This window comes from Dietzia sp. IBK-p2-16D, from assembly GCF_057773085.1.
The window spans coordinates 226,337-282,688 of sequence record NZ_JBYMTL010000005.1; the positions used below are offsets into that span (position 1 = coordinate 226,337).

The 56,352-nt window shown below is 70.2% G+C and carries 54 protein-coding genes and 1 tRNA gene (2 of these 55 only partly in view); 32 read left to right on the top strand and 23 right to left on the bottom strand.

The features are described 5' to 3' along the window. A protein-coding gene (locus AC3DE3_RS12430; RefSeq protein ID WP_488370183.1) for an alpha/beta fold hydrolase crosses the window boundary here: on the top strand, positions 1-493 show its final stretch. Its footprint begins 518 nt before the window's first position; only the last 493 of its 1,011 coding nucleotides appear in the window; the start codon falls outside the window, past its left edge; it ends in the stop codon at positions 491-493. A gap of 177 nt (positions 494-670) precedes the next feature. On the opposite strand, the gene AC3DE3_RS12435 is transcribed toward AC3DE3_RS12430, so the two are convergent. The 6 genes from AC3DE3_RS12435 to AC3DE3_RS12460 all read right to left on the bottom strand — a co-directional run bounded on the left by AC3DE3_RS12435 (position 671) and on the right by AC3DE3_RS12460 (position 6,643). Then, on the bottom strand, positions 671-1,252 hold the full coding sequence (locus tag AC3DE3_RS12435; RefSeq protein WP_488370184.1) for a hypothetical protein: 582 nt from the start codon (positions 1,250-1,252) through the stop codon (positions 671-673). A gap of 672 nt (positions 1,253-1,924) precedes the next feature. After that, entirely contained in the window at positions 1,925-2,830 is a 906-nt protein-coding gene (locus tag AC3DE3_RS12440; protein WP_488370185.1) for a TIGR03619 family F420-dependent LLM class oxidoreductase, read from the bottom strand. A gap of 2 nt (positions 2,831-2,832) precedes the next feature. Then, the gene (locus AC3DE3_RS12445; RefSeq protein ID WP_488370186.1) at positions 2,833-3,351 is read right to left on the bottom strand and encodes a nuclear transport factor 2 family protein; all 519 of its coding nucleotides are present in this window, start codon (positions 3,349-3,351) and stop codon (positions 2,833-2,835) included. Then, positions 3,348-4,556 (bottom strand): thiolase domain-containing protein, encoded by a 1,209-nt coding sequence (locus AC3DE3_RS12450; protein ID WP_488370187.1) that lies wholly within the window; start codon positions 4,554-4,556, stop codon positions 3,348-3,350. The genes AC3DE3_RS12445 and AC3DE3_RS12450 overlap by 4 nt, the downstream gene beginning before the upstream one ends. Continuing rightward, a complete protein-coding gene (locus AC3DE3_RS12455; RefSeq protein ID WP_260486724.1) occupies positions 4,553-5,614 on the bottom strand; it encodes a thiolase domain-containing protein in 1,062 nt (353 codons plus the stop codon). The genes AC3DE3_RS12450 and AC3DE3_RS12455 overlap by 4 nt, the downstream gene beginning before the upstream one ends. 12 nt (positions 5,615-5,626) lie before the next feature. After that, a complete protein-coding gene (locus AC3DE3_RS12460; RefSeq protein WP_488370188.1) occupies positions 5,627-6,643 on the bottom strand; it encodes a Zn-ribbon domain-containing OB-fold protein in 1,017 nt (338 codons plus the stop codon). 105 nt (positions 6,644-6,748) lie between these two features. Here AC3DE3_RS12460 and AC3DE3_RS12465 point away from each other — a divergent pair, with 105 nt between their 5' ends. Continuing rightward, positions 6,749-7,783, top strand: coding sequence for an LLM class F420-dependent oxidoreductase (locus AC3DE3_RS12465; protein WP_488370189.1), 1,035 nt, complete (start codon positions 6,749-6,751; stop codon positions 7,781-7,783). Positions 7,784-7,802: 19 nt separating this feature from the next. On the opposite strand, the gene AC3DE3_RS12470 is transcribed toward AC3DE3_RS12465, so the two are convergent. After that, positions 7,803-8,738, bottom strand: a complete 936-nt coding sequence (locus AC3DE3_RS12470) for a DUF1707 SHOCT-like domain-containing protein (protein ID WP_488370190.1) — start codon at positions 8,736-8,738, stop codon at positions 7,803-7,805. After that, positions 8,735-9,538, bottom strand: a complete 804-nt coding sequence (locus AC3DE3_RS12475) for a DUF1707 SHOCT-like domain-containing protein (RefSeq protein WP_488370191.1) — start codon at positions 9,536-9,538, stop codon at positions 8,735-8,737. The genes AC3DE3_RS12470 and AC3DE3_RS12475 overlap by 4 nt, the downstream gene beginning before the upstream one ends. Positions 9,539-9,632: 94 nt before the next feature. Between AC3DE3_RS12475 and AC3DE3_RS12480 the strand changes: the two genes are divergently transcribed. Continuing rightward, positions 9,633-11,237 (top strand): acyl-CoA synthetase, encoded by a 1,605-nt coding sequence (locus tag AC3DE3_RS12480; protein ID WP_488370192.1) that lies wholly within the window; start codon positions 9,633-9,635, stop codon positions 11,235-11,237. Between the two features lie 75 nt (positions 11,238-11,312). Continuing rightward, positions 11,313-12,773, top strand: a complete 1,461-nt coding sequence (locus AC3DE3_RS12485) for an aldehyde dehydrogenase family protein (RefSeq protein ID WP_488370193.1) — start codon at positions 11,313-11,315, stop codon at positions 12,771-12,773. On the opposite strand, the gene AC3DE3_RS12490 is transcribed toward AC3DE3_RS12485, so the two are convergent. The 5 genes from AC3DE3_RS12490 to AC3DE3_RS12510 form a co-directional block, all read right to left on the bottom strand. Beyond that, entirely contained in the window at positions 12,763-14,352 is a 1,590-nt protein-coding gene (locus AC3DE3_RS12490; protein WP_488370194.1) for a sensor histidine kinase, read from the bottom strand. The genes AC3DE3_RS12485 and AC3DE3_RS12490 overlap by 11 nt on opposite strands. Further along, positions 14,349-15,791 carry a glycosyltransferase family 2 protein gene (locus tag AC3DE3_RS12495; protein WP_488370195.1) on the bottom strand — a complete coding sequence of 481 codons (1,443 nt, stop codon included), beginning with the start codon at positions 15,789-15,791 and terminating at the stop codon, positions 14,349-14,351. Before AC3DE3_RS12495 ends, AC3DE3_RS12490 begins: the two co-directional genes overlap by 4 nt. Further along, on the bottom strand, positions 15,788-17,032 hold the full coding sequence (locus AC3DE3_RS12500) for a HEAT repeat domain-containing protein (protein ID WP_488370196.1): 1,245 nt from the start codon (positions 17,030-17,032) through the stop codon (positions 15,788-15,790). Before AC3DE3_RS12500 ends, AC3DE3_RS12495 begins: the two co-directional genes overlap by 4 nt. 18 nt (positions 17,033-17,050) lie before the next feature. Further along, positions 17,051-17,428, bottom strand: a complete 378-nt coding sequence (locus AC3DE3_RS12505; protein ID WP_260486736.1) for a response regulator transcription factor — start codon at positions 17,426-17,428, stop codon at positions 17,051-17,053. Positions 17,429-17,496: 68 nt separating this feature from the next. Next, on the bottom strand, positions 17,497-18,303 hold the full coding sequence (locus AC3DE3_RS12510; protein ID WP_488370197.1) for a crotonase/enoyl-CoA hydratase family protein: 807 nt from the start codon (positions 18,301-18,303) through the stop codon (positions 17,497-17,499). Positions 18,304-18,385: 82 nt separating this feature from the next. Here AC3DE3_RS12510 and AC3DE3_RS12515 point away from each other — a divergent pair, with 82 nt between their 5' ends. Beyond that, positions 18,386-20,023 carry an acyl-CoA synthetase gene (locus tag AC3DE3_RS12515; RefSeq protein WP_488370198.1) on the top strand — a complete coding sequence of 546 codons (1,638 nt, stop codon included), beginning with the start codon at positions 18,386-18,388 and terminating at the stop codon, positions 20,021-20,023. Positions 20,024-20,025: 2 nt separating this feature from the next. Next, positions 20,026-21,132, top strand: coding sequence for an NAD(P)H-dependent flavin oxidoreductase (locus AC3DE3_RS12520; protein ID WP_488370243.1), 1,107 nt, complete (start codon positions 20,026-20,028; stop codon positions 21,130-21,132). A 130-nt stretch (positions 21,133-21,262) separates the two neighbouring features. On the opposite strand, the gene trhA is transcribed toward AC3DE3_RS12520, so the two are convergent. Genes trhA through AC3DE3_RS12540 form a run of 4 tightly spaced genes read right to left on the bottom strand, consistent with a single transcriptional unit; the run spans position 21,263 to position 26,023 of the window. After that, positions 21,263-21,994 carry a PAQR family membrane homeostasis protein TrhA gene (gene trhA, locus AC3DE3_RS12525; protein WP_488370199.1) on the bottom strand — a complete coding sequence of 244 codons (732 nt, stop codon included), beginning with the start codon at positions 21,992-21,994 and terminating at the stop codon, positions 21,263-21,265. Positions 21,995-22,015: 21 nt separating this feature from the next. Further along, positions 22,016-23,692 (bottom strand): AMP-binding protein, encoded by a 1,677-nt coding sequence (locus AC3DE3_RS12530; RefSeq protein WP_488370200.1) that lies wholly within the window; start codon positions 23,690-23,692, stop codon positions 22,016-22,018. Continuing rightward, complete coding sequence (locus AC3DE3_RS12535; protein ID WP_488370201.1) at positions 23,689-24,759, bottom strand: acyl-CoA dehydrogenase family protein; 1,071 nt, start codon at positions 24,757-24,759, stop codon at positions 23,689-23,691. The genes AC3DE3_RS12530 and AC3DE3_RS12535 overlap by 4 nt, the downstream gene beginning before the upstream one ends. A gap of 1 nt (position 24,760) precedes the next feature. Next, positions 24,761-26,023 (bottom strand): acyl-CoA dehydrogenase family protein, encoded by a 1,263-nt coding sequence (locus AC3DE3_RS12540; RefSeq protein ID WP_488370202.1) that lies wholly within the window; start codon positions 26,021-26,023, stop codon positions 24,761-24,763. A gap of 107 nt (positions 26,024-26,130) precedes the next feature. On the opposite strand from AC3DE3_RS12540, the gene AC3DE3_RS12545 reads away from it, so the two are divergent. The 12 genes from AC3DE3_RS12545 to AC3DE3_RS12600 all read left to right on the top strand — a co-directional run bounded on the left by AC3DE3_RS12545 (position 26,131) and on the right by AC3DE3_RS12600 (position 37,862). Next, complete coding sequence (locus tag AC3DE3_RS12545) at positions 26,131-26,325, top strand: ferredoxin (RefSeq protein WP_317470335.1); 195 nt, start codon at positions 26,131-26,133, stop codon at positions 26,323-26,325. Between the two features lie 8 nt (positions 26,326-26,333). Continuing rightward, complete coding sequence (locus AC3DE3_RS12550) at positions 26,334-27,251, top strand: 3-oxoacyl-ACP reductase (protein WP_488370244.1); 918 nt, start codon at positions 26,334-26,336, stop codon at positions 27,249-27,251. A 259-nt stretch (positions 27,252-27,510) separates the two neighbouring features. Further along, positions 27,511-28,275 carry an MlaE family ABC transporter permease gene (locus tag AC3DE3_RS12555; protein ID WP_488370203.1) on the top strand — a complete coding sequence of 255 codons (765 nt, stop codon included), beginning with the start codon at positions 27,511-27,513 and terminating at the stop codon, positions 28,273-28,275. A 1-nt stretch (position 28,276) separates the two neighbouring features. Further along, positions 28,277-29,128, top strand: coding sequence for an MlaE family ABC transporter permease (locus AC3DE3_RS12560; RefSeq protein ID WP_488370204.1), 852 nt, complete (start codon positions 28,277-28,279; stop codon positions 29,126-29,128). A gap of 9 nt (positions 29,129-29,137) precedes the next feature. After that, entirely contained in the window at positions 29,138-30,376 is a 1,239-nt protein-coding gene (locus AC3DE3_RS12565) for an MCE family protein (protein WP_488370205.1), read from the top strand. After that, complete coding sequence (locus AC3DE3_RS12570; protein ID WP_488370206.1) at positions 30,373-31,428, top strand: MCE family protein; 1,056 nt, start codon at positions 30,373-30,375, stop codon at positions 31,426-31,428. The genes AC3DE3_RS12565 and AC3DE3_RS12570 overlap by 4 nt, the downstream gene beginning before the upstream one ends. Continuing rightward, entirely contained in the window at positions 31,421-32,569 is a 1,149-nt protein-coding gene (locus tag AC3DE3_RS12575) for an MCE family protein (protein ID WP_488370207.1), read from the top strand. Before AC3DE3_RS12570 ends, AC3DE3_RS12575 begins: the two co-directional genes overlap by 8 nt. Then, positions 32,566-33,831: an MCE family protein gene (locus tag AC3DE3_RS12580; protein WP_488370208.1), complete on the top strand. Its 1,266-nt coding sequence runs from the start codon at positions 32,566-32,568 to the stop codon at positions 33,829-33,831. The genes AC3DE3_RS12575 and AC3DE3_RS12580 overlap by 4 nt, the downstream gene beginning before the upstream one ends. Before the next feature lie 38 nt (positions 33,832-33,869). Further along, positions 33,870-35,099: an MCE family protein gene (locus tag AC3DE3_RS12585; protein WP_488370209.1), complete on the top strand. Its 1,230-nt coding sequence runs from the start codon at positions 33,870-33,872 to the stop codon at positions 35,097-35,099. Continuing rightward, positions 35,096-36,514 carry an MCE family protein gene (locus AC3DE3_RS12590; protein WP_488370210.1) on the top strand — a complete coding sequence of 473 codons (1,419 nt, stop codon included), beginning with the start codon at positions 35,096-35,098 and terminating at the stop codon, positions 36,512-36,514. The genes AC3DE3_RS12585 and AC3DE3_RS12590 overlap by 4 nt, the downstream gene beginning before the upstream one ends. After that, on the top strand, positions 36,514-37,056 hold the full coding sequence (locus AC3DE3_RS12595) for a hypothetical protein (protein ID WP_488370211.1): 543 nt from the start codon (positions 36,514-36,516) through the stop codon (positions 37,054-37,056). The genes AC3DE3_RS12590 and AC3DE3_RS12595 overlap by 1 nt, the downstream gene beginning before the upstream one ends. Further along, positions 37,053-37,862: a hypothetical protein gene (locus AC3DE3_RS12600; protein WP_488370212.1), complete on the top strand. Its 810-nt coding sequence runs from the start codon at positions 37,053-37,055 to the stop codon at positions 37,860-37,862. The genes AC3DE3_RS12595 and AC3DE3_RS12600 overlap by 4 nt, the downstream gene beginning before the upstream one ends. Before the next feature lie 99 nt (positions 37,863-37,961). Here AC3DE3_RS12600 and AC3DE3_RS12605 read toward each other — a convergent pair whose 3' ends face one another. The 3 genes from AC3DE3_RS12605 to AC3DE3_RS12615 all read right to left on the bottom strand — a co-directional run bounded on the left by AC3DE3_RS12605 (position 37,962) and on the right by AC3DE3_RS12615 (position 41,085). Then, positions 37,962-39,410 (bottom strand): alpha,alpha-trehalose-phosphate synthase (UDP-forming), encoded by a 1,449-nt coding sequence (locus AC3DE3_RS12605; RefSeq protein ID WP_488370213.1) that lies wholly within the window; start codon positions 39,408-39,410, stop codon positions 37,962-37,964. Positions 39,411-39,444: 34 nt separating this feature from the next. Further along, positions 39,445-39,630, bottom strand: coding sequence for a hypothetical protein (locus AC3DE3_RS12610; protein WP_069390239.1), 186 nt, complete (start codon positions 39,628-39,630; stop codon positions 39,445-39,447). A gap of 72 nt (positions 39,631-39,702) precedes the next feature. Continuing rightward, complete coding sequence (locus tag AC3DE3_RS12615) at positions 39,703-41,085, bottom strand: threonine/serine exporter family protein (RefSeq protein ID WP_260487328.1); 1,383 nt, start codon at positions 41,083-41,085, stop codon at positions 39,703-39,705. A gap of 78 nt (positions 41,086-41,163) precedes the next feature. Between AC3DE3_RS12615 and AC3DE3_RS12620 the strand changes: the two genes are divergently transcribed. The 3 genes from AC3DE3_RS12620 (at position 41,164) to AC3DE3_RS12630 (ending at position 42,183) form a co-directional block, all read left to right on the top strand. Next, a tRNA-Thr gene (locus AC3DE3_RS12620) sits at positions 41,164-41,236 on the top strand. A gap of 163 nt (positions 41,237-41,399) precedes the next feature. Then, on the top strand, positions 41,400-41,774 hold the full coding sequence (locus tag AC3DE3_RS12625; RefSeq protein ID WP_488370214.1) for a nuclear transport factor 2 family protein: 375 nt from the start codon (positions 41,400-41,402) through the stop codon (positions 41,772-41,774). Next, the gene (locus AC3DE3_RS12630) at positions 41,758-42,183 is read left to right on the top strand and encodes a nuclear transport factor 2 family protein (protein WP_260487330.1); all 426 of its coding nucleotides are present in this window, start codon (positions 41,758-41,760) and stop codon (positions 42,181-42,183) included. Before AC3DE3_RS12625 ends, AC3DE3_RS12630 begins: the two co-directional genes overlap by 17 nt. Before the next feature lie 33 nt (positions 42,184-42,216). Here the strand turns inward: AC3DE3_RS12630 and AC3DE3_RS12635 are convergent, their stop codons facing one another. Further along, the gene (locus AC3DE3_RS12635; RefSeq protein ID WP_260487331.1) at positions 42,217-42,645 is read right to left on the bottom strand and encodes an HIT family protein; all 429 of its coding nucleotides are present in this window, start codon (positions 42,643-42,645) and stop codon (positions 42,217-42,219) included. Between the two features lie 124 nt (positions 42,646-42,769). Here AC3DE3_RS12635 and AC3DE3_RS12640 point away from each other — a divergent pair, with 124 nt between their 5' ends. Then, a complete protein-coding gene (locus AC3DE3_RS12640) occupies positions 42,770-43,474 on the top strand; it encodes a TetR/AcrR family transcriptional regulator (protein WP_260487332.1) in 705 nt (234 codons plus the stop codon). Between the two features lie 58 nt (positions 43,475-43,532). Then, complete coding sequence (gene purD, locus AC3DE3_RS12645) at positions 43,533-44,789, top strand: phosphoribosylamine--glycine ligase (RefSeq protein WP_488370215.1); 1,257 nt, start codon at positions 43,533-43,535, stop codon at positions 44,787-44,789. Positions 44,790-45,071: 282 nt separating this feature from the next. On the opposite strand, the gene idi is transcribed toward purD, so the two are convergent. Together idi and AC3DE3_RS12655 are read right to left on the bottom strand one after the other, a co-directional pair. Then, on the bottom strand, positions 45,072-45,641 hold the full coding sequence (idi, locus tag AC3DE3_RS12650) for an isopentenyl-diphosphate Delta-isomerase (protein WP_488370216.1): 570 nt from the start codon (positions 45,639-45,641) through the stop codon (positions 45,072-45,074). Positions 45,642-45,702: 61 nt separating this feature from the next. Next, a complete protein-coding gene (locus AC3DE3_RS12655; RefSeq protein ID WP_260487335.1) occupies positions 45,703-46,842 on the bottom strand; it encodes an acyl-CoA dehydrogenase family protein in 1,140 nt (379 codons plus the stop codon). A gap of 164 nt (positions 46,843-47,006) precedes the next feature. On the opposite strand from AC3DE3_RS12655, the gene AC3DE3_RS12660 reads away from it, so the two are divergent. From AC3DE3_RS12660 to AC3DE3_RS12700, 9 genes are all read left to right on the top strand, one after another. Continuing rightward, entirely contained in the window at positions 47,007-48,638 is a 1,632-nt protein-coding gene (locus AC3DE3_RS12660; protein WP_488370217.1) for an AMP-binding protein, read from the top strand. Between the two features lie 76 nt (positions 48,639-48,714). Continuing rightward, positions 48,715-50,169, top strand: a complete 1,455-nt coding sequence (locus tag AC3DE3_RS12665) for a family 43 glycosylhydrolase (protein ID WP_488370218.1) — start codon at positions 48,715-48,717, stop codon at positions 50,167-50,169. Between the two features lie 89 nt (positions 50,170-50,258). Then, on the top strand, positions 50,259-51,926 hold the full coding sequence (locus tag AC3DE3_RS12670) for an SLC13 family permease (RefSeq protein WP_488370219.1): 1,668 nt from the start codon (positions 50,259-50,261) through the stop codon (positions 51,924-51,926). A gap of 53 nt (positions 51,927-51,979) precedes the next feature. Then, positions 51,980-53,155, top strand: coding sequence for an aminotransferase class I/II-fold pyridoxal phosphate-dependent enzyme (locus AC3DE3_RS12675; RefSeq protein WP_488370220.1), 1,176 nt, complete (start codon positions 51,980-51,982; stop codon positions 53,153-53,155). 63 nt (positions 53,156-53,218) lie between these two features. Next, complete coding sequence (locus tag AC3DE3_RS12680) at positions 53,219-53,362, top strand: hypothetical protein (RefSeq protein ID WP_181694274.1); 144 nt, start codon at positions 53,219-53,221, stop codon at positions 53,360-53,362. A 22-nt stretch (positions 53,363-53,384) separates the two neighbouring features. Then, positions 53,385-54,824, top strand: coding sequence for an adenylosuccinate lyase (gene purB / locus AC3DE3_RS12685; protein WP_488370221.1), 1,440 nt, complete (start codon positions 53,385-53,387; stop codon positions 54,822-54,824). 100 nt (positions 54,825-54,924) lie between these two features. Next, entirely contained in the window at positions 54,925-55,122 is a 198-nt protein-coding gene (locus tag AC3DE3_RS12690) for a hypothetical protein (protein WP_069389286.1), read from the top strand. Between the two features lie 54 nt (positions 55,123-55,176). Further along, a complete protein-coding gene (locus AC3DE3_RS12695; RefSeq protein ID WP_488370222.1) occupies positions 55,177-56,040 on the top strand; it encodes an alpha/beta hydrolase in 864 nt (287 codons plus the stop codon). 71 nt (positions 56,041-56,111) lie between these two features. Then, positions 56,112-56,352 carry the 5' portion of a phosphoribosylaminoimidazolesuccinocarboxamide synthase gene (locus tag AC3DE3_RS12700; protein WP_488370223.1) on the top strand. 653 nt of this gene lie beyond the right edge of the window, so only the first 241 of its 894 coding nucleotides appear in the window; the start codon lies at positions 56,112-56,114; its stop codon lies beyond the right edge, outside the window.

Sequence of the window (56,352 nt, forward strand, 5' to 3'; positions counted from 1 at the left end):
CGCGGGCCGCGAACGCGAGTTCCTCACCCGCGTCTTCTGGGCACTGTCCGCGGACTATCACTACCTCGACGTGTGGCAGCACCCGCCCGGCTCCACCTATCTCGACGCGCTGCCCGAGGCGCCGCCGCTGCCGTGGCCGTGGCTGACCGTCGAGGAGATGGACACCTACGAGGCGGAGTACGCGCGGACCGGGTTCGCGGGGCCACTGCAGTGGTACCGGGCGATGGACGTGAGCTGGCACGCGCGCAAGGAGTTCGAGCGGCAGACCAACCCCGTGCCCTTCTACTTCCTCTACTCCGAGCACGACCCGGACCTCGAGGGATTCCACGGCCGCGACCCGCTGGCCAAGCTCGGCCGCTATCACGATGACGTGCGGATGGTCCGCGCGATCACGGCACCGGCAGGGCACCTCATGCACCTGGAGGCCACGCAGGACACGCACGGCGCGATCCTCGCGTGTCTGGACGACATCGCCACCACGATCCCGGGCTGAGTCCGACTTCGGTCAACAATTCGCAGAGCCTGGTCGACCTCCGGCGTCCCGCGAAGGGCCCGCGGCGCGAATTCTGTCGACCAAGCCGAGATGGAACAGCACCCCCGCCCCCCGCCCGCCGCCCGCCGGGCACCCCCGCCGGCCCTTCTTCTGCGGCTGCGCTGATCGGCCCGTATGTCAGAGGCCGTTTCGCTGGCTGCCTCTCGCGAGTGCCCGCGCGATCCGATGCAGGACAGTGGCCGCCGTCATATGCGACACCACCCGGAGCACTTCCCACCCGAGGTCGGTGAGCTCGGCATTGACCCCGGCATCGAACTTCCACTGGTCGGGTCGACCGTGGAGGGCGCCGTCGTAGAAGATCGCGACCTTCTCTCGCTCGTACCCAAGATCAGCAGTGGCGACGACGGCCCCGTACTCGTTGCGGATCCGGAGCTGGCTCACCGGCCGCGGCAGGTCCGAGCGGTGGATAGCCAGCCGCAGCAGACTCTCTCTGGGCGAGTCCGCCCGTGGATCGCACTCCGCCAGAATGTGGAGGACGTCGGCCACTCCGTGCTGCCCGCTCATCCGCCCTGCAGCCGCGGAGACGTCGCCGAGTCCGATCCGAGCCGAATTGCAGATGGAATCGATAGCGCAGATGCGCCGATCCAGCCCCGTCGTCCACTGTCCTACGTCCACGGCGGTCCTGCCCGGAGCGGTGGTCGCGATGTCGCCTGCGCGAGCGAGGTCGTCCGGGGCGAGCGGCCTGCGGAGGATCCGCACCCTGACTCCCTTCGGAGCGCGCAGGGCACGAGCCGAGTAAAGGTCGACGGAATCGGCGCATCGCCTCTCGGAATACCACCGCTCGCCGTTGAGCCGCGCCGCTGCCCACCCTCCGATCACGCTTCCCGCTGGGGCCCACAGCGCGGCTGCGCGAATGTGGTCGGCAGCGGTCGGGGATGCGTCGTTCGCGATGTAGACGCCCGGCAGGAGGGCGCGGTAGCGAGTGGAGAGCCCGTGCCGAGTCACGATCCGGTGCTCCAACGCGGAGGCGGCTCGGAACGGTGTGCCGCCAGCGACCGCGGATTCGAGGGCGGCGCGAGCGATCGGGGGGCGGTCTCCGGTTGGTCTGGATCGGCGATTCACGATTTCAGATCTACTACCGGGGTGGCGCCGTGGTCTGCCGGGGAGCGCGGTGTGGGGATAGAGACGACGACCATCCACAGGCCGCGGCAATCACGATGCAGCGGCTCCGACAACCACGAAGCGGCCAAGGCGCGCCTCCCGCCACGGGGGCTCCGGCGAACGCCGCGAGTTGGACGACGACTTTGGCATTCTGCGGCCGGGATCGCTGCGCTGAGTTGACCGAGTCCGGTGTGCTGTCGACCAGCCCGGGTGGGCAGGTGGTGGCCCGGGTCGACCAGCCCGGGTGGGCAGGTGGTGGCGGTGGCGCGGCTAGGAGCGCAGGCCGTACTTCTCGCCGAAGCGGGCGATCGACTCGATCTTCTGCTCGGCCGTGCAGTCGTACCCGTGGCCCTCGATCAGCCACGGCATGACGATGATGTCGGTGACGCCGGCCTCCGCGAGCTCGGCGAAGCCCTTCGAGCCGTAGCGGTCCAGGCACACCACCTGGATAGCGAAGCGCTTGCCGTCGCCGCGGTCGGCCAGCGAGCGCCCCTGCTCCTCGAGCAGTTCGCCCAGGCGGGTGACGGTGGCGACGATGTCGTCGAACCCCATCATCGCGCTGGTCCAGCCCTGACCGACGCGGGCGGCGCGCTTGAGCGCGATCTCGGTGTGGCCGCCGACGTAGAAGGGGACCTGCTCGGACGGCGCCGGGGTGAAGATGAGCTCGTCGAAGTCGAAGTGCTCGCCGTGGAACTCCATCCACTCGCCACGCAGGCCTTCTCGCATGATGGCCAGCGACTCGTCGGTGCGTTTGCCGCGGCCCTTGAACGGCGCGCCGCACCATTCGAACTCGTTGGGGTCCCAGCCGATGCCCACGCCCAGGTCCAGCCGGTTGCCGGTGAGCAACGCGACCGAGCCCACCTGCCGGGTGAGCAGCAGCGGGTTGCGCGGGCCCACCTTGAGCACCTGCGGACAGAACCTGATCCGGGAGGTCGCCCCGCCCATGGCGGCGCAGGCGATGAGCGGCTCCACCCACTCGGTGTTCTCGTCCCACATCCGCGAGCCGTCCGGCGTGTACGGGTAGTCCTTGTCCTGACGCCGCGGGTGGAAAAGCGAGTCGGGCAGCACGATCCGGTCGATACCCGCGGCCTCGGCGCCGCGTGCGATGTCGAGGTACTGGTCGACGGGGGAGAAGGAGACGGGGACGGAGAACTCGACGTCCGCTACGCGGCTCATGGTCACTCGCTCTTTCCTGCGGCGCCGGCGATGGCGGCCTTGTCGTCGTCCGTGAGTGCACGCAGGCCCGAGGCCATGGCCACGTCCTGCTCCCAGAAGGCGCGGAGGTTGATCAGGCGACCGTCGGCGTCGACACGGTAGTCCACGGCGATGTCGATCTCCATGATGCTGGAGCCCATATGGGTGCGCATGGTGCCGATGCAGAGCAGCTCGTCGCCCACGGCGATCCCGCGGTCGAAGCGGAACTCGATGTGATCCGGGGTGGCCACGGCCTTCTCCCAGAATTCCAGGAGCCTCTCCGTGCCGGTGTGGCCGATGCCCTCGGCGTCGAACATCGACGGACCCACGGGATCCTCGATGGTGCCCTCGGGATTCCAGCCGGCGATCCAGGCGTCGCGGTCGCCCGCGTTGGTGGCAGCCCACGAGCGGCGTGCGGCGGCGTAGGCGGGACTGGCCAGTGCCGCGTCACTCATCTCCAGTGGTCGGTACTGCCCGCCGGCGTCCAGATAGGGGTTGCTCATGAGTGACGCTCCGGACGGTCGGTCCCCACGACCCACATGGAGAAGTACTGGGACCCGCCGCCGTAGGCGTGGCCGAGGGCCTTGCGCGCGCCGGGGATCTGGTGGTCGTCGGCGCGGTTCATCACCTGACGGGCGGCCTCGGCGAAGCGGAGCATGCCGGACGCGCCGATGGGGTTCGAGCACAGCACGCCGCCGGACGGGTTGACCGGCAGGGAGCCGTCGCGCGCGGTGGCGCCGGACTCGGTCATGCGCCACCCCTCGCCCTCCGCGCAGAATCCGAGGTTCTCCAGCCACATGGGCTCGAACCAGGAGAACGGCACGTAGATCTCGGCCGCGTCGATCTCCTCGGCCGGGTTGGTGATCCCGGCCTCGGCCCACAGGGCGGCGGCGGCGTCGCGGCCGGCCTGCGGATTGCGGTAGTTGCGGAAGGCGTAGGTGCCGGGTTCGGTCCGCAGCGAGGTGGCGTGGACCCACGCGACCTGTCGGCCGGCGGACTCCACCGCCTCGGCCGCCTCGGCGTCGCCGATGACGATCGCGCACGCGCCGTCGGAGGAGGGGCAGGTCTCGTCGAACCGGATGGGGTCCCACAGCATCTGCCCCTGCAGCACCTTGTCGACGGTGATGTCGGGCTGCTTGAGGTGGGCGTGCGGGTTGACCGAGCCGTTGAGGCGGTCCTTGACCGCGACCATCGCGCCCACGTGCTCGGGCGCCCCGGTGGTGCGGATGTAGGAGCGCACGTGCGGAGCGAAGTAACCGCCCGCGCCGGCCCCGACGGGTGCGGTGAACGGCACCGGCAGGCTGAGCGCCCACATGGCGTTGGACTCGGACTGCTTCTCCCACGCCACGGCCAGCACGCGGCGGTAGCGGCCGGACTGGACGTGCGACGCGGCGACGACAGCGGTGGAACCGCCGACGGAACCGGCGGTGTGGACACGCAGCAGAGGCTTGCCGACCGCGCCGAGCGCGTCGGCCATCATCAGCTCGGGCATCATGACGCCCTCGAACAGATCCGGGGCCTTGCCCACGATCACGGCGTCGATGTCGTCCCAGCCGACCCCGGCGTCGGTCATGGCGGCGTCGATGGCCTCGCGGCAGAGGCCGGCCATGGAGACGTCGGTGCGTCGGGAGACGTGGTGGGTCTGGCCGGTCCCGAGGACGGCGGCGGGCAGACCGGAGCTGTGGGTTCCGGATGCGGGGGCGCTCATGCGGTGCGTCCTTCCAGGAGGCAGATGAGGTTCTGCTGCAGCAGGTGGCCGCTGGTGGCGTGGGCGAGGGCGCGCTCGGAGCGGCCCTCCCAGATGCTGTGGGCGGCGTAGCCGATGCGCTCGAGGCCCGCGGAGAACAGCGGGTCGGCGAGCAGCGAGCCGCCGGACGGGGTGACGGCGACGTCGTCGGAGATGCCCAGCGCGCCGCGCAGGAGGAGCTCCTGGTGGGTGTACTGGGTGTGGAGCTCGGCCACCGAGACACCGCCGAGGTCGGGGCGGTCCCCGGACGAGCCGGTCGCGCGGACGGCGGCGGCGCGGGCGGACGGGGAGTCGGTGAGGTCGCGCGCGCCGAACTCGGCGGAGTCGGCGATGTGCTCCATCCCGGTGATGTACGCCGGGGTGTCGACCAGCTCGCGGGCGCGATCGGCGGAGGCGAGGATGATCGCGCCGGCGCCGTCGGTGACGGGCGGGCAGTCGTGCCGACGCAGCGGGTCGGCCACGTACGGCTCGGCGAGCAGGTCCTTCTCGTCGTGGCCGGTCGCGCGGGCGGCGACCGCGGCCATCTCCGCCTCGGACCAGCGGCCGGCGTCGATGCCGGCGCGGGCCTGCAGGGCGGCGACGTGGTGCCGGCCGGGCCACAGCGGGGCGACCGTGTAGGGGTCGAGCTGCAGCGCCAGGGCGGAGTCGAGGTCGGTGCTGGCGGAGGCCTTGCCGAACCCGTAGACCAGGGCGGTGTCGGCCTGTCCGGAGGCGATCTTGAGATAGGCCTCGAAGAACGCCCAGGCGGCGTCCATCTCGACGTGCGACTCGGAGATCGGCGGGACCGCGCCGATCGAGTCGACCGCGGAGATGAACGAGAAGGCGCGGCCGGCGAGGTAGTCGGAGGAGCCGGAGCACCAGAACTCGATGTCGGTGCGCTCCAGACCGGTCTGCCGGTAGCACTCGGCGAAGACGGGGGCCAGCATCTCGACACCGTTGGTGGTGCCGAAGGTGGACTCGGTGTGGCGGGCGTGGGCGAATCCGACGACGGCCACGTCCCGGGGTGCGTTGGGGGTCACGTGTGGTGTCCTCTACAGGTGATCGGCGTAGGTGTCGGGGTCGGCGTCGGGATCGCCGGTGGGCTCGAAGTGGGCGATGGCCTTCATCGAGGCGGGCCGTTCGGACTCGGGCGTCCACACGGCGCGCACGCGCATCCCCATCCGCACCTCGGACGCCTCGCAGCCCAGCACTAGGTGCTGGATGGGCACGTCGGAGCCGTCGAGCAGGATGTAGGCGGTGACGTACGGGGGCTTGATCTGCTGACCGGCGAACGGGACGTTGACGATGCCGAACGTGGTCACGGTGCCCACGTCGGCGACCTCCACGTACTCGCCCATGGCCACGCCGTCGGACGGGCAGTAGTCGCGCGGGGGCACGTAGACCTCGGGGCCGTTGGAGCGGCGCCGCCCGAGCATCCGGCCCTGCACGATCGCCCGGAGGAACTCGCTCTCGGCGGGTCCGGCCGTGTGGGTGACCGCCAGCCCGATCGGCGTCACCACGATGGTGACCGGGTCGTCGGAGGTCTGCGGGGCCTCGTCGTCGCCACCGGACTCGCCCGGGGCATCGGCGGGGACCACGCACGCGATGTCGTGGATGGTCCCGGTGCGCTCGGCGGCCCACCGCAGGCGCACGCGCATGCCGGTGCTCACCGCCTCGGGGCCGTCGGCGGCCAGGGGCAGGAGCATGGCGGTGTCCGCGCCGTCGAACCGCACGAGCGCCCACGCGAACGGGGTGTCGAGCGGGTTGACCTCGGTGGGGGCGGGAACCCAGGTCCATGCGACGACGAGGCCCTCGATCCCGGAACCGGACCCCACTTCCACGGATTCCGTGAGGGCCCGGCGTGTGTGGGGGTCGAACTCGACCGGCGGCAGGTGCACGGTGCCGCGGGAATCGCGGTTACCGACCAGGCGTCGCTCGCGTAGGCCGGTGAAGAACGCTCCCAGCACGGGGCCGGTCGACCGTGTGTAGTCGAACGACGGTGCCAGGGACGCCGAGAGCACGGGCTCGTCCGGTGGGGTGATATCGACAACGATCTCTCTGGATGTCACGCGCACAAGTAGAACACGTTCCACTGGCCGGTGTGTGGGTTTCCCCGACACGCTGATGCGGGTCGCCGCCCCCGCCGCGGAGAGGTGTGGGTCACACTGGTGTCCATGAAATTCGCGTTGCAGCTCGGATACTGGGGCGCCCAGCCGCCCACCAACCATGCCGACCTCGTGGTGGCGGCGGACAGGGCGGGCTTCGACACCGTCTTCACCGCCGAGGCCTGGGGGTCGGACGCCTTCACGCCGCTGGCCTGGTACGGCTCGCTCACCGAGCGCATCCGGCTGTCGACGGCCGTCGTGCAGCTCTCCGCGCGGACGCCGACGGCCACCGCCATGAGCACCATGACCCTCGATCACCTGTCGGGCGGACGCTTCGCTCTGGGGCTGGGTGTGTCCGGGCCGCAGGTGGTGGAGGGGTGGTACGGCCAGCCGTTCGCCAAGCCGCTGGCGCGGACCCGCGAGTACATCGACATCATCCGCCAGGTCCTGCGCCGCGAGGCGCCCGTCACCTCAGACGGCCCCGCGTACGCCCTGCCCTATCAGGGCGACGACGCCTCCGGATTCGGCAAGCCGCTCAAGCCGATCCTGCATCCACTGCGCGAGGACGTGCCGATCTGGCTGGGCGCCGAGGGGCCCAAGAACGTAGCCCTGGCCGCAGAGATCGCCGACGGCTGGCTGGGTTTCCTGGCCTCGCCGCGCACTGCCCACGAGTTCAACGCGTGGCTCGACGAGGGGTTCGCCCGACCCGGGGCGCGCCGCACCCGCGAGGACTTCGAGGTGGCCTTCCTGTGCCAGCTCCACGTGACGGACGACCGCCGCGGCGTCCTCGACGCGTACAAGCCGTTCACCGCCCTGTACGCGGGCGGCATGGGTGCCGAGGAGAAGAACTTTCACGCCGAGGCGTTCCGTCGCATGGGCTTCGGCGACCACGTGGATCGCATCACCGAACTGTTCCGCTCCGGCCGCAAGGACGAGGCCACCGCCGCGGTCCCGGACGAGATGGTCGAGGCCACCGCGATCATCGGGGATGCCGACTCGGTGCGGTCGCAGATCGCCGAGTGGGAGGCCGCGGGCATCACCATGCTCGTGGTGACCGCCCGGTCGGTCGAGGAGATCGAGACGCTCGCGCAGTTCATCGACTGACGTGGGCCGGGCCCGGGGGTCAACCGCCGTCGCGGACCTCCAGGATCTCGCGACCGGGGCCGACCGTGACCCAGCCGGGTCGGTTCGTGAGCGAGACTCTGACCGCGTAGACGGGCGGGGGCCCGGAGCCGGAGGGGGGTGAACCCGGGGAGATCACCACGCTGTCCGGAACTGCCCCGGGCGCTCCCAACAGGGCGGGCGTCGCCTCGATCGCGAACATCACGGTCTCCGCGTCCACCGCGGCCACAGGGAAACCGGGTGACGCGGGCAGCCGACTGGTGATCCCGTCCCGCCATCGACCGTGGAAGGTGTGGTGCAGTGTCGTCTCCGCGTCGTCCGGATCGGGGCGGCTCAGGTGCGCGGTGTCGCCTTCGATGGAGAGCCGCCCCACGGTGGGGTCGTCGAGCTGGTCGCGTGCGGCATCGATGACGCGGGTCACCCCCTCGGCGGTGAGCAGTGGTCCGGGTGCCGTGCGGATCACCTCGACGGAGGCCGGGCGGTCCACCGTGCCGCCGGCCGGGGAGGGTGCGTTCCCGGCGAGGTGGTCCAGACCGGCGATGAGGCCGACGGTCAATGCGCTGGCCAGGACCGCGCGCAGCAGTCCGCTCGCCAGACGCCTGCGCCCCGCCGGCCCCCGCGTCGAAGGCCCGGGCGGTCGCTTCGCGACGATCCGCTCGCGCGCGTTGGTCCGCCGTACCGAGAGCGGGGTGTCGGCTGACAGGCCCCGGCTGCGTACCTCCAGTTCGAACAAGCGCCTGTTGAGGTCGGCCACCAGAGAGTCGAGTTCGTCGCGCGTGGTGGACAGGGCGGCCTCGCGGCTGCGCTCGCCGTGTTCGAGGGGGCCGATCCGGCCGTCCGTGTAGGCATTGTCGAGGATCTGCCACACGGCTCGCCTGCGGTCCTCGGTGGTCGGCTCCGGGGCGGGCCCGCCGGGGTGCGGGGGCGGTGCGCTCATCGGGGGACGCCGACTTCTCTCACGTTCCTGTCGTGTCCCACCACTATGTGCCCGCGGTCACCCTCACGGCTCACGGTGATCTCATATGTGGGCTGGGCGAGCGCGTCCGGGCCCACGTCGATCCCCACGAGATCTGCGTCCGAGAGCCCGTTCTCCGCCGCGGAGGCTCGAGCCGCCTCCAGTGCGGCCGTCACATCGATGGACTCCATTCCGACGGAGAGGTCGTCAACCGAGCGGAGAGCCTCCCCGTCGGCGGCCCACTCGCCCAGGTTGTCGCGTCGCCACGAGTCGACCGCCCCGGGGTCCGCCGGATCCTCGATGAGGAGGAGGGCGTGGTCGCCCCTGATGTCGAGCGAGACCACACGAGCGTCACCGAACCTCGCACGCGCAGAGGAGAGGACCTCACCGACGCTGCTCGAGGTGATCGTGTCCTCGGTGCCGCCGACGAGGCCGGTGAACGCACCGTCTCGCAGCGCGAGGACTCCGCCGGCGACAAGGGTGAGCCCCGCCAGGGTCGAGACGCCGACCAGCTTGGCGGTGTCGAGCGGGTCGCGTGACGCGCGGCGGGACCGGACGACCGGAGTGGGGTGGTCGCCCGCCTCCTCGGAAGGCGACCGGGCCGGGGCGGGCAGGTCCGCGAGGATCGCCCGGAGTTCGTCGACATATCCGCTCGACCGCACCTGCCACCCGAGGTGGAGGTGATCCACGGGGTCGAGGCGCCCATCTGCGGCGGCGGCGTCGAGCTGCTCCCACGCCGCGACGCGCTGGGGGTCGCTCGCGCGGATGCGATGCTGCGCCATGGGCAGCAGGGTAACCACCGGCGGCTCGTAGTGGTCCGGTCACGGTCGCCGGGAAAGCCCGCCATCGCGATAGAACACGTTCTACTATGGGGCCATGAGTGCACCCACGCCTTCCGTCCCCGCCGACGCCGGAATCCTGGATCCGCGGACCGGCGAGCACGTGACCAGTGTCTACCGGATCGCCGAGGCCGACCCGGACCGTGTCGCGGTGATCGAGGCCGCCGGTCGTCAGGTCACCTTCGGCCAGCTCGCCGACGCCGCCCACGGGTACGCGCGGGGCTTGCAGGCACTCGGGCTGGAGACCGGCGACTGCATCGTCCTGCTCGCGCCCAACAGCATCGAGTTCCTCGAGGTCTACTACGCGGCCATGGAGATCGGGCTCTACGTGGCCCCGGCGAACTGGCACCTGACCGGCCCCGAGGTGGCGTACATCCTCGAAAACTCGGGATCGACGGTGTTCATCGCGGACAGGCGGTTCGCCGACGTCGCGAGCGCCGCCGCCGAGGAGGCCGGGCTCGACTCCGCCCGCTGCTACGCCGTCGGTGAGGTCCCCGGATTCCGTCCGCTGCCCGAGCTCACGGCCCCGGCTGCGGGGGAGGACCCCTTGCCGTCGTCGCGGACCCTCGGCGGCCCCATGCTGTACACCTCCGGCACCACCGGCCGCCCCAAGGGCGTGCGGCGCCCCCTCACCGGCGGCTCGCCGGATCAGGTGACGGTCCCCAATTACTACTTTTTCGCCGGCTTCGACATCCAGGCGCCGGACAACGTGCACATCTGCGGCTCGCCGCTCTACCACACGGCCGTGCTCAACTTCGTCACCATCTCGCTCAATCTGGGCCAGGCGGTGGTGCTCATGGACAAGTGGACGCCCGAGGAGATGCTGCGCCTCATCGACGCCCACGGCGTCACCCAGTCGCACATGGTGCCGACCCAGTTCTCGCGTCTGCTGGAGCTGCCGGAGGACGTGCGCGCGAAGTACGACGTGTCGAGCCTGCGCACGATCGTCCACGGTGCAGCGCCGTGCCCCAAGCACGTCAAGCAGGCCATGCTCGACTGGTGGGGCCCCGTGCTCACCGAGTACTACGCCGGCACCGAGGGTGGCGGCTGCACCATCACCGGCGAGGAATGGCTGCGCAAGCCCGGCAGCGTGGGCCGGCCGTGGAAGACCACCACCCTGAAGATCCTCGACGACGACGGGGGTGAGCTGCCCACCGGCGAGATCGGCAACGTGTACCTGCAGATGCACGGGTCGAAGTTCGAGTACCACCAGGACGCCGAGAAGACCGCGAAGACCTACGTGGGCGAGCTGTTCACGATGGGCGACATCGGGTACGTCGATTCCGATGGTTACCTGTTCCTGTGTGATCGCAAGAACGACATGATCATCTCCGGTGGCGTGAACATCTACCCGGCGGAGATCGAGTCCGAGATGACCCGCCACGAGGCGGTCCGCGACGCCGCCGTGTTCGGTATCCCGCACAAGGACTGGGGCGAGGAGGTCAAGGCCGTCATCGAGCTCGCCGAGGGGTTCACCGAATCCGACGACCTCAAGGCGCAGATCCTCGACGACCTGTCGGGACGGCTGGCCAAGTTCAAGATGCCGCGGTCGATCGACGTGGTGGACGAGCTGCCCCGCCAGGCCAACGGCAAGCTCATGAAGCGCACCCTCAAGGAGCCCTACTGGGAGGACGCCAAATAGTCCGGGCAGAGGCGGGCCCTCGTCGTCGTAGTCGGATCCTCGACGCGCGGCGAGAACGCGTTCTACCCTGGACACATGACCAGAACCCCCACCGCGCGCGACCTCACGCTCGCGCAGATCCTCGAGCGGCAGCAGCAGGCGTTCCTCGCCGACCCCCAGCCGGGCGTGAAGATCCGCCGGGACCGGATCCTGCGACTCAAGCAGCTCGTCCTCGACAACGCCGCCGAGCTGACCGAGGCGATCCGCGAGGACTACGGCTCGCGACCGGAGACGTTCTCCACCATCACCGACATCGCCTCGTCCATCCCGGATCTGGACCACCAGCGCGGCAACATCAAGAAGTGGATGAAGCCCACGCGGATCTCCCGCGCCCTGGACGCGGTCGGGTTCACACAGCAGGTCCGCCACGACCCCAAGGGCGTCGTGGGCATCATCGGCCCCTGGAACTTCCCCCTGTACCTGACGATCGTCCCGGCGGGATCCGCGCTCGGCGCCGGCAACCGGGTGATGATCCGGCCGTCGTCGGTCACCGCGAACACCACCGAGGTGCTGTGCCGGCGGGCGCCCGAGTACTTCGCCGTGGACGAGCTGGCCATCGCGGGCCCCGAGCACGGCCGGGGCTCCGACTTCTCCGTGCTCCCGTTCGACCACCTGTTCTTCACCGGATCGCCGGGGGTCGGCAAGTCCGTGGCCAAGGACGCGGCCGAGAACCTCACGCCCGTAACGCTGGAACTGGGCGGCAAGAACCCCGTGTTCGTCGACAGTAGTGCCGACATCGACCGGGCGGCGCGCAGCATCGCCTCGTCCCGCCTCGTCAACGGTGGCCAGGTGTGCATGTGCCCGGACTACGTCTTCGTCCCCGAGGACCGCCTGGACGCGTTCTGCGACACCGTGCTCGACCAGTGGCGGACCACCCTCCCGGCCATCGTCGGCAACCCCGAGTACACGGCGACCATCAACACCTCGAACTACGAGCGGATCGTCGGGCTGATCGACGACGCCGTGGCGAAGGGGGCCGTCAAGCGGGACGCCGCGCCGGCCGGGGAGCGCCTGCCCGACCCGGTCGTCCGCAAGATCGCGCCCACCCTGCTCACCGGCGTGACCCCGGACATGGAGATCGACTCCGACGAGGTGTTCGGCCCCGTCCTGACGGTCTTCGGGTACTCCGGCCTCGACGAGGCGATCCGCTACGTCAACAACCGGCCGAGCCCGCTGGTCCTGTACTGGTACGGGGACAGGAACGACCGCTTCGAGACCGTCGCCGACCGCACCCGCTCCGGCAACATCTATGGCAACGACTTCGGGATCGGCATGGCCTCGTCGGCCATCCCCTTCGGTGGCGTCGGCAACTCGGGGATGGGCGGCTACCACGGACAATACGGGTTCCGGACGTTCACCCACGAGCGGGCGGTGGCGCACCACTCGTTCGACTTCAACGCGTCGGAGCTCATGGTCCCGCCGTTCACCAAGGGCAAGAAGCGGATCGCCTCGGGTTACCTGGGGGCGATGCAGGTACGGACGCGCCTCAAGCTGTAGCCGGGCCGCCGGCCGCGGGATCGGCGTCCCCGGTACCACCGGGGTGGTGCAGCGGCACGGTCAGCCGGAAGGTGGTGCCCTCGCCCTCCGCCGAGTCGAAGTCCAGGTCGCCGTCGTGGCCTTCCGCGATCGCTTGGACGATGCTCAGGCCCAGACCGGTGCCGGGGATCGACCCGCGCTGGGCGGTGCTCGACCGGAAGAAACGCGTGCCCAGGTGTTCGTGCTCGGCCACGGGGATGCCGATGCCGGTGTCGGCCACGGTGACGGTCGCCGCGCCGCCGTCCGCGGTGAGGGACACGGTGACCGTCCCGCCCTCCGGGGTGAACTTGATCGCGTTGCTCACCAGGTTGGTCACCGCCCGCTCGAGTTGAAGAGCGTCGCCGGTGACCTCGGCAGGGTCGATCCGCTCCTCGAGGGCGAGTCCGGCGCGGTCGGCCACGGGCCTGAGTGACTCGAGGACGTGGTCCACCACGGAATCGAGACGAAGCCGGTCGTGGTCGATGTCGAGACCCCTCGCCTCGATCCGGCTGAGGGTCAGCAGATCCTCGATGAGCCCCCTCAGCCGGTCCGCGTTGCGCTGCACCACGGAGACCAGGCGGAGTTGGGCGGGGGTGAGGTCGCCGCCGTCCCCGTCGCAGAGCATCTCGGTGTAGCCGACGATCGAGGCCAGCGGCGTGCGGAGTTCGTGGCTGACGGTGGAGACGAAGTCGTCCTTCTGGCGGTCCAGTTCCTCGAGTCGGCGGACGTGTTCCTCCCGGCCCGCCTCGAAGTCGTCGCGCGTGTCCAGGAGCACGTTGAAGGCCGCGGCGAGAGCGCGGACCTCCGCGGGGCCCTCGTCGGTCCGGGCCCGGGTGCCGCGACCCCCCTCGGTGTCGTTCCGGGCCACCTCGGCGAGCTCCTCGATGGGATCGACGATCGTCCGGGCGGTCCGACGGGTGTCGCGGATGATCGCGGCGGAGGCCGCGAAAATGATCAGGAAGGCCAGTGCCGACCCACTCCACAGCGTCACCGTCCGCCAGTCGCGCATCTCGGCCCGCTTGTCCTTGGCGGCGGAGAGCAGCGTGTCGGCGGCGGTGACCATCGCCGTGAAGTCCATGACGGCGTCGATGTTCTCCTGCTGGCTGAGGGGGGACTCCCCGGCGGCGAGCTCGGGCGTCGTCCCGACGACGGTGTCCGCGTACCGCCACCACGATTCGGACGCGGCGGTGAGCTTGCCGAGGGCGGGGGAGAAGGCGTCGTCGTCCCCGACCAGACGCTGCAGCTCGGCCAGGGCCTCCCGCGAGTCCGTCTCGCGCACCCGCAACCTGTCCTCCGCGCCGGGGAGGCCGTACGCACGGTCCATCCGCAGATCCGACTGGGCCCAGCGCATGGCGATGACCAACCGGCTGGTGGTGTCGACGGCCGGCGTGTAGACCGTGCTGGTGCGTTGGGAGAAGTAGAACTGGACCAGGAGGAGCGCAGGCCCCAGCAGGGCGATCACCACCACGAGGATCAGCATGCTGCGACTCTTGCTGCGCAGGACCCCGGAGACCTTCTGTGCGGGCGGACCGGCGTCCGCGGGGTTCCCGTCCACGGTCACGACGCCCCCTCCGTGGTGAAGCCGCGGCGCGTCATGACGCCCCACTGCTGCTCGCTCCCGCGCAGTGCCTGCCACCAGCCCCGGAGACGCCAGATCACGTGGAGTTGTCGGTATCCGATGTTCTCCAGGACCGATGATGCGATCAGGGAGAGCATGCTCCCGAACCTGTGGTACCGGGAGAAATACACCTCGTCGACCGCGGCGGCAGTGAGCGCCACGACGATCGCATAGCCGTAGGCAACGGCGAGGAACAACCAGAACGTGGTGGGGTTCACCAGGTCCAGGACGAACCCCAGGACCATGAGGATCAGCCCGACCGCCTCGATGAGGGGCGCGAACAGTTCAAAGGCCCAGTAGTAGGGCACGGCGAGCGTGCCGGCCCGTCCGTATCGCGGGTTCCCGAACATGACCCGGTGTTTGACCAGGGTCTCCCAGAGCCCACGGTGCCAGCGCGCGCGCTGCTTCCCGAGGACCGCCAGCGTCTCGGGGACTTCGGTCCAGCACACCGGTTCGGGCACGAATGTCACCTGGTAGTCCTGATCGCGCTCGCGGAGCAGGCGGTGGAGACGCATGACCAGTTCGAAGTCCTCGCCGATGGAGTCGGGGTCGAGTCCACCGACCTCGACGAGCAGATCCCGACGGAAGCACCCGAAGGCGCCGGAGATGAGAATGAGGGCCCGCAGCTTGGACCACCCGGAGCGGCCGAGGAAGAACGACCGCAGGTATTCCAGCGCCTGGATCTGGGCGAGGAGATTACGGGGCATTCTGACGTCGACGATCTGCCCGGACCGGATGGTGCAGCCGTTGGCGACGCGCACGACCCCACCGGTGGCAACGGTGCGTAGCGGGTCGTCGGCGAACGGTTCGGTGACGATGAGCAGCGCATCGGGGTCCAGCAGGGAATCGCCGTCGACACAGATGATGAGGTCCTCGACGGCGGTGTTGATGCCGACGTTGACGGAATCCGAGCGCCCCGAGTTGGGTTTGTCGATGACGGTGAGGCGGGTGTAGCCGTCGCGGGGGACGTAGAGACCGCGCGGGACCTGGCGGGTCGGTATGTCGTGGGGTACCTCTCGGTCCGCGCGGACCAGGTCGAACGCCTCCGTGAGGGCGCGCAGTGTTCCGTCGGAGGACCCGTCGTTGACGACGATCACCTCGTGGCGGTGGTAGCGCAGCCCGAGGAGCGACCGGGTGGCCTCGACGACGCCGGCCTCCTCGTTGTAGGCGGGGACGACCACGGAGACCCCCGGCGCCGTGTGGCTGCCGAGACGTTCGACACGACCGGAATGACGACGACGACGCCGCGTGCTGCGGAAATCCACGGCAGCGGCGATCACGAGCACCAGGTACGAGGAGTTGATGAGCAGGAAGTAGAAGAGGATGGGCCAGGCGATCAGATCCAGCAGCGTCGCGATCGCCACGCGGAGTGTCTCGATCACGGGGTGGGCTCCTCGTCGTGACGGGTGAGTTCGCCGGCCCGCCGAGCACTCGTGGCGAGGTCGTACAGGTCGGGCCTGCGCTCCCGGATGCCGATGGCGGTCACCGCCCCCAGAGAGGCGAGAGCCGCCAGGTCGTCGTCCGAGACGGCCGAGGTGTCGCGGACGGAGATCTCCGGCGGGATGCTGCCGCGTTCCAGGGCGTCGACGAGGACGGCCTCGCCCCTCCGGCCGAGGGAGGCGAGCGCGTCGGCGGCCACCTCGGCCAGCCTCCGGTCGGGATCGGCCAGAACGGTCCGCAGGGGCGGGATCGCGGCCGGGGCGCCCAGTTCGCCGAGGGCGGTGGCGGTGGCCAGTCGCACGGTCGCCGGCTCGTGGGCCCCGAGGGCCCGCCCGAGGTCGTCGATGACGCGGGCGTCCCCGATCATCCCGAGCGTGCGCGCGGCGGCCGCACGTACCCGCTCGTCCCGGTCGGTGCGGAACAGGTGCAGGAGGCGGGGCAGCAGGGAGGCCATTCCGCCGCGGGCCGCGACGGTGGCGGCGACGTACCGCACGCCGGGGTCCGGGTCGTCGAGGCCGCGCCGAACCGCCTCGCGGACGTCGTCGCCCATGGCCAACAGGGCGTCCGCGGCGACGTAGGAGGGCACCCCGGAGATGCCCCCGTCCTCGCGCACCGCGCGCAGCACCGCGTCGGCGTAGGTCGCGTCACCGAGCACCCCGAGGGCGCGCGCGGCGGTCGAACGAACGGCGCGGTCGCGGTCCGTGAGCAGCCCCGCCAGGGGGGCCGCGTGCTCGGGCCGCCGCGTCGCCCCGAGCACCTGTGCCGAGCGGGCCCGGGTGGTGGCCCACAACGAGCGGGCACCACGGAGTGCACCGTCCACGGTGCCGTGCCCGTCGAGGATGTCGACCAGCGCGGTGACGGCACCGCCACGGACCTTGCCGAGCAGGTCGAGTACCGCGCGGTCGACCACCCGCGCCCGGTAACGGCCCAGCCTCCCGGGGGGCTCGTCGTCCGGCTCCTCGTCCGCGGCGAGCGTGAGCAGCCGGGGCCGGATCGGGCGGAGGATCCGCTCGACGCGACGGCCGCGGCTGACCCGGGCCGCGTGGGCCCAGAACATCACCACCACCAGGACTCCGATGGAGGCGACGAGAACCCACAGCGAGGTGGTCAGTACGCCTGAGGCGATCTCCGGCGCGACATCGTCGAGCAGGGAGGGGGACGGGTCGTCATAGGAAGGCAGCACCGGCCGGGACCTGTGGTTCTATCGGCCGAGCAACGCGTCGACGCGGCGCAGCAGTTCCCGGGGGCTGAAGGGCTTGATCACGTAGTCGTCGGCTCCTGCCGCGAACCCCGCGTCGACCTCGGCGTCACGCGCGCGGGCCGTGAGCAACAGGACGCGGCAGCTCTCCGGCCCCTCCCCGTCGCGGAGACGCCGGAGGACATCGAGTCCGGACAGGCCCGGCATCATGATGTCGAGGATGGCCAGTGACGGGGTGAAGCTCGTGATCGCCTCGAGCGCCTCCACCCCGTCCCGGGCCGTGCGGATCTCGTATCCGGCGTTCTCGAGCTTGAAGGCGACGAGCTCACGGATGTCGTCGTCGTCGTCGGCGATCACGACCCGCGGCCCGGTACCTGTCACTGGATCGCCCCACCCTTCATCTCAACGTCTGTCGCGTCGACCCTATCGGCAGATCCTCGCGCGCGCAGTCACTCTCCCCGGAACTCGGGCCTGCGCTTCTCCGCGAAGGCCCGCGGCCCCTCCTTGGCGTCAGCCGACGCGAAGACCCGTCCACCGACCTCGGCGTCGACCGTGAACGCCTCCTCCTCGTGCATCCCCTCGGTGCGACGGATGGTCTCGATCATCCCCTGGACGGCCAGGGGGCCGTTCGCCGCGATGAGGTCGGCGATCTCCAGTGCTTTGTCGAGGGCCGACCCGTCGTCGACCACGTGCCCGATGAGTCCGAACCGTTCGGCCTCCTCCGCGGTGAGGTGGCGGCCCGTCATGAGGACCTCCATCGCGACGGTGTACGGGATCTGGCGCACGAGCCGGACCGCCGAGCCGCCGAGCGGGTACAGGCCCCACCGCGCCTCCGAGACGCCGAACTTGGCCGATCGCCCGGCGACGCGGATGTCGGTGCCCTGCAGGATCTCGGTCCCGCCGGCGATCGCCGGCCCCTCGACCGCGGCGATGAGCGGCTTGCTCAGGCGGCGCCCCTTGAGCAGGGCGGGCAGGCGGGTCAGGTCCCAGCCGCCGCCGGCGAACTTGTCGCCCGGTGCGTCCTTGTTCATGGCCTTGAGGTCGGCGCCCGCGCAGAAGAACCCGCCCGCGCCGGTGAGGATGCAGGCCCGGATGTCGGGGTCAGAGTCCACCACGTCCCAGGCGGCCTCCATGCCCCGCATCATCGGCCCGGACAGGGCGTTCCTGGCCTCGGGGCGATTCATGGTGACGATCAGGACGTGCCCCCGCCGCTCGGTGAGCAGGTGCTGGTCCTCGGGGGTGTCGACGCTGGTCATCTGGGGCCTCCTGGAGGATTTCTTTATGCCGGGTTCGAAGTAACCCACACCACGGGAAGGTAACACGTTCTAGTTTGGGGTCATGGCGTACACCATCGGAGATCTCGTAGAACACAGCGTGGACCGCGTCCCCGACCGGCTCGTGCTCGTCCAGGGTGACCGTGAGCTCAGCTTCCGGGAGTTGGAGGACCGTGCCAACCGGCTCGCCCACCACCTGCAGTCGGTGGGGGTGGGGCCGGACGACAAGGTCGCGGTGTACAGCCGCAACACCATCGAGGCCGTCGAGGCCATGGTCGCGATCTTCAAGATCCGGGCGGTCATGGTCAACGTGAACTTCCGTTACGTGCCGGCCGAGCTCGAGTACCTGCTGGACAACTCCGACGCCGTCGCGGTCATCCACGAGCGTCGCTACTCGGAGACCCTGGCCGAGGCGCTGCCCAAGACCCCGGGGGTCCGGCACTGCCTCGTGGTCGAGGACGGGACCGACGGGCCGGACCCGGTCGTGCCCGAGAGCGTCTCGGTGGCGCACTACGAGGACGCCCTGGCCGCACAGTCCCCCGAGCGGGACTTCGGCGAGCGGTCGAACGACGACATCTACATGCTCTACACCGGCGGCACCACGGGGTCGCCGAAGGGGGTCATGTGGCGTCAGGAGGACGTGTTCATGGTCCTCGGCGGGGGCATCGACTTCCTCACGGGGGAGCGGGTCGCCGACGAGTGGGAGCTGGCGAACAAGGCCGTCGAGGGCGGCGTGCTGGTGCGGGCCGCACTGCCCCCGCTCATCCACGGCGGCGCCCAGTGGGCGATCCTCATGGCCCTGTTCGCCGGGCACACCAGCGTGCTCATCCCGGAGTTCGACGCCGAGACGGTCTGGCAGACGGTCACGGACCGCAAGATCAACCTGCTGTTCATCACCGGGGACGCGATGGCGCGCCCGATGATCGAGGCCTGGGACGCGGAGAAGTACGACCCCTCGTCGCTCTTCTACATCGGGTCCTCGGCCGCCCTCTTCTCGCCGTCGGTCAAGGACCAGTTCATCGAGGCCTTCCCCAACGCGATGATCTCCGACTCGATCGGGTCCTCCGAGACGGGCTTCTCGGGCATCGCCCTGGCGGAGAAGGGCAAGACCCACACCGGCGGTCCGCGCGTGAAGATCGACGGCGAGACCACCGTCCTGGACGACGACGGCAACGAGATCCAACCCGGATCGGATGTCATCGGCAAGGTGGCCCGCACCGGTCACATCCCGCTGGGGTACTACAAGGACGAGGCCAAGACCGCGGCGACGTTCAAGACGTACAACGGCAAGCGCTACTCCATCCCCGGCGACGACGCCCGGGTCGAGTCCGACGGCACCGTCACGATGCTCGGCCGGGGATCGGTGTCCATCAACACCGGCGGCGAGAAGGTGCACCCGGAGGAGGTCGAGGCGGCACTCAAGACCCATCCCGACGTGTTCGACGCCCTGGTGATCGGGGTGCCGGACGAGCGGATGGGCCACAAGGTCGCGGCCGTGCTGCACACCCGTGACGGCAAGTGCCCGCCCATCGAGGAGATCAACGAGCACGCGCGCAAGGAGATCGCCCGCTACAAGTGCCCGCGCGCGTTGTGGGTCGAGACCTCGGTCAAGCGCAATCCCGCGGGCAAGCCCGACTACCGGTGGGCCGCGGACATCGCCGCGTCCCGCCCCGCAGACGACAGCCAGGAGATCAGCAAGTGAGCATTCGCACTTCCCTCGCGGAGGAATTCGGGATCGAGTACCCGGTATTCGCCTTCACCCCGTCCAAGGCGGTCGCGGCCGCGGTGACCCGTGCCGGCGGCATGGGCGTCCTCGGGTGCGTCCGCTACAACGACGCCGCCGAGCTCGACGAGGTGCTCACCTGGATGGACGAGAACACCGACGGCAAGCCCTACGGTGTGGACATCGTCATGCCCAACAAGGTGCCCACCGAGGGCAGTCCCTCCGACATCGCCGCGATGATCCCGGAAGAGCACAAGGCGTTCGTCTCCCGGGTCCTCGACGACCTCGGGGTGCCGCCGCTCGGGGACGACGCGGAGCACAACGCCGGCGTGATCGGGTGGCTCCACTCGGTCGCCCAGTCGCACGTCGAGATGTCGCTCAAGCACCGGCCGGTACTCATCGCAAACGCCTTGGGTTCGCCGCCGAAGCACATCATCGACCTCGCCCACGAGAACGGGATGAAGGTCGCCGCCCTCGCCGGCGCCACCAAGCACGCCCTGGCCCATGTGGACAACGGCGTCGACATCGTGATCGCCCAGGGCGGCGAGGCCGGCGGTCACACCGGCGACGTCGCCACCATGGTGCTGGTGCCGGAGATCGTCAAGGCCCTGGGCGGTCGCGCCCCGGTGCTGGCCGCGGGTGGCATCGGCGACGGCACCCAGGTCGCGTCCGTGATCGGGATGGGCGCGCAGGGCGCCTGGATGGGGTCGCGCTGGCTCACCGCCGCCGAGTACGCCGAGGACGGCGGCTCGCAGGCCATGCAGAAGGCGCTCGTCGCCGCCACCAGCCGCGACACCGTCCGTACCCGGATCTACTCCGGCAAGCCCGCGCGGCTGCTCAAGAGCAAGTGGACGGAGGCGTGGGCGGCCGCCGACGCGCCGGACCCGCTGCCCATGCCGCTGCAGAACATCCTCGTCGCGGAGGCCCACCAGCGGATCTCCGAGGCGCAGGATCCCGAGGTCGTGGCCATGCCCGCAGGCCAGATCATCGGCTCCCTCGAGGGCGTGGTGCCCGTGGCCGAGACGATGGCGCAGATCGTCTCCGAGTACGAGGCCGCCGTCGAGCGGCTGCGCGCGACCCTGGCCTGACCGGCCGGGCCTGTCTCACCGGGCCCGTCTCGCCGTCGCCAGCCAGATCCGCTACTCCGATCCCGGATCCGCTAGCCCAATTCGGGTAGCCGATCCGGGATCGGAGTAGCGGATTTTCTCGGCTGCGCCGTCAGCTGGTCAGGACGAACAGCAGCATCGCGGCCCAGTGACACGCGAACGCGATCACGGTGCACGTGTGGAACACCTCGTGGAAGCCGAAGACGCCGGGGGCCGGATCGGGCCGCTTGAGGCCGTAGACCACCGCGCCGCCCGTGTAGGCGATACCGCCGACCAGGACGAGGATGACGGCGGCGAGGTTGGCGTTGATGAGGTCTCCGGCGAACCACACCGCGGTCCACCCCAGCCCGATGTACAACACCACGTACAACCAGCGCGGCGCGGACAGCCAGAACAGGCGGAACAGGATCCCCAGCAGGGCTCCCGACCACACGAGCGTCAACAGGATCCGGGTGGTCGGGGGTTCCATCGCCGCCACCGTCATGGGGGTGTACGTCCCGGCGATGAGCAGGAAGATGTTGGAGTGGTCCAGCCGGCGCATCAGGGCGGCGGCGCGTGGCCCCCAGTTCACCCGGTGATACAGGGCCGAGATCCCGAACAGCAGTGACGAGGTCGCCAGGAACACCGCGCAGGCCCAGGTCAGGGCGGTCCCGTCGGCGAGCACCGTGAGCACCACGCCGAGCGCGATGGCCACGGGGAGGGTGCCGGCGTGGATCCAGCCCCGCAACAACGGCTTGGGCGGGACGGGGGCGGAGATACCGAAGTCGTCATCGGCGGCGACGGCGTCGTCGTTGATGCCGTCTCCGGCGGGGTGCTGCAGGTCGGGGTTCACGGCGTGGTCCACACGCCAAACCTACCGACGGCCTCACCCGGGGGTGAACGCTCCCGCTCCGTCGGCGCGGACCCAGACCCGGTCGCCGGCCGCCTCCGCGCCCAGCGAGCTGAGGTCGCGGGCCCGGAACTTGAAGCTGGCGGTGCGGGGCAGGGAGGCGGTCACCCGCAGGAGCGACGGCCACTGCTTGGGGCCGAGGTCGGGTTGGGCGGAGAGGAAGTCGCCGAACCCGTCGGCGAGCGCCCGGGGGTCGGTGCCCTCGCGGGGCACCACCGCCGCGGCCACGGCGTCCCCGATCGCGGCCGGTCCGCGCACCGTGTCCGCCGGCACGGCGTAGACGCCGACCTCGGCCACATCGGGATGACGCCGTAGCACGCGTTCGATCGGCGCCGCCGCCAGATTCTCCCCGTCCACGCGCATCCAGCCACCGGACCGGCCCGCGAAGTAGACCCACCCGTCGTCGTCGACGTACGCGAGGTCACCGGAGTGGAACCGCCCGCCGCGCATCCGTTCGGCGTCGGCGGCCGGGTCGCCGTAGTACCCGGAGAACAGGCCCGGTCCGTCGGCGACCATCTCGCCGACGGCCACGTCGGCGTTGAGCAGGACGCCGGCGTCGTCGAAGCGCGCGCGGGGACAGTCTGTCCCGGTCTCCGGGTCGACAATCCGGACCCCGGCGGGCAGCGGTCCGAGGGCGGCGTCGGGGGTTCCGGGCGTGCGGGTGACGGAGATGCCGCCCTCGCTGGAACCGAACCCGTCCACCACGGTGACGCCGAAGCGTCGGGCGAACTCGCGGCGCACGTCGGCGGGGGCCTCGTTGCCGTAGACCACGCGCATGGGGTTGTCGGCGTCGTCGGGCCGCTCGGGGGTGGCCAGGATGTAGGAGAGCGGTGCGCCGACGTAGTTGGCGAAGGTGCATCCGTGGCGTCGGACGTCGTCGAGCCAGTTGGAGGCGGAGAAGCGACGCCGCAGGGCGATCGAGCATCCGGAGTACAGGGCGATCGGCCACGCCACCATCACGGCGTTGGAGTGGAACAGTGGCATCGCGCTGTAGACACAGTCGCCCGGGCCGATGCCGAACCGCTCGGCGAGCATGCGGCCGGGCACGGAGATCTTGTTCTGCGTGATCCGGACTGCCTTGGGGTCGCCACTCGTACCGGAGGTGAACACCAGCGCCACGAGGTCGTCCGGGCCGGCGGGCACGTCCGCCACGTCGGGGAGCGCCGCGGCGGCGTGGCGCTCCAGCAACGCGGCCCACTCGGGTGAGTCGACGCTGACCACGGGCACCCCGGGGTCGAGCCCGTCGAGCAGCGCCGCGTTGTCGGTGTCCGTGAGGATGAGCGCGCAGTCGGCGAGCGCGGCGTCGCGGATCAGGGACTCGCCCCGCCGCGTGGGGTTGAGCCCGGCCACGACGAGCTCCGAGCACGCCGCCGCCCCGAGCAGGTGGAGGTACTCGGCCGTGCCGGCCAGGAGGAGGCCGACGTGCGGGCGGGGCGGTGTTGACGACGGCGATGTCGACGACGACGAGGTCATCAGCTCCCGCAACGCCGCGATCCGCACGGCCACCTCGCTGACGGCCTCCGACCAGGGCGTGAGCCGACCGTCGGACCAGACGCCCCGATCGCCGACGGCGGACAGTGCGTGCACCGCGTCGGCGACCGAGGTGAACGGCCGGGCCGCGACGTCCGCGATGGTCTGCACTGCTCCGCTCATCCCGAGTAGTCCCAGGGGTCGCCCGCCGTGGCCAGCACGTCGCCCAGGTCGAGCAACTGCCGGGTGGCCCCACCGAGGCGGAACTCCGCCGCCTTGGCGGCGAGGAAGTACCGGTGGGCGGGCTCGGATCGGTCCAGCCCGACGCCGCCGTGGACGTGCACGGCGGTGTGGGCCAGACGATGCCCCGCGTCGCATGCCCAGAAGTGGGCGGAGGCGACGGCGGACCGGGCGGTGGCATCGGGCGCCCCGCCACAGGCGTCGAGCTCGTAGGCGGCGCGAAGGGTGGTCAGGCGCACTGCGTCGACGTCGATCGACCCGTCCGCGAGGCGGGCGGCGACCGCCTGGAACGTCCCGATGGGGCGACCGAACTGGTGGCGGGTGGTGGCGTATGCGGCGGTGCGCTCGAGCGCGGCCTCGATCACGCCCCACTGGTAGGCGGCCAGGTGGACGCGGCGGCGCAGGGCGTCGAGCTCGAGCGCCTCGGTGGGGACCTCGGTAACGGGTCCGGGGTCGCCGGTGACGAGCCCGGCGCACGAGAAGTCGACCGGGACGGTGCGTTCCACCGTCACCGCGTCGCGATCGGCCACGCTCACCCCGTCGGCGGAGGGCTGGACGAGCACGTCGGCGATCGGTGCCCAGTCCACCTCCGGCGCGGGGCCGGACCAGCCGTCGCCGACGGCGGCGATCTCGCGTCCCTCCGCCGCGGCGGAGGCACGCTCGGTCCGACCCGCGGCCTCGAGGAGGTACGCGGCGCGGATGGCGGCGGACAAGGGCACCGGGGCGACCACGCGGCCCAGTTCGCGCATGACCAGCGCCTCTCCCACCACGCCGAGTCCGGCGCCGCCGAGGCGCTCGGGCGCCAGGGCGGCGGGCACGCCCGCACGGACGAGCTCCTCCCAGAACCGGGCGTGGAACCGGGCGGTGTCGCGGTCGGTCCCGCCGGACTCGGTGCCGGGGCCGAAGCGGGCGTCGAGCTCGCGCAGGGACTCGTCGGTGACCAGCTGTTCGCCCATGTCGCGGACGAGGGACGTCAGCTCGGTGATGGTGTCGTCGATGGAGAAATCCATGTCAGCGCTCCTTCCGGGCGGTGCTGGCGGACGGAGCGGGGGCGACGCGCGGCGCCGGGGGCAGCCCGAGGCCGGCGGTGGCGATGATGTCCCGCTGGACCTCGTTGGTGCCGCCGCCGAAGGTGAGGATGAGGGCGGAGCGGTGGAGCCGCTCGATGCGCCCGTGCAGGGCGGCGGTGGGGGAGTGGGAGCGCTGGTAGCCGCTCGAACCGAGCACCTCCATCAGGAGCCGGTAGGCCTCGCACGCCGTCTCGGTCCCGTACACCTTGGTCGCCGACGCGGCGATGCGGGTGGGCGCGGCGGTGTCCGCGGAGACGATCTCCCAGTTGCGCAGGGCCAGGTACTCGGCCATGGCGTGCACGCGGGCCAGGTGGGTACGGACCCACTCGTTCTCCATGACGGGGCCGTCGCCGGGCATACCGACGTCCGCCGAGCTGGTGGTGCGTGCCCACTGGACGACCTGCCGCAACGAGGCCTGCAGGGGCCCCGCGGAGGTCAGGGCCACCCGCTCGTGATTGAGCTGGTTGGTCATGAGCGGCCATCCGCCGTGCTCGGGGCCCACGAGGTTGCTCGCGGGCACCACGACGTCCTGGTAATAGGTCGCGCTGGTGTCGGGACCGGCCATCGTGTGGACCGGGGTCCACGAGAAGCCCTCGGCGTCGGTGGGCACCATGATCATGGAGATGCCCTTGTGGCGCTTGGCGTCCGGATCGGTGCGCGCGGCCAGCCAGATCCAGTCGGCGTACGCCACCAGCGACGTCCACATCTTCTGACCGTTGATCCGGTACACCTCGCCGCCCTCGTGCTCACCGGTCCCGGGCTCGCGGACCGCCCGCGTGCGGAGCGAGGCGAGGTCGGTGCCGGAGTCCGGTTCGGAGTACCCGATGCCGAAGTGCAACTCACCGCGGCTGATGCGCGGCAGGAAGTAGTTCTTCTGCTCGTCGGAGCCGAAGGCCATGATCGTCGGTGCGACGGAGTTGATGGTCAGGAACGGCACGGGCACGCCAGCGATCGCGGCTTCATCGGTGAAGATGAGCTGGTCGATCATCGGCCGGTTCTTCCCGCCGAACTCCTCCGGCCATCCCAGCGTCAGCCAGCCGTCGCGGCCCATCTCCGCGACGATCTCGCGGTAGGCGTTGCCGTGCCCGTACTCGCCGGTGGTGGAGGTGAAGGCCTCGCGCCGTTCGGGGGTCATCAGGGCGGAGAAGTACTCGCGCAACTCCCCGCGCAGACGTTCCTGGTCGGTGGTGTAGGTGATGTCCATATGCCCTAAGCTCATCGGTGAGTGGAACACGTTCTAGTGTCGTGTCTCACATAGTATCCAACCATCTCGCGGCCATGGTGGCCGTGGGTGCGACCGAGGAGGACGGCATGAGGATTGAAGTCGATCCCGACCGCTGCGAGGGGCAGGCCGTGTGCGTCGGCCTGGCGCCGAAGGTCTTCGAGCTGAACGACGACGACGAGGTCGTGCGGGTGATCGTCGACGAGGTCCCGGAGGACCTGCAGAAGCGCGCGCTCAAGGCCGTCGAGAAGTGCCCGATGGCCGCACTGAAGGCCACGGAGTGACCGCGGGGATGGGTCGGGAGAAGCTCGACGCGGACCTCTCGCTCGATGGCCGGGTGGCGGTGGTCACCGGGTCCGGCTCGGGTCTCGGCGCGGCCGAGGCGGTCGAGCTCGCCAGGTCCGGTGCGGCCGCGGTGGTCATCAACGACATCCGCGCCGGCGAGGCCGCGGACGCGGTGATCGCGGACATCGAGGCGGCCGGCGCCAAGGCCGCGCTCGTGGTCGGCGACGTCTCCGAGCGGGAGACGGCGGATGCGATGGTCGCCGAGGCGGTCAGGCTCGGTGGTCTGCACGTGGTGGTCAACAACGCCGGGATCACGCGCGACAAGATGCTGTTCAATCTGTCCGACGAGGACTTCGACGCGGTCGTGAAGGTACATCTGCGCGGACACTTCCTGCTCACCCGCAACGCGGCCGCCCACTGGCGCGCGGAGAGCAAAAAGGCCGGGGGGCCGGTCTACGGCCGTCTGGTCAACACCTCCTCCGAGGCGGGGCTCTTCGGCCCTCCCGGGCAGGCGAACTACGGCGCGGCCAAGGCCGCCATCACCGCGTTGACGCTGTCCGCGTCACGGGTGTTGGAACGGATCGGCTGCACCGCCAACGCCATCGCCCCCCGCGGCCGGACGGGGATGACCGAGGCCGTCTTCGAGCCGTGGGATTCCACCAAGGGGCCGGACCCGCTCTCGCCGGACCGGGTCGCCGACCTCGTGTCCTATCTGGCGTCGCCCGCCGCCGCGGAGATCACCGGACAGCTGTTCGTGGTATACGGCGGCATGGTGGCACTCGTGGAGGCGCCCGTCGTGGAGAAGCGATTCGACGCCACCGACGGGGTGTGGGACCGCCGCGAGTTCGCGGAGGCGATCTCCGGCCACTGGTCAGGCCGCCCCGAGGGCAAGTCCTTCTCCGCCACGGAGATCATGAAGCTCTGAGCATCGGGTCCGTCCCCGGAGCGATCGCGTCCGATCGCGCCGGGGACGACTTGCGGGTCCGGGGAGCGTGTTAGATTCCCCCGACACGAGCAGGCAGGGGCACCGTACGGGGGTGCAGGGAAGCCCTTGCCAGATAGAACACGTTCTAGATACTGTGTAAGCGGGATCACACGAAGCGGTCGTTTGTTCAGGCCGGGTAGTTCAGGCCACGGTGGCCGACCGCGCGTGGCCCGGGGGATGGAAGACAGGAGGGGGCACCATGGCGAGAGTCCTCGATGCACCGCTCAAGGGGATCGGCGACTTCTTCGCCATGACCCTCGATACCTTCGTTTCGTTCCCCACGATCGTCCGCCAGGGTCGTGAGTTCGTCGAGCAGTCCTGGTTCATCGCGCGGGTGTCGACGATGGCCACGGTGCTCGTCGCGATCCCGTTCACCGTCCTCGTCAGCTTCACGCTCAACATCCTGCTGCGGGAGATCGGCGCGGCGGACCTGTCAGGGGCCGGCGCCGCGCTCGGCGCGGTCACCCAGGTCGGTCCGATGGTCACGGTCCTCATCGTCGCCGGGGCGGGGGCCACGGCCATCTGCGCGGACCTCGGTGCCCGCACCATCCGCGAGGAGATCGACGCGATGGAGGTGTTGGGGATCGATCCGGTCAAGCGCCTGGTCGTGCCCCGTGTCGCCGCCTCGACGTTCATCGCGCTCCTGCTCAACGGCCTGGTGTGCACCATCGGCATCCTCGGGGGCTTCCTGTTCTCGGTCCTGCTCCAGGGCGTCAACCCCGGTGCGTTCGTCAACGGCATCACGCTGCTGACCGGACTGGGGGAGCTGATCCTCGCGCAGATCAAGGCGGGCGTGTTCGGCATGCTCGCCGGACTCGTGGCCTGCTACAAGGGCCTGTACGTGCGGGGCGGGCCGAAGGAGGTCGGCAGCGCGGTCAACGAGACCGTCGTCTTCGCCTTCATGGCTCTGTTCGTCGTCAACACCGTCATCACCGCCGTGGGCGTCAAGGTCCTGGGGGCGTGACATGGCAGTGATCGAGACGACCCGGTTCCCACGTCTGTCGCGGGTCCGTCACCGTGCCGTGGGCAGATTCGACGACTTCGGCGACCACGCACTGTTCTTCTGGCGCTCTCTCGCGGCCACGCCCCGTGCGCTGACCCAGTACCCCAAGGAGACCCTGAGGCTGATCGCCGAGATCGCCATGGGGACGGGCGCGCTGGCGATGATCGGCGGCACCGTCGTGATCGTCGCCTTCCTCACGCTCGCCACGGGCGGCGTGATCGCGGTCCAGGGCTTCTCGTCGCTGACCGACGTGGGCGTCGAGGCGCTCACCGGGTTCTTCGCCGCCTTCATCAACGTCCGCATCGCCGCGCCGGTGATCGCCGGGATCGGCCTCGCGGCGACGATCGGCGCGGGCGCCACGGCCCAGCTCGGTGCGATGCGGGTGTCCGAGGAGATCGACGCCCTCGAGGTCATGGCGATCGACTCCATCACCTATCTGGTGTCCACCCGGATCGTCGCGGGGATGATCGCGGTGGTGCCGCTGTACTCGCTGGCCGTCATCGCGTCGTTCCTCGCCAGCCGGTTCGCGACCGTCGAGATCTACGGCCAGTCCGGCGGCGTGTACGACCACTACTTCTCGACGTTCCTCATCCCCACGGACATCCTGTGGTCGTTCGTGCAGGCCATCGCGATGGCCGTCACGATCATGCTGATCCACACCTACTACGGCTACAACGCCGCCGGCGGCCCCGCCGGCGTCGGGTCCGCCGTGGGCAACGCGGTGCGCACCTCGCTCATCGCGGTGGTGACCGTAACCCTTCTCGTCTCCCTCGCGATCTACGGCGGAGACGGCAACTTCAACCTGTCGGGATAGGAGTCGGACATGGCGAGGACGGTGAGTCAGAGCGACACGGGGCCCAAGCGCATCGCAGGCGCGAGCCTGGCGGTGTTCCTCGTGGTCGTGATCGCGCTGTCCCTTCTGATGTTCGTCCGGGCCTTCGACGACCGCGTGCCGCTGACCGTGCGCAGTGATCGTGCGGGTCTGGTGATGGAGGCCGACGCCAAGGTCCGCTCGCGGGGCGTCGAGATCGGCAACGTCACCAACATCACGCAGGAGTTCGACGGGGCCACCCTCGACATCGAGGTCGACCCGGCCGCGCTCGAGGCCATCCCCTCGAACGCCCTGGTGTCGATCGGCTCCAACACGGTCTTCGGTGCCAAGTCCGTCGACTTCGAACCCCCGGCCCAGCCGGCTCCGACGCCACTGGAGGCGGGCACCGTCGTCGAGACCTCCCGGGTCACCTCCGAGGTCAACACCCTCTTCCAGGATCTCACCGACCTGCTCCAGGCGATCGAGCCGGAGAAGCTCAACGCCACCCTCGGCGCGGTGTCCGGTGCCGTGGACGGCCGCGGTGAGCAGGTCGGTCGGACCATCACCGATCTGCGCTCGTACCTCGAGGAGATCAACCCGCAGATCGAGACCCTCCAGCGCGACCTCGCCAAGGGATCCCGCGTGGCCAACCTCTACGCCGACGTCACGCCCGACATCATGCGGCTGCTCGACTCCGGAACCGATGTCGGCGCGAACGTGGTCAACAACCAGGCTCGTTTCGAGCAGTTGTTGGTCACCGCGATCGGCACCGGTGAGACCGGCAAGCGTCTCCTGTCGGAGAACGGTGACGAGCTCGTCAAGACGATGTCCGACCTGCGGGCGTCGACGAGCCTGCTCTACGAGTACTCGCCGATCGTCACCTGCCTCATCGTCGGCCTCAACCAAGGCGTCGAGGGCGCCTCGTCCGCGTTCGGCGGAAAGGATCAGCCGGGCCTGGTGTTCAAGGCAGGTTTCCAGCAGGGCGCCCGAGCGTACGAGTACCCCAAGGATCTGCCCAAGGTGAACGCCAGTACCGGTCCCAACTGCTACGGGCTGCCGTTCCCCGATCCGGACGTCCACGCTCCCTTCGTCGTCACCGATACCGGATCCAATCCCGTGGAGGGCATGCCCGACGTGTTCACTTCTCGACCGGCGCCGCTCTTCGGCCCCCTGCGGCCCACCGAGCCCGGTCAGCCGGCACCCCCGACCCTGCTCCAGGTCATGCTCGGCATGACGGGGGAGACCCCGTGAGCGCGGCGCGCGCGTCCGCGCGCGGAGGCGTGGTCACCGTCGTCAAGCTGGCGGTCTTCACCACGGTGATGGCCCTCGTGCTGGCCGCGCTGGTCGTGGTGTTCAGCGAGTACCGCTCCGGTGACTACGAGCGCTACAACGCCGCGTTCACCGACGTCTCCGGGCTCGAGTCGGGCGACAAGGTCCGCATCGCCGGGGTCGAGGTGGGCAAGGTCGACAAGATCGAGTTGGCCGAGGGGAATACCGCCGACGTGCGGTTCTCCGTCGCAGGCGAGCAAGTCGTGCACGTCAGCACGGAGGCCGTGGTGAGGTACGAGAACCTCACCGGCGACCGGTACCTCGAGTTGCGACGCGGGGAGGGGGACCAGTCCCCACTCGAACCGGGTGGCGCCCTGCCGATCTCCCAGACCTCCCCGGCGCTCGACCTGGACGCCCTGCTCGGCGGCTTCCGTCCCCTGTTCCGGGCGCTCGACCCGGGGCAGGTCAACCAGTTGTCGGAGTCCATCGTCAAGGTGTTCCAGGGCGAGGCCGGCACCGTTCAGGACCTGCTCGCCTCGACGTCCTCACTGACGCAGACCATCGCCGATCGCGACCAGTTGATCGGCGACGTCATCACCAACCTCAACGCGGTCCTCACCACGGTGGCCGACAACCAGGAGAACGTGGACTCGATCGTCAACGACCTCCAGCAACTCGTCTCCGGTCTCTCCGCCAACTCCGAGCCCATCGCCGAGTCCGTGAACCGCCTCAACGATGCGAGCGCCAACATGACCACCTTGCTGGCCGACGTCCGACCCTCCCTGCGTGAGGACGTTGCGCAGATCGACCGGGTGGGCCAGTTGATCAACGAGGACGAACCGTTCGTGGAGAACGTCATCAACCGGCTGCCGAGCGACTTCGAGAAGATGGGCCGCCTGGGCGTGTACGGGAGTTTCTTCCAGTTCTACCTCTGCGGCGTGATCGTCCAGATCACCAACCCGGCGACGGGCAAGGGGCTCTACCTACCGCAGTACGAGCAGACGACGGGACGGTGTGCGTTCCCCGATGAGTGACGACAACGGCGTGACGCCCCCCAAGTCTCCACGCGGCCAGCTCCGGTTCCGCGACCGCGACCCCGTCAAGACCGGCATCTGGGGTGCCGTGGGCGTGATCGTGCTGATGGGGGTCTCACTGAACTATGACCGCATCCCCTACGTGAACGGCAAGCACGGCGCCACCGTCTATGTCGCCGACGCCGCCGGCCTCACCACCGGCGACGAGGTCCAGGTGGCGGGGATGTCCGTCGGGTCGGTCCGCAAGATCGAGCTCGACGGCGACCGGGTGAGAGTCCGGTTCGACATCGACACCGACGTCGACCTGGGCGCGGACACGTCCGCGCAGATCAAGACCGACTCGATCCTCGGACGTCGCGCACTCGGGGTCTTCTCCGACGGCCGCGGTGAGCTCGCGGACTCCACCATCCCGATCGAGCGGACCTCCGTGCCCTATTCGCTGACCTCCGCGCTCGGCGACCTCAGCGACACGGTGGAGGCCATGGACACCGACCAGGTGGACCAGGCGTTGACCGTGTTGGCCGAGACCATGGAGGGCTCCTCGCCGGAGATCCGCGGAGCGATCGACGGGATCACGAGACTGTCCCGCTCGCTCAACGAGCGAGACGAGGCCGTGCGGGAGCTCCTCGACAAGGCCGCCGGGACCACCGACGTCCTGGGGCGGCGTAGCGACCAGATCAACCAGCTGATGGTGGACGGCAATGTGCTGTTCACCCAGCTCGACCTGCGTCGTCGCGCACTGAGCGAGCTCATCGTGAACATCGACGAGCTCTCCCGCCAGCTCTCGGGTGTGGTGCAGGACAACGAGGCGCAGCTCGGCCCCGCGCTCGACAAGCTGGAGAGGGTCTCCGATCTGTTGATCCGGAACAAGGACGACATCGACCTCGGCCTGCGGCGCATCATCCCGTTCTCCACCGCGCTCAGTGAGGCGGTGGCGTCGGGGCCGTGGTTCAACGCGTATGTGTCCAACTTGACGATCGGTCAGTACCAGCAGACGATCCTCCGCGATCTCATGCCACTCATCGATGATCGCGTCCGACCCGAGCCCGGCCTGGTCACCGAACCGACCCTGCCCGGATACCCGGGCCTGACGATGATGGACGAGTTCCCCGGATGGGGCGAGAAGAGGTTGCCCCGATGAGCCGATTCCTGCCCTCGACCGCCGCGAAGGTGGTCGCGCTGCTCGCCGTCGTGGCTCTAGTGATCGGCGCGGTGTGGTTCTTCACGACGCGCACCAAGACCATCACCGCGTTCTTCGAGACCACCAGGGGCGTCTACGAGGACGACACGGTGCGCGTGCTCGGCGTGCGGGTCGGCCGGATCTCGGAGATCACCACCGAGAACGGACTGTCCAAGGTGACGATGAAGATCGACCGTGACGTACCCGTCCCGGAGGATGCCAACGCCCTGCTGGTCGCGCAGTCGCTCGTCGCCGAGAGGTTCGTCCAGATCTCGCCCGCCTTCACCGGAGGGGCGGAGATGGCCGACGGTGGGTCGATCCCGGTGGAACGCACCGCGGTACCCGTCGAGTGGGACGGGGTGAAGGAGCAGCTGATGAAGCTGTCGACCGCACTGAGCCCGGCATCGGGTGAGAAGACGGGGCCGCTGGGGGAGTTCGTCGAGTCCGCGGACGCGATGTTCGACGGCAACGGCGCCGAGATCCGGGACGCGCTCAACGAGGTGTCCCAGACCATGTCGATCCTGTCCGACGGCCGGGAGAACCTCTTCACCACCCTGAAGAATCTCCAGTTGTTCGTCACCGCCCTCTCCCAGAGCGAGGAGCAGATCGTCTCCTTCGGTGGCAGGCTCGCGAGCGTCTCCCAGGTGCTGGGCGATCAGACCGGCGACATCGATGCCGCACTCCGCGACCTGGATCTGGCCGTGATGGACATCAACCGGTTCCTCGACAATCACGGAACCCGCGTCACCACCGCCGTGGACAAGCTCGGCCGGGCCACCGAGGTGGTCCGGGATCGCCGAGCGGAGTTGGAGGGAGTGCTCCACGTGGGACCGACGGCCATGGCCAACTTCTACAACATCTACCGCCCCTACCAGGGTGTGCTCAACGGCGTGCTGTCCATGAACCAGATGGCCAACCCGACCAACTTCTTCTGCGGCGCCATCGCCGGCCTCGCCAACAACCGGGCGGAGTCGGACGCCGAGCTGTGCGCCCAGTACATGGGGCCGCTGTTCAACTCCCTGACCTCCAACTACCCGTACGGCGCGGTCACCCCGCCGATCACCCCGACCGCGGAACCGCACCAGATCTGGAACTCGCAGAAGCCGGGCACACAGACCCCGCCCGGTGTCCAGCCCGTCTCGGACCGGCCGGACCCGCTGGTCAACGTGGTCAACCGGGGCGACAACCTCACCGACACCCTCCTCGTGACGGGGGGTGCGTGATGCCCGGGATGAACCCACGACCCACTGACCCACGAGCAATGAAGTCCCGGCCCAGGCTGCTCGTCTCCGGCGCGCTGGGCGCCGTGGTCCTGCTCAGCGGCGCGGGATGCTCATGGGAAGGACTCAACGGGCTGCCCCTGCCGGGCGCCCAGGGCAACGGCGACGGGGCGTACGAGATCACCATCGAGATGCCCAACGTCACCACGATCACTCGGAACTCACCGGTGCGGGTCAACGACGTCAACGTCGGGTCGATCACGGCGATGCGGGTCGAGGACTACACCGCCATCGTCACCGTCTCCTTGAACGAGGAGGTCCGACTGCCGGCCAACGCGCACGCCAAGATCGGACAGACGAGCCTCCTGGGCTCGCAGCACCTGGAGCTGTTCCCTCCGCCGGACGGCGATGAGCAGGGGACGTTGTCGGGAGGCGACGTGATCCCGTTGGAGCGGGCGGGTGTGTATCCGACCACCGAACAGACACTGTCGGCGTTGTCGGTGGTGCTGACCGACGGAGGTCTCGCGCAGTTCGAGACGATCGCCGAGGAGTTCAACACGGCCCTGGACGGGCGCGAGGTGGACACCAAGGAGGTCATCAACCAGCTGGAGACCACCGTCAGCGGACTCGACGACCAGCGCGCGGACATCATCGCCGCCATGGAGGGGCTCGACCGTCTGGCCAGGCAGATCGACGAGCAGAACGACACCCTGGCCCGGGCACTGGCGCAGATGCCGGAGGCGGTCGCGCTGGTCAACGCCCAGAAGCAGGAGCTGACCACCGCACTGGTCTCCCTCGGGGACTTCGGCAACAAGGCCAATCAGATCATCGACGCGGGCGGCGGGCAGAACCTCGTGGACAACCTGCGCGACATCACCCCGGTGCTCGAGGGACTGGCCAACGCCGGACGCGACATGACTCGGGTCATGAGCTCGCTCATCACATTCCCGTTCCCGCAGGCCGGCATCGACAACTTCCTCCGCGGCGACTACGCGAACCTGTACATCCACGCCGACGCGACGATGCCGCGCCTGGCCGAGTCGCTCCTGCTGGGCACCGAGTTCGGCAACCGTATGGCAGGTCTCGAGGGTTACGTGGGCCTCGCGCCCAATCCGCTGGCCGGCGCGGACCCGTTCTCCCTCGAGATCCCGCGGCCGGACCCGGAGGCGGAGAGCCCGTTCGCCGCGCTCGACCCCGGCGCCGACGCGGGCGCCGTACCCGCGCCGGGTGAGGATTCGCCCGCGACCCAGACAGAGGAGGCCCCCCGATGACCCGGTTCGTGAAGATCCAGCTGACGATCTTCGCCGTGGTCACGGTGCTCGCGCTGGCCATCATGTCGATCGTGTACCTCCAACTGCCCCGGACGTTCGGATGGCAGCGGACCGACGTCGCGCTGGAGATGCCGGACACCGGCGGGTTGTACAAGAACGCCAATGTGTCCTACCTCGGCAACACCATCGGCCGGGTGGACGCCGTCACCCTGAAGCCGGGTCACGTCGAGGCGGAACTGCACTTCGATTCCGGCGCCGACGTCCCGGAGAACGTCCGCGCCCAGATCCGCAGCGTCTCAGCGGTGGGGGAGCAGTACGTGGAGTTCGTCCCCGAGGGCGAGCCGCGCGGCGAGCTCACCGACGGCACGGTCCTCGATCAGGACCGGGTCGACATGCCCCAGGGCATCGGACCGGTCCTGGACCAGGCGACGGTCCTCATGGCCTCGATCGACGACGCGAAGATGCGGCGCGTGATCTCGGAGTCCTTCGATGCGTTCAACGGTTCGGAGCGCGATCTCCAACGCTTCCTCGACTCCGCACAATTGTTGCTGGAGGAGGCGCGCAGCAACACGGACGTCACCCGTCAGCTCATCGCGGATGCCGAGCCGGTCCTGGATTCCCAACTCCGTTCGTCGGACTCTATCCGGGCGTGGACGCGGAACCTGGCGGACGTCACCGACCAGCTGCGCACCAACGAGCCGCAGCTGACCTCGATCATGGAGCGTGGACCCGACGCGCTGGCCCGCGCCACCACGGTCCTCAACGACCTGCAGCCGACCATGCCCGTCCTCGTGGCCAACCTGGTGAGCGTCGGTGAGGTCGGAGTGGTCTACAACCGTTCGATCGAGCAGTTGCTGGTCATCTACCCAGCGCTGGTGTCGTCGCTGATCACCGCGATCAACGGGGCCAAGGACACCGGCGAGATCAAGGTGGACTTCAACCTGCAGATCAACGAGACGCCGCCGTGCACGACGGGCTTCCTTCCCGCCGAGCAGCGCCGGTCGCCTGCGGACCTGTCGGTTCCGCCGCTGATCAACGGCATCTACTGCAAGGTGCCCGAGGACTCCCAGACGGTCGTCCGCGGGGCCCGCAACCTTCCGTGTATGGAGTTTCCCGGTCGCCGGGGCGCCTCCCCGGAGGAGTGCCGCGCGAACAACTACGTGCCGCAGGGGATCAACCCGCCGGACACTAGCGAGGTCGGCCCGCCCGGCAACAACCCCAACGCCTACAACGTCGTCCCCTCCTCGGACACCGGCGAGCGCGAGATCCGCACCTCCGCCGCGATGTACGACCCCGCGACGGGCGAGTACCTGGGTGCCGACGGCAAGACGTATCGTCAGCTCAATCTCGGGAACGCGAACAAGCTGTCCGCGGACGCCGACATGGCCGACATCCTGACGAATGGAGTGACCTAGTGTCCCAGCCGGACCAGACCCCCACCGAGGGTGGGCGGACCGGGCTGACCGTGGCCGCGGTGATCGCGGCAGTGTGCCTCGTGGCGGCGATCGTCGCCACGGGACTGTGGGTGAGCGAACGCAACGCCGCCGCAGCGGTGCGGGCCGACCGTGCCTCCGCCGCGGAGCTCGACACGTCGTACCGTGACTTCGCCACGACGGTCATGACCAAGCTGATGACCATCCGCCAGGAGACCCTGTCCGAGGACGTCGACGAGATCGTCAACCTGATCGACGGCGACTTCTCCGAGCAGTTCGCCCCCCGTCGCGACTCCTATGAGGACGTCGTCAAGACCACCAATGTCGTCGCCGACGGTGTGGTGACCGCAGCGGCGGTCGAGCACTCCTACCCGGACAGGGCCGAGGTGATCATGGCGATCGACCAGACGATCGGTAACCCGAAGTCCGACGAGGACCAGGATCGTCAGTACCGTGTCCGTGTGACCGTGGACCGCAACGATGACGGCGAGCTGAAGGTCACGGGGGTGAACTTCATCCCATGAGCACTCCCGACTCCGATCTCCGCGCCACCCGTCGCGCCCAGCGCGAGGCCGAACGTGCGGCCCGCGCCCAGCGGAAGGCCGACGCCGCCCGCCAGCGGGCCCTCGAGGCCGCACGGGCCGGCGGACTCTTCGAGGGCATGGAGGCCATGCCCCGCACGGAGGCCGCCGAGGCACGCGCGGACACCACTCCCGGGTCCGCCGCGGACGACCGCGGTTCCGCGTCGCCCGCCGGCGGATCGGCCGGCTCGCCGTCCGCGTCGACGAGCACGACGACCCCTTCCTCGCGCGCGCCGATCGACCCGGCCCGTCGGCGCACCCTGATCACCGTCCTCGCGCTGGTGTCGGCGGTTCTCGCCGTCGTCACGGGACTGGCGGCGTGGCAGTACGTCGAGGCCCGCGACGCGACGGCCGTCGAGGAACAGATTGCGGACGCTCCCCGCGCGGCCACCGACGCGGCGCGTGAGATCACCACCCAGATGTTCACCTACGATCATCGGACGGTGGACGCGGACCTCGCGGCTGTCCGGGACCGTCTCACCGACCCGGCTCTCTCGGAGTTCGTCGAGCAGTCCATGCCCACCGTCGCCTCCGCCGCCAAGCAGCAGGAGGCCACGGTCTACGCGACCGTCGCCGCCGCCGCGCCGCAGGAGGTGGTGGACGCCGACCGTGTCACCGTGCTGGTCATGCTCAACCGGATGGTCTCCACCAAGGACGCACCCGAGGCGGCCAGCTCGGCCTCCCGGTTGAGCGTGGACATGGTGCGCCAGGACGGGACCTGGAAGCTCGCCGAGCTCAACGCGCTCTGACCTCGGAAGCGCTCTGGCCCCGGAAGCGCTCTGACCCGGATGCGCTCCGACCGCCGGCCGGCGCGCGGATATGGGGCGCCGCCCGGGGCGGGCGGGGCCCTAGTCGTCCGAGGTGGCGTCGAGCGTGTCGAAGAACCGGCGGGCCCACGCGTGGACGTCGTTGCCCAGCACCTGGCGGCGCAGCGACCGCATGCGCCGGCGCCGGTCGTCGGGGGAGTCGTTCACCGCGGCCATGATGGTGTCCTTGACCCCGTCGAGATCGTGCGGGTTGCACAGGTACGCCTGGCGTAGTTCCGCGGCGGCGCCGGCGAACTCGCTGAGCACGAGGGCGCCTTCGCCGTCGGTGCACGAGGCCACGTACTCCTTGGCCACGAGGTTCATGCCGTCTCGCACGGGTGTCACCAGCATGACGTCGGCGGCCGCGTAGAAAGCCGCCAACTCCGTCTTGGGGACGGGCCGGTGGATGTAGGTCACCACGGGGTGCCCGATCTCGCCGAACGTGCCGTTGATCCGGCCCACCGACTCCTCGATCCGGGACCTCATGATCTGATACTGCTCGACCCGCTCGCGACTCGGGGTGGCCAGCTGGAGCAGGGTCACGTCGGCGGGCTCCAGACGCCCCTCCTCGAACAGTTCCTCCAGTGCGCGCAGGCGGACGTCGATGCCCTTGGTGTAGTCCAGGCGGTCCACTCCCAGCATCAGCACCCGGGGCGATCCCAGCTCCTCGCGCAGGCGGGTGGCGCGGGCCTTCGTGTCGCGTTGTCGCGCGGTGGCGTCCACAGCGGCGGAATCGATGGAGATGGGGAACGCGCCGACCCGCACCATGCGGTCGTCGACCCGGATCTCGGCGGCGCGCCCTCTGGTCGACCGCAGGCGAACGGACGGATAGCCACGCAGACGGTTGGCGAGGATCCGGAAGTTGTCCGCCCCACCGGGAAGGTGGAAGCCCACCAGGTCGGCACCGAGCATGCCCTCGACCAGTTCGGTGCGCCACGGCAGCTGCATGAACAGCTCGTTCGGCGGGAACGGGATGTGGAGGAAGAACCCGATGGTCAGGTCGGGCCGGAGCTGGCGCAGCAACCGGGGGACCAGCAACAGTTGGTAGTCCTGCACCCAGACCGTGGCGCCCTCGGCGGCGGCCTCCGCGGTGGCCTCGGCGAAGCGGGTGTTGATCTCGCGGTAGGCGATCCACCATTCGCGGTGGTATTCCGGCGGCACCACGACGTCGTGGAACAGCGGCCACAGTGTGGCGTTGGAGAAGCCCTCGTAGTAGAGCTCGACGTCCTCGGCGGACAACGTGACCGAGTGCAGCCGGATGCCGTCCGCGTCGAACGGTTCGGGCGCGGCGTCGGGGACGCCCGGCCACCCCACCCAGGCGCCGTCGTTGGCCTTGAGGATAGACTCCAGCGCCGTGACGAGGCCGCCGGGACTGGCCTTCCAGTGCTCGCTGCCGTTCTTGTCGATGACGAGGTCCACGGGGAGACGATTGGCGACGACGACGAAGTCGGCACCTGCTCCGGTGGACGTGTGCCCGGTACCACTCGTCATCGGTTGTCCCCTCGCCTGCGTCGCTGTGGTCTGCCTACTCGGCGTCCGCCGTCACCTGCGGCTCCGGACCGATCCCCAGCATGTCGAGGAGCATCCGGCACTCGTCCGCGTCGGCCGAGTACGAGGCCACGACCTTGCGGGCCATGTCGGCGGTCTCGTCGGCGACCGGCTCGAGATCGTCGAGCTCGGGTTCCTTGCTGGCGGCGGCGGCGGATGCCATCGATGTCCTCCTGTGGTCGGTGAGAGACGTACGTGCCCTGTCCGGGCGATGTCGTCCGCTGCCGATCCTACGTCACCCGTCGGCGGCTGCCGATCGGCGCAGATTGCGGGTGACCCACTCGCCGAACACGATGCCGGCGGCCAGTGCCACCGCGATCGCCAACGCCTGGAACAACAGTCCCAGACCGATGCCCGTCTGGTCGCTCGTCAACGCCGACAGGCCCCGGTACACCGACAGGCCCGGGAGGAACGGCGTGATGCCGGCGATGGTGACCACCAGCGGCGGAACGGTCGCGATACGGGCGAGGATGCCGCCGATCAGGCCCATCGTGCACGCCGCGAGCGCCGAGCCGACGACCACGCCCAGGCCGGTGGCCATGACCGCCTGGAAGATGAACATCCCGATCGCCCCGACGGCTGCGGCGAGCCACGTCGCCCGCACCGTCGCGTAGCTGGCCACGGCGAACCCGGCGGCGCCCACACCGGCGGCCAACACCGCCACGTGGACGGCGGCGTTGCCGGCGATGGCCGGATCGATCGGGGGAGGGGACATGCCCAGGCGTTCGAACGCCGCGAGCGCGATCGTGATCCCGCCGAGGACCCCGCCGGTCATGACCATCGTCTCGACCCCTCGTCCGGCGGAGGTCACGGGGAACCCGGTGATGGCGTCCTCGATGGCGCCGACGAGGGTCAGGCCGGCGAGCAACACGATGATCCCCGCCGCGACCAACTGGGACGGTTGGACCTCGATGAAGTTGTTGCTCACGGCCACGTACGCCGACAGGGCCCAGGCGGCGGCGATGAACCCCCCCACCACCTGCTGGAAGAAGCTGGGCAGGCGGTGTCGATCCAGAGCGCGGTTGGCGTACATCAGGGCGAACGTCGAGACCATGGAGATGAGGCCGGCCAAGGGGCTGCCGCCGAGTTGGATGACGACCGCGCACCCGAGCATCGCCCATCCCAGGACCGCGACCCGGAAGGAATGCGGATGCGGGGAGGCCACGATCTTCTCGACCTCGGCCGTGGCCTGGTCGACGGTGAGCTGACGGCGCACGATGAGGTCGATGAGGCGGGACACGCGGGTCACCCGCGTCATGTCGACCGTGCGGTAGTTGACCACCCGGATGACCGAGATCGGCGGCCGTCCACGACGCCGGTTGACGCCGATGGTCAACGACGTGAAGGTGACCTCGACGGTCGCGCCGGGGAGACCGAACGCCGCCGCCACGGACTCCGCCTGGGCGACGGTGTCCGCGGCACCCTCGCCCGAGGACAGCAGGATCCCGCCGATCTCGAGGGCGAGGTTGAGCACGTCGGTGACGGCGCCGTCGTCGTCGAGGTCGACCGGGGCCATGGGGGACAGAGGTGGTTCGACCGCCAGGTCCATGGCCGACTTGCGCAGTCCCAACCACGCCAGGGGTCGGGTGAGCGGTGCCGGTGCGTCGCGGGTCTCCACGGTGCACACCGTAGTCAAGAGCCCCGACGGTGGCCGGGTTAGGATATGGGCCGGGCCCGCGACGGTGTGGTGCCCCGTGCTGGAGTGGCGCAATTGGTAGCGCACCCGACTTGTAATCGGGCGGTTGCGAGTTCAAGTCTCGTCTCCAGCTCTCGAGGCGGCCTCGGCATCCGAGCCGGATACTGAGGACAGGCCAAGAGTGTGGCCGCGGAATGCCGACCCGGGCGAGAATTCGCAGATCAGTGAACGTTGTTAGCTTGTGTCTACCGGTGAGTAGAATATTCTCGACACCCGCCGCCAGGGAGACCGCCGAGATGACACAGTCCGCTACAGATATCGCCACCGCGTGGATGGCCGCCCTCGCCGCCGGTGACGCCGAGGGGACCATCGCGCTGTCGTCCCCGTCGATCGTCTACACGACGGGCCAGGTCAGGTGCTACGTCGGTCACGACGGGGTCCGCGACATCGTGTCCGATCTCGCCAGACTGGCAGGCTTCCTCACCATCGCGGCGGAGGGGGAGATCCTGGAATCCGAGGGGGTCGTCGCGCTGCGCCGGATCGAGCGGTACACGCTGCCCAGCGGGGGGATCGAGATCCGGGGATGTTCGTTCGTGGAAGTGGAGGACGGGGTGGTCACGCGATGGGCGGATTACAAGAGCATGGAAACGATCGATGACGTCATCGGATGACGGGGCCGGGAGTGGCGCGGGTGGCCGTCGTCCGCGTGACGGGGACCCCGGCCGGGTGGCGAGGGCGTTGGTCGAGGCGGCGTTCTCCGGCGACTTCGAAGCGGCCAGGTCGTACTGCGCTCCGGATGTCACCCTGACGCTGGAGGGCGTCCAGACCGTCAGGGGTCACGAGGGGCTCCGGCAGTTGATGGAGTTCAACGCCGAGGTGGCCGCCGACGTCGTCCTCGAGATTCACCATGTCCTGGGTTCCGGGGACACCGCGGCGATCAACCGCACCACCCACCTCGCCATCGGGGGGACGCGACTACGCGTCGAGGTCGGGTCGTTCTTCACCCTCCGCGACGGGCTCGTCGCGGACTGGACCGACTATCAGGACATGCAGAACGTCTGGAGAGCGCTCGGCCACTGAGTCGAGGGTCAGGGGTGGGGCCGGGATCCCGGGTCAGTCCTCCGGGACGAACTGCCCGTAACCGAGATCCCGCAGTGCCCGCCGGAGGGTCGCGGCCGCCGCATCGGACTCCTCGGCCGGCGCGTCGGGGTTCGCGAGCGACAGGTCGAAGCCGGACATGTCGTCGGCGGGGAAGATGTGGATATGGGTGTGCGGCACCTCGAATCCGGCGATGAGGTAGCCCGCGCGGGCGGCACCGAATCCCTCGACGACGGCCTTGCCGACGGCCTGTGCGACCTCGTTGAGCCGGGTCAACAGCGCGGGTTCGAGATCGGTCCACCGATCGACCTCGGCGCGTGGGACGACCAGGGTGTGGCCGGGCGCGACCGGCGCGATGGTGAGGAACGCGACCACCTCGGGGTCCTCCCACACGAACCGACCCGGCAGTTCACCGGCGATGATCTTGCTGAAAACCGTCGACATGGTCCACAGCTTACGTATGGGGGCGATGGTCTCAGGTGGAAGACTGGCAAGAAGTGGTCTAATGGACGTATCTGTCACCCGGCGGGTGGCCCCGCCCTCTCTACATACGCGAAGGAGCATCGACATGGTCGAAGCAGTTATTGCGACAGCAGAGGGCACGGTGAAGAAGAAGGCTTACCACCACGGCGATCTCCGCAACGCGATCATCCAGGAGGCGACCGCGCGCGCGAGGGTCTCGGGTGAGAAGGCGATCGTCCTCCGTGAGATCGCCCCGCACATCGGCGTCTCCGCGACCGCGGCGTATCGACATTTCGCCAATCGTCAGCAGCTCGTCGAGGAGGTCGCGGCCCGCGGGTTCGTCGAATTGGTCGGTCGAGTGGCGGCCGCGGCAGTCGGCGGTGCGGTGTCCGATCCGGTCCTCGCCGCCTACCGCGAGCTGCGCGAGGCGGCTCTCGCGATCGTGGGTTTCGCCATCGACGAGCCTGCGTGGGCGCGGACGATGATGGAGAACCTGGGCCCGTCAGAGACCGTCGCCGCGCACGCCGATGCCATCAATGTGGAGTTGCAGGCGATCGTGGAGCGCGGGATCGAGGCGGGAGCGTTCCGGCCCGGGACGGTCATGAACGACGAGCTTCCGCTGTGGGCTGCTATCGACGGTCTGAGCGCGCAGGCGATGTTCGGGATCCGCCCGATGCGCACCCCGGAGGCCCTCGACTCGGCCGCCCGGACCATCGATCTGTGTCTGACGGACCTGCTCACGGATTCGGGCCTGCGGGTCCGCGACGCGGCGTTCCCGGCCGTCTCCGTCTCCGCCGACGCAGGGGTCTAGACCCCTTACCCTCCGGGCCAGGTCAACCCGAACCGGCGGCCGGACTACTGTGGTCACCGTGCGCATTCTCGTGATCGGTTCCGGTGCCCGTGAGCACGCCCTCCTCGTCGCCCTCGCCGCGGATCCCGCGGTGACGGAGCTGCACGCAGCGCCGGGAAACCCCGGCATGGTGCAGGCGCAGTGCCACGAGGTCGCGGTCACCGATCCGGCCGACGTGACGGCCCTGGCCCGCAGGGTCGACGCCGGATTGGTCATCATCGGCCCCGAGGTCCCGTTGGTTGCCGGAGTGGCCGACGCCCTGCGCGATGCGGGTATCCCGGTGTTCGGGCCGTCCGCCGAGGCCGCCCGCATCGAAGGGTCCAAGGCGTTCGCCAAGGACGTCATGGCCGCCGCGGGAGTCAGGACGGCGCGAGCCGAGATCGTGGACTCGCCCGCAGACCTCGATGACGCCCTCGACCGGTTCGGTCCGACCTGGGTGGTCAAGGATGACGGACTGGCCGCGGGCAAGGGCGTCGTGGTGACGCCCGATCGCACCGCCGCCCGCGCGCATGCCCTGGCCTGTCTCGACGACGGTCATCCGGTGTTGTTGGAGTCGTTCCTCGACGGCCCGGAGGTCTCCCTGTTCTGCCTCGTCGACGGCGAGACCGTCGTGCCGTTGCTGCCCGCCCAAGACCACAAGCGGGTCGGCGACGGAGATCGCGGCCCCAACACCGGCGGCATGGGTGCCTACACCCCGCTGCCGTGGCTGCCCGAGGGGATGGTCGACCGGATCGTCTCCGAGGTGTGTGAGCCGGTGGCCCGCGAGATGGTCGCCCGCGGATGTGGCTTCTCCGGCCTGTTGTACGCCGGGTTGGCGATCACCTCCTCCGGGCCCGAGGTCGTGGAGTTCAACTGCCGCTTCGGTGATCCCGAGACGCAGGCCGTGCTGGCCCTGCTCGAGTCGCCCCTGGGGGAGGCCCTGCACGCCGTGGCCACCGGCCGACTCGCCGAACTCCCGCCGCTGGTGTGGCGCGACGGGGCCGCGGTGACCGTGGTCCTCGCTGCCGAGCACTACCCTTCGACGCCGCGGCGAGGAGATCTCATCGAGGGCGCCGAGCAGCCGGGGGTGCTCCACGCAGGCACCGCCCGCGATACCGAGGGGCGGCTCGTCTCCGCAGGCGGCCGCGTCCTGTCGGTCGTCGGCACGGGCGAGGACCTGGCCGCGGCCCGGGCCGAGGCGTACCGGATCCTCGACGGCATCGAGCTCGGTGGCGGGCACTTCCGCCGCGACATCGGTCAGGCCGCGGAGGAGGGGCGCATCAGCATCCCCGGCTGACATCCTCGGTCGACGCACCGGGGATCGTGTCGGATGCGCGGACCGGCCGGACCGGTGCCCCTCACGTCCCGCCCACGCGTACACATTCGCAGCGCGACCGCCGCCACCTAAGCTGGCCCGTCGGCTTACGCTGCGGAGATGGATCACGCCGCTCGCGCAAGTGGGCGGGAAGCGAGCAGAGAGGCAGCGCCGGTCCGCGATGAAGCGCATCCGGGGCCGGTCACGCTGGCCAGCTGCCCGCAGCTGCCCGCTGCCGCCGGGAGTCCCGGGCGGGCCGAGTGATCAGCGGGAGTAGAGCTCCATCCGGGGCGCCTGCGCGACCAGCCACGGGCTGAAGGCGAACGGGGTGGCGTCGACCGAGGTCCGGACATCGGCCGGACGGGCCCAGTGATGGGCGCAGACCTCGTCGGCCCGCGGGTTCACATCCGCGCGGATGCGGGCGGTGAACACCGGGCAGATCTCGTTCTCCACGATCCCGGAATCGTCGACGGCGCGGTAGCGGAAGTCCGGGACCGCGGGTTCGATCGAATCCACCCGGGTGCCGAGCTCCTGCTCGGCCCGCCTCACGATCGCCTCGATCGGATCCTCACCCGGCCCGGGGTGCCCGCAGAAGGAGTTGGTCCAGATCCCGGGCCAGGTCCGCTTGTCCAGAGCCCGCCGGGTGAGGAGCACGCGGCCCTCGTCGTCGACCACATGACACGAGAACGCCAGGTGGAGCGGGGTGTCGGTGGTGTGGACGGTGGCCTTGTCCGCGGTGCCGATGGGGGTGCCGTCGTCGTCGAGGAGGACCACGAGCTCGGCCGACCCGGTGGTGGGGGACTCGGTGGTGGGGGAGCCGGAAAGGGAGGACATGACGCCCAGCCTAGGCATTTCCGGCCGGCGGTGGCTGCCGCGCGGGACCCCCGGCGCGGGCTCAGCCGGCGAGGCTACGGGCGATCACCAGTCGCTGGATCTGGTTGGTGCCCTCGAAGATCTGGGTGATCTTGGCCTCGCGCATGTACCGCTCGACCGGGAACTCGCGCGTGTAGCCCACACCGCCGAGGACCTGCACCGCGTCGGTCGTCACCTTCATGGCGGCGTCGGTGGCGGTCAGCTTGGCGATCGAGGCCTCCCGCGAGTAGGGGCGGCCGGCGTCCTTGCGGCGCGCCGCGTCGAGGTAGGAGGCGCGGGCCGAGGCGACCGCGGCGGCCATGTCGGCGAGGAGAAAGCCGAGCCCTTGGTGCCCGATGATCGTCTTGCCGAACGCCTCGCGCTCGTTCGCGTAGGCGACCGCGTCGTCGAGCGCGCGCTGCGCGATGCCGGTGGCGACCGCGGCGATCCCGAGGCGGCCCGAGTCCAGGGCGGAGAACGCGATCCGCAGGCCGTCGCCCTCCGCGCCGAGCAGGCGGCCCGCGTCGACCCGGGCGCCCTCGTACGAGGCGGTGGTGGTGGGGACACCGTTGAGGCCCATCTTGTCCTCGGGCTTCCCGAAGTGCAGGCCCTCGGTCTCGCGCGGGATGAGCAGGCACGAGATCCCGCGGGAGCCCTCTCCGGTGCGGACGAAGGTGTTGTAGACATCGGCGATCCCGCCGTGGGTGATCCACGACTTGGTGCCGTTGACCACGAAAGCGTCGCCCTCTCGTTCCGCCCGGCACCGCAGGGCGGCGGCGTCCGACCCGGCCTGGGGCTCGGACAGCGAGTATGCGCCGATCTGCTCGCCGGCGAGCATCCCCGGCAGCCACTCGGCCTTCTGCTCGTCGGTCCCGGCGGTGGCGAGCGGGAAGCAGGACAGGCCGTGCACGCTGGTCGCCACGGCGACCGCCGCCCAACGGGCCCCGAGCTCCTCCAGGACCTGGAGGTACACCTCGTACGGCTGGTCGCCGCCGCCGAACTCCTCGGGGTAGGGCAGCCCAAGCAGTCCGACCTCGCCGAGCTGGGCGAACAGGCCCTCCGGGTAGGTGTGGTTGCGCTCGTGCTCGGCGGCGATCGGCTCGAGGAGCTTGTCCGCGACGGAGCGCGTCATCTCGAGGAGTTCGTATGCCTCGTCGCTGGGGAGCAGGCGGTCCACGGCCATGGGAATCCTCCGGGTGCGAAGAGGGGACCACGTGGTCCCCGGGTTCGGTCGTCTCCCATTAGAGTGCACCGTCACCACCCGGGCGGCCCAGCCCCGATACCGGGGGTGCCCGTTGGTGGGTGCCGCTGGTGCGACGTGGGTCACCTGCACCACAATCTGGCGGTATGACCGAGAACACCGCGTCCACTCCCCTGTCGCCGGAACAGCTGCTGGCGATCTACGACGTCCCCGGCGCGAGCGCCGCGGAGTTCCTCTGTGACCGTCACGATCCCGACGCGGTGGCGTTCACCGTCATCGACCCGGACCTGTCCGGGCGCGACATCACCTACGGCGAGCTGCGGACCGAGAGCGAGAAGGTCGCCGCGGCGCTGGCCGAGCTCGGCGTGGGCGAGGGGGACCGGGTCGCGACGCTGATGTCCAAGTCCGCCGACCTGGTCTTCACCCTCATGGGCATCTGGCGCCTGGGCGCCGTGCACATGCCGTTGTTCACCGCGTTCGCGTGGCCGGCCATCGAGATGCGCATCACCGGCGGCGACGCCAGGGTGATCGTCTCCGATGCCGATCAGCGCGGCAAGCTCGAGAGCGTGTCCGTACCGGTCGTGGTCGCCGGGTTGTCGGACTGCCCCGAGGCCCGTGACGGTGACCTCGACCTGGCCACGATCACCGCCGCCCAGCAGCCCGGCCTCGCCGCCGCGGTCACCGGCCCGGACGCCGGCCTGGTCATGCTGTTCACCTCCGGCACCACCGGCACCCCGAAGGGCGTCGTCGTGCCGGTGCGCGCCCTGGCCGCGTTCCACCAGTACATCGAGACCGGCCTGGACGTGCGGGCCGACGACGTGTTCTGGAACGGCGCCGACCCGGGCTGGGCCTACGGCCTGTACTACGGGATCCTCGGGCCGCTGGCGGTGGGGCGCCGGAGCCTGCTGCTGCACGCCCGCTACAGCCCGGAACTCGCCTTCGCTGTGCTGCAGTTCTTCCACGTCACCAACTTCGCGGCCGCGCCGACGGTCTACCGCACCATGCGGGCCAAGCGGGACATCGCGCCGGCCGACGTCAAGCTCCGCCGCGCATCGGCCGCCGGTGAGCCGCTCACCCCCGAGGTGATCGAGTGGTCGACCGAGCAGTTCGGCGTCGAGGTGCGCGACCAGTACGGCCAGACCGAGCACGGCATGTTCATCATCAACCCCTGGCACGATTCGCTGCGCGAGGACGTCCGTCCGGGTTCGATGGGCGTGCCGTTGCCGGGCTGGTCCTGCACCGTGCTCGCCGCCGACGCCGACGAGCCCGCCCCCGTGGGCGAGCTGGGCCGCGTGGCGATCGACGTGCCCGCCAGCCCCCTCATGTGGTTCACCGGTTACCACCAGGCCCCGGAGAAGACCGCCGAGCGGTTCAGCCCGGACGGACGCTGGTACTACACCGGCGACGCCGCCAAGCTCGACGCCGACGGCCACTTCTACTTCTCGAGCCGCGACGACGACGTCATCATCATGTCCGGGTACCGCATCGGCCCGTTCGACGTGGAGTCCGTCCTGGCCAAGCACCCCGACGTGCTCGAGTCGGCGGTCATCGGCGTGCCCGACGAGCTGGCCGGCGAGGTGCTGGAGGCGTACGTGGTGCTGCGCGACGGCGTGGAGGGCGGCCCGGAGGCCGAGGCCGGGCTGCAGAAGTGGGTCAAGACGGAGTTCGCGGCCCACGCCTTCCCGCGCAAGGTCCACTTCGTCCGCGAGCTGCCCAAGACCCCGTCGGGCAAGATCCAGCGCTTCCTCCTGCGCAAGGAGCGCGCCGGGCAGGCCTGAGCGCGCCGCCGGATCCGCCCCGTCCGAACGCGGTGAACGGGGCTCACACATCCCGCGGCGGGTCTACCCTCAGCACATGAAACCGGCGGCGACTGCCCGCGCTCTCGTGTCCGCGGCGCTCGTCGTCGTCGTCCCTATCGCCTCGGCGACCCTCGCGGCGACGGCGGCGGCCAACCCGGTGATCTCCTCGGTCGCCCCCGACCCCTCCGTGCAGCGCGGGGCCGACGGGGCTTTCCACGTCCACGCGACCTCCGACGACTGGGGCGACGGTGCCGGGCGCCGGCTCATCCCGCACTTCCGGTCCTTCGACCTGGTGGAGTGGGAGTACGTGGGTGACGCGTTCGCCGCCCCGCCCGCGTGGGCCCCGCCCGGCTCGTTCCTGTGGGCGCCCGACGTGCACCTCACCGCCACGGGCGCCGTCATGTACTACACGACCGGGGGCCCAGCGCCCTGTATCGGCCGGGCCACCGCGCCCGACATCGGGGGCCCGTGGGCGCACGATCCGGCGCCGATCGTCTGCCACGGTGCCCCGGAGCCGTATCAGGACCTGGACCCGATGGACCCCGAGGTCGTGGTCACCGACGCCGGCCCGGTGATGCTCATGGGGAACTTCGAGGGCATCCACGCGGTGCCGATGAACGCCACCGGCACAGCGCTGGACGGCGACCCCGTGCTCGTCGCCGGCACAGGCGTGGAGGCCCCGGCCGTGGTCACCCGTCAGGGGCGCACGCACCTGTTCACCAGTGCCGGGCTGTGTTGCGACGGGGAGGCCTCGCAGTACCGCGTGCTGGGTGGCCGCGCCGACGGACTGTTCGGACCGTACGAGGACAGGGCCGGGCGCCCGTTGGTGCAGGCGCCGGGCGAGCCCCTTCCCGGTGACGTCATCCTGCGCGGTGACGCCGACTGGGTGGGCCCGGGGCACGTGGACGTGGCCACCGACGACGCCGGCGGGGACTGGATGCTCTACCACGCCGCGCCCCGCGGCAGCGCCGTGCTGCCCGGCGGCGTGCAGCGGCGCTACATGATGCTCGACCGGCTGGACTGGGTGGGCGGCTGGCCGGTCGTCGGGGACGGCACGCCGTCGGAGTCGAGGGCCGCCGACCCGGTGGTGGCGCTCCCCGTCCGCCTCACCGCGGTGGGGGAGGCGTCGCTGCGACAGGGCGACGACGGCGAGGTGCTCGACCTCTCGGTGCGGGTCGCCTCCACCGGTTCCGCGTACTCCGGCGAGGTCCGTGTCACCATCACCGGTCCGGACAAGCGGCGGCTCGCGCTGCCGATCGTCACCGACGCCGGGGACCTGCCGGCCGTCCCGGTGAGCGTGGGCGCCGGGGCGTCGGTGGACCGCCCGCTGACGCTCCGGCCGGCCGCGCCGCTCGCCCCGGGCCGCCACGAACTCGTGGTCTCGATCGGGGCCGTCGGCGGCGCGGCGCAGGAGCTGGCGGTGTTCGGCCTCGAGGTCGCTCCGGACGGCAGCCTGTCGCTCGGGTCCGGCGCACTCGGATCCGCTCCGATCGGATCGTCGGGCTCCTGATCGGATGTGAGGCCGCCTTCCCGGGGTTACCGTGATCGCCAGAGCACCCCGCCGGTGGGCGTCGGGGTGACCGGCGGAGGGAGTGGGCCATGACCGGCGGGGGCACGGACGCGGGCGGCACAGACGACCGCAGGATCGTGATGGCACCGCACCTGAGGGGTCTGGAGCCGGACCCCGACCGCGGGATGGAGATCGACCAGAAGTCACCCGGCGAACTCGACCCCGCGGTGCCGCGGGGCGAGTTCATCCGCAGCGTGATCGGCACCGTCGCCGGGCTGGCGGCGGCCGTGGTCGTCTACCTGGTCATGCCGGGCGATCTCGAACACAACGCGCGTCTCACCGCGGCGGTCGCCGTGCTGCTGGGCATCTGGTGGATGACCGAGTGCATCCCGATCCCCGCGACGGCCCTGGTGCCGCTCATCGTCTTCCCCGTCCTGGGTGAGGACGTCTCGGTCAACGACGTGGGCGCCGAGTACGGCAACAACATCATCTTCCTGTTCATGGGTGGGTTCCTCATCGCGATCGCGATGCAGCGGTGGAACCTGCACCGGCGGATAGCGCTGCTCACGGTGCGCGCGATGGGTACCCGGTCGACGCGCGTGGTGGCCGGGTTCATGATCGCCACCGGGTTCCTGAGCATGTGGGTGTCCAACACGGCCACGGCGGTGATGATGCTGCCGATCGGTGTGTCGGTGTTGATGCTCGCCTCCGAGCTCGGTGGTGGCGGGGGGAGGGGTGACGACGGCGAGGACGCGATGCCCCGGATGGACGCCTCGTCCGATCCGAATTCCGACGAGGTGAAGGAAGCGGTGATCCGGTCGAATTTCGGCACCGCGCTGATGCTGGGCATCGCCTACGCGGCGTCGGTCGGATCCCTGGCCACGATCATCGGCACCCCGCCCAACACCCTGCTCGCCGGGTACCTCGAGCGGGAGCACGACATCCTGCTGGGCTTCGGCCGGTGGATGCTGGTCGGTCTGCCGCTGGCCGTGGTCATGCTCGTGTTCACCTGGTTCCTGCTCACCAAGGTGTTGTTCCGGCCCGAGATGGACGAGATCCCCGGCGGCCGGAAGCTGTTCGACGACGAACTGGGCAAACTCGGCCCGACCTCGTCCGGCGAGCGCCGCGTCCTGGCGGTGTTCGTCGCGGCGGCGGTCGCCTGGGTGGCCGTGCCCCTGGTGTGGGAGGACCCTCCCATCTCGGATGCCGGCATCGCGCTCGCCGCCGGGCTCCTGCTGTTCCTGCTGCCGGCCGGGACGAAGCGTGGGGTGAGGCTGCTCACCTGGGACGCGGCCCTGCAACTGCCGTGGGGAGTGCTGCTGCTCTTCGGCGGTGGCCTGGCGCTGTCGGCGCAGTTCTCCGGCTCCGGGCTCACCGGGTGGATCGGCGAGCAGGCCGGGGCGCTGGGAGGCCTGCCGATCATCCTGCTGGTCATCGTGGCCGCGGGCGGGATCCTGCTCCTCACCGAGCTGACCAGCAACACCGCCACCGCGGCGACGTTCCTGCCCGTGGCCGGCGGCGTCGCCCTGGGTCTCGACCTGGACCCGATGCTGCTCGCCGTGCCGGTCGCGCTCGCCGCCACGTGCGCCTTCATGCTCCCGGTGGCGACGCCGCCCAACGCCATCGCCTACGGCTCGGGTTACGTGACGATCGGGCAGATGATCCGCGGCGGGATCTGGCTCAACCTGTTCGGGCTGATCGCTATCACCGCGGTGACCATGACGCTGCTGGTGTGGGTTTTCGGCTTGACCGTCTGACCGTCTGGCGGTCTGGCGGTCTGGCGGTCCGACCGGCGCGATAGCGTCGGGGCATGTCCGTCGCACGTGAACCCTCCCGCCGTTCGGCCGTCGAGCCGTTCCACGTCATGAGCGTCCTCGCCGCAGCAGCGCGGCGGCAGGAGACGCACGGGGACGTCATCTCGCTGTGCGCGGGGCAGCCCTCGACCCCGGCCCCCGGCCCCGTGCTGGCGGCCGCGCGCCACGCCCTGGACACCGAGATCCTCGGCTACACCGAGGCGCTGGGCATCCGGCCGCTGCGCGAGGCGATCGCGGGGTACCACCGGCGACGGGACGGGGTGGACGTGACGGCCGACGACGTCGTCGTCACCACCGGCTCCTCGGGCGGCTTCACCGTCCTGTTCCTCGCGGCGTTCGACCCCGGCGACACCGTCGTCATGGCGCGCCCCGGGTACCCCGCCTACCGCAACACCCTCCAGGCGCTGGGGTGCCGGGTCCACGAGATCGCCTGCGGCCAGGAGACCCGGTACCAACCCACCGTCGCGCAACTCGAGGCGGTGACGGCCGAGCTGGGGCACGCCCCGGCCGGCCTCATCGTGGCCAGCCCCGCCAACCCCACCGGCACCATCATCGACGCGGACGAACTCGAGGCCCTCGCGCGCTGGTGCGAGGCCCACGGCACGCTGCTCATCAGCGACGAGATCTACCACGGCGTCACCTACGGCCGCCGGTGCGCGAGCGCGTGGCAGACCAGCCGCGAGGCCGTGGTGATGGGCTCGGTGTCCAAGTACTTCTCCATGACCGGCTGGCGGATCGGCTGGATGCTGCTGCCGGAGTACCTGCGGGACCCCGTGGACCGGTTGATCGGCAATCTCACCATCTGTCCGCCCGCCGACGCCCAGTTCGCCGCCGTGGCAGCGTTCACCGAGGCCTCCGCCGCGGAGCTGGACGGCCACGTGGAGCGGTACGCCCGCAACCGCGATCTCGTGCTGCGTCGGCTGGGGGAGCTGGGCGTGGGGGAGATCGCCCCGCCCGATGGCGCGTTCTACGCGTACTTCGACGCCTCACGCTGGACCGACGACTCGGTGGCGTGGTGCGCCGAGGTGCTCGAGCGGACCGGGGTCGCGTTGACGCCGGGCGTGGACTTCGACACCGTCGACGGCCGCCACACCGTCCGGCTGAGCTTCGCCGGCGGCACCGACGAGATCGCCGAGGCCATGGACCGGCTCGAGGCCGTGCTCGCCCCGTAGCCGCGGGTCCGGCCGCCGTGGGAACCTCCCCCGTGGGAGGCCGGCGAGCGCTACCGTCGGCGCATGGGTTCCGTCGAGATCATCACCGGCATCGTCTACTTCACCCGGCCGTGGCTGCTGTTGCAGGCCCCGCTCACGGTGGAGCAGGTCTACCTCAACGCCCGTGAGATCCTCGCCGGGTCCACCGGTGGCTCGATGATCTCCTGACCGGGCTGCGATACTGGGGGGCGTGACCGCCCAGAACAGCAAGCCCCGCATTTCCAACGTCCTCGCCTCGCGCTACGCGAGCGCCGACCTGGCCACGCTGTGGTCCGCCGAGCACAAGATCGTGCTCGAGCGGCAGCTGTGGATCGCGGTGATGCGCGCCCAGCGCGACCTGGGGATCGACGTCCCCGACGGCGTGATCGAGGACTACGAGGCGGTGATCGACCGTGTGGACCTCGGCTCGATCGCCGAGCGTGAGCGCGTCACCCGGCACGACGTCAAGGCCCGCATCGAGGAGTTCAACGACCTCGCCGGACACGAGCACATCCACAAGGGCATGACGAGCCGCGACCTCACCGAGAACGTCGAGCAGCTCCAGGTGGTGCGGTCCCTCGAGCTCGTCCGCGACCGGGGCGTCGCCGCGGTCCGGCGTCTGGCCGAGCACGCCGTCGCCCACCGCGACACCGTGATGGCCGGGCGCAGCCACAACGTCGCCGCTCAGGCCACCACTCTGGGCAAGCGCTTCGCCTCCGCGGCGGACGAGCTGCTGGTCGCGCTCGAGCGGGTCGAGTCGCTGCTCGCCCGGTATCCCCTGCGCGGGATCAAGGGGCCCATGGGAACGGCGCAGGACATGCTCGACCTCCTCGGTGGCGACGCCGCCAAGATGTCCGAGCTCGAAGGTCGGATCGCGGAGCACCTCGGGTTCTCCCGCACGTTCGACTCGGTCGGCCAGGTCTACCCGCGGTCGTTGGACCACGAGGTGGTCTCGGCGTTGGTGCAGCTCGGCGCCGGCCCCTCGTCGTTGGCCCAGACCATCCGGCTCATGGCCGGGCACGAGCTGGTCACCGAGGGTTTCCAGCCGGGTCAGGTCGGCTCGTCCGCCATGCCGCACAAGATGAACACCCGCTCCTGCGAGCGCGTCAACGGTCTCCAGGTGGTGCTGCGCGGGTACGGCTCCATGGCGGCCGAGCTCGCGGGCGCGCAGTGGAACGAGGGCGACGTCTTCTGCTCCGTCGTGCGTCGCGTGGCGCTACCGGACGCGTTCTTCGCCCTGGACGGCATGTTCGAGACGTTCCTGACCGTGCTGGACGAGTTCGGGGCGTACCCCGCGGTGATCGACAAGGAACTCCAGCGGTACCTGCCGTTCCTCGCCACCACCAAGGTCCTCATGGCCGCGGTGCGCGCCGGGGTCGGGCGTGAGGTCGCCCACGAGGCGATCAAGGAGAACGCGGTGGCCGTCGCTCTGGCCATGCGCGAGGAGGGGCGCGAACCCGATCTGCTGGACCGGCTCGCCGCCGACGACCGTCTTCCGCTGGATCGCGCCGCGCTGGAGGAGGCGCTGGCCGACCGGGCCGCGTTCGTCGGTGCCGCCGGTGGCCAGGTGGACGCGGTTGCGGCCCGCGTCGAGGCCCTCGTTGCCCGGCACCCGGAGGCCGCCGGTTACGCCCCGGGCTCGATCCTCTGACACCCTCTCCGTAACCCACCGGGCCTCGCGCCCGATAGGTCCTGTACACCGACTGCAGCGGGGTTCTCCCGCCGCGGAGTGACAGGAAAGGACCACGGATATGGTCACCAGGCCCAGCGGCTCCCTCGGGGGCGCACTGTACGACGTGTTCGGGATGATCCAGGCCGGGCTCGCCACCGCCAGTTCGGCTGTCGGGATCGACCCGGGGGCGTTCATGCAGCAGTTCTACGTTCCGATCGCGTTCTCGCTGATGCCGCTCGGCGCGGGCAGCCTCATCCTGGACCAGCTCGGGATCTGAGGCCCCGGCGCGATCGGCCTCTGCCCGGGGCGGGCCGGCACTAGTGTGGGCGCCATGCGTCAGACCACGATCCCCGTCCCCGGCACCTCCGGTCTGCAGGCGACCGTGCACCATGCCGAGCAGCCCCGGGCGCTGCTGGTGCTCGTGCACGGATTCGGCGAGCACTCCGGCCGCTACGGGCGGACCATCCGTTTCCTCACGGACCGTGGCATCAGCGTGGCCACCTACGATCTGCGCGGACACGGCACGGCGCCCGGGCCGCACGCCAAGGTGTCCGTCGAGACGCACATCCACGACAATCTGGAGGTCCGCGACGCGGTGGTGGAGTGGAGTCGTTCGGCCGAGGGCGTCGGGGCGCAGTCCCTGCCCCGACTGCTGATGGGGCATTCGATGGGCGGTCTGATCGCCGGGGAGTCCGCGCTCCGTCGGCCGTGGGACCTCAAGGGACTCGTCCTCTCCTCGCCCGGTCTCGTCGTGGGGGAGGGGACCCCGGCACCGCTGCGCGCGGCGGCGCCCGTGATCGCTCGTCTCCTGCCGTTCCTGCCCGTCGAGAAGCTCGACCCGAACGACATCTCTCGGGTGCCCGAGTACGTGGCGAACTACACCTCCGACCCCCTGGTCCACCACAAGGGCGTGCCGGCACTGTCCGCGGGGACGATGCTCGCCGGCGGGCTCCGGCTCATCGAGCGCTCGAGAACGCTGAGGCTGCCGACGCTCGTCCTCAACGGTTCCGCCGACACCATCACCTATCCGTCCGGCGCACGCCGCTTCGCGCAGATCGCCGGCTCGGACCACGACCCGCGACCGGAGATCACCTACCGGGAGTTCGAGGGCGGCCGCCACGAGTTGTTTAACGACCTGTGCGCCGATGACGCGTACGCGGCGTTGGAGGAGTGGCTCGGGGCCCGCCTGGGCTGAGGTCGACCACGGACGGGTGGGGGTCCGACGGTCTCGACTCGGGACGTGGGCCTCCGGCTACTCTGGCCGTCATGCGACCCGATCTCTCTTCCTACCGCCACCTCGTCTCAGGGAAGGTCCGCGAGCTGTACGAGGTCGACGACGAGACGCTGCTCCTGGTGGCCACCGACCGGATCTCCGCCTACGACCACATCCTCGGCACGCCCATTCCCGACAAGGGTCGCGTGCTCACCGCGATGAGCGCGTTCTTCTTCGACGCGTTGGACGTACCCAACCACCTCGCCGGGCCGCTCGACGACGAGCGGATCCCCG

What these genes read in the sequence shown, in the direction of transcription:
- AC3DE3_RS12605 (WP_488370213.1), bottom strand. Translation starts at nt 39,410, where the DNA reads ATGACGAGTGGTACCGGGCACACGTCCACCGGAGCAGGTGCCGACTTC.
- AC3DE3_RS12465 (WP_488370189.1), top strand. Translation starts at nt 6,749, where the DNA reads ATGAAATTCGCGTTGCAGCTCGGATACTGGGGCGCCCAGCCGCCCACC.
- AC3DE3_RS12640 (WP_260487332.1), top strand. Translation starts at nt 42,770, where the DNA reads ATGGTCGAAGCAGTTATTGCGACAGCAGAGGGCACGGTGAAGAAGAAG.
- AC3DE3_RS12555 (WP_488370203.1), top strand. Translation starts at nt 27,511, where the DNA reads ATGGCGAGAGTCCTCGATGCACCGCTCAAGGGGATCGGCGACTTCTTC.
- AC3DE3_RS12560 (WP_488370204.1), top strand. Translation starts at nt 28,277, where the DNA reads ATGGCAGTGATCGAGACGACCCGGTTCCCACGTCTGTCGCGGGTCCGT.
- AC3DE3_RS12575 (WP_488370207.1), top strand. Translation starts at nt 31,421, where the DNA reads ATGAGTGACGACAACGGCGTGACGCCCCCCAAGTCTCCACGCGGCCAG.
- AC3DE3_RS12445 (WP_488370186.1), bottom strand. Translation starts at nt 3,351, where the DNA reads ATGAGCAACCCCTATCTGGACGCCGGCGGGCAGTACCGACCACTGGAG.
- AC3DE3_RS12480 (WP_488370192.1), top strand. Translation starts at nt 9,633, where the DNA reads ATGAGTGCACCCACGCCTTCCGTCCCCGCCGACGCCGGAATCCTGGAT.
- AC3DE3_RS12675 (WP_488370220.1), top strand. Translation starts at nt 51,980, where the DNA reads ATGTCCGTCGCACGTGAACCCTCCCGCCGTTCGGCCGTCGAGCCGTTC.
- AC3DE3_RS12695 (WP_488370222.1), top strand. Translation starts at nt 55,177, where the DNA reads ATGCGTCAGACCACGATCCCCGTCCCCGGCACCTCCGGTCTGCAGGCG.
- AC3DE3_RS12450 (WP_488370187.1), bottom strand. Translation starts at nt 4,556, where the DNA reads ATGAGCGCCCCCGCATCCGGAACCCACAGCTCCGGTCTGCCCGCCGCC.
- AC3DE3_RS12610 (WP_069390239.1), bottom strand. Translation starts at nt 39,630, where the DNA reads ATGGCATCCGCCGCCGCCGCCAGCAAGGAACCCGAGCTCGACGATCTC.
- AC3DE3_RS12510 (WP_488370197.1), bottom strand. Translation starts at nt 18,303, where the DNA reads ATGACCAGCGTCGACACCCCCGAGGACCAGCACCTGCTCACCGAGCGG.
- idi (WP_488370216.1), bottom strand. Translation starts at nt 45,641, where the DNA reads ATGTCCTCCCTTTCCGGCTCCCCCACCACCGAGTCCCCCACCACCGGG.
- AC3DE3_RS12660 (WP_488370217.1), top strand. Translation starts at nt 47,007, where the DNA reads ATGACCGAGAACACCGCGTCCACTCCCCTGTCGCCGGAACAGCTGCTG.
- AC3DE3_RS12670 (WP_488370219.1), top strand. Translation starts at nt 50,259, where the DNA reads ATGACCGGCGGGGGCACGGACGCGGGCGGCACAGACGACCGCAGGATC.
- AC3DE3_RS12680 (WP_181694274.1), top strand. Translation starts at nt 53,219, where the DNA reads ATGGGTTCCGTCGAGATCATCACCGGCATCGTCTACTTCACCCGGCCG.
- AC3DE3_RS12600 (WP_488370212.1), top strand. Translation starts at nt 37,053, where the DNA reads ATGAGCACTCCCGACTCCGATCTCCGCGCCACCCGTCGCGCCCAGCGC.
- AC3DE3_RS12635 (WP_260487331.1), bottom strand. Translation starts at nt 42,645, where the DNA reads ATGTCGACGGTTTTCAGCAAGATCATCGCCGGTGAACTGCCGGGTCGG.
- AC3DE3_RS12655 (WP_260487335.1), bottom strand. Translation starts at nt 46,842, where the DNA reads ATGGCCGTGGACCGCCTGCTCCCCAGCGACGAGGCATACGAACTCCTC.
- AC3DE3_RS12630 (WP_260487330.1), top strand. Translation starts at nt 41,758, where the DNA reads ATGACGTCATCGGATGACGGGGCCGGGAGTGGCGCGGGTGGCCGTCGT.
- AC3DE3_RS12590 (WP_488370210.1), top strand. Translation starts at nt 35,096, where the DNA reads ATGACCCGGTTCGTGAAGATCCAGCTGACGATCTTCGCCGTGGTCACG.
- AC3DE3_RS12515 (WP_488370198.1), top strand. Translation starts at nt 18,386, where the DNA reads ATGGCGTACACCATCGGAGATCTCGTAGAACACAGCGTGGACCGCGTC.
- AC3DE3_RS12665 (WP_488370218.1), top strand. Translation starts at nt 48,715, where the DNA reads ATGAAACCGGCGGCGACTGCCCGCGCTCTCGTGTCCGCGGCGCTCGTC.
- AC3DE3_RS12530 (WP_488370200.1), bottom strand. Translation starts at nt 23,692, where the DNA reads ATGAGCGGAGCAGTGCAGACCATCGCGGACGTCGCGGCCCGGCCGTTC.
- AC3DE3_RS12485 (WP_488370193.1), top strand. Translation starts at nt 11,313, where the DNA reads ATGACCAGAACCCCCACCGCGCGCGACCTCACGCTCGCGCAGATCCTC.
- AC3DE3_RS12565 (WP_488370205.1), top strand. Translation starts at nt 29,138, where the DNA reads ATGGCGAGGACGGTGAGTCAGAGCGACACGGGGCCCAAGCGCATCGCA.
- AC3DE3_RS12545 (WP_317470335.1), top strand. Translation starts at nt 26,131, where the DNA reads ATGAGGATTGAAGTCGATCCCGACCGCTGCGAGGGGCAGGCCGTGTGC.
- AC3DE3_RS12550 (WP_488370244.1), top strand. Translation starts at nt 26,334, where the DNA reads ATGGGTCGGGAGAAGCTCGACGCGGACCTCTCGCTCGATGGCCGGGTG.
- AC3DE3_RS12625 (WP_488370214.1), top strand. Translation starts at nt 41,400, where the DNA reads ATGACACAGTCCGCTACAGATATCGCCACCGCGTGGATGGCCGCCCTC.
- AC3DE3_RS12540 (WP_488370202.1), bottom strand. Translation starts at nt 26,023, where the DNA reads ATGGACATCACCTACACCACCGACCAGGAACGTCTGCGCGGGGAGTTG.
- AC3DE3_RS12470 (WP_488370190.1), bottom strand. Translation starts at nt 8,738, where the DNA reads ATGAGCGCACCGCCCCCGCACCCCGGCGGGCCCGCCCCGGAGCCGACC.
- AC3DE3_RS12475 (WP_488370191.1), bottom strand. Translation starts at nt 9,538, where the DNA reads ATGGCGCAGCATCGCATCCGCGCGAGCGACCCCCAGCGCGTCGCGGCG.
- AC3DE3_RS12690 (WP_069389286.1), top strand. Translation starts at nt 54,925, where the DNA reads ATGGTCACCAGGCCCAGCGGCTCCCTCGGGGGCGCACTGTACGACGTG.
- AC3DE3_RS12440 (WP_488370185.1), bottom strand. Translation starts at nt 2,830, where the DNA reads ATGAGCCGCGTAGCGGACGTCGAGTTCTCCGTCCCCGTCTCCTTCTCC.
- AC3DE3_RS12535 (WP_488370201.1), bottom strand. Translation starts at nt 24,759, where the DNA reads ATGGATTTCTCCATCGACGACACCATCACCGAGCTGACGTCCCTCGTC.
- AC3DE3_RS12580 (WP_488370208.1), top strand. Translation starts at nt 32,566, where the DNA reads ATGAGCCGATTCCTGCCCTCGACCGCCGCGAAGGTGGTCGCGCTGCTC.
- AC3DE3_RS12585 (WP_488370209.1), top strand. Translation starts at nt 33,870, where the DNA reads ATGAAGTCCCGGCCCAGGCTGCTCGTCTCCGGCGCGCTGGGCGCCGTG.